Here is a 57,671-nt window from a genome sequence, read left to right on the forward strand (position 1 = left end):
CTTATTTTGGAGATGCTCGTGAGGGTTATGATATTCAGTACTTTACAAAAAATGAGCTGATAAGTGATGTTTTGAAGCATTATGAGCGCTTTTTAGAAATAATTTCAGAAGAAAAAAATGAAATGTTTATTAGCAGCAATGCCAACAAAAATCTGAGATGAGCAGCCGAAAATATTGATCTTTTTAAATTAAAACGTATAGATTGTGTTCCGATCTGTTTTTAGCATTGTTAGAAAATACGTTCGGATATTAATGACGTAAAAAAGAATGAAAGTAAAGACTATAATTGATATGATATTGATTTTTTTTCTGGTCGCATCTTGCGATTCAAAAACAAAATCTGATCTACAGGAGAGAGAAAAAGTACTTGTTCAAAAAGAGCGTAAATTTGCTCAAAAAGAAGCCGAATACGAAGCATTGCTCAATATGAGAGATAGCTTGAGGCTAACCAAATCGAAGCTTCTTACCATTGATACCATAGTTCAGCGCTGGCCGGATTCGATTTCCGGACAATGGAATAGTCGGCTGGTATGTCGCTCGTCTAACTGCAGCAGTTATGTAATCGGTGATCAGAGAAACGAGCATTGGGTATTTTTTGCGGACTCCACCGGATTGTTTGTCAGGGCAACAAGCCATAATAAAAACATACAGCTCTTTAAAGGTACTTTACAAGGCAATCAAATCATTCTCAGTAAATTGCTTAATCGCGATACCGAACAAATGGCCAAAATGCAGATTAACCTCGAAATGTTAGGATCTAAGATCATCAAAGGAACGCAGATTATACAGACCAAAGCTGATTGTGAAGCAAATTTTTCTGTTGAACTTACACCAAACGAAAAATGATTTTATCCAGTATACATCATCTTACATTCCCAATCGAGGATCCTTTGCTTAAGTTTTTTATAGAACTGCTGATTATACTACTGGTCCCACTATTGCTCAATAAAATTAAGATTCCGCATCTTCTGGGATTACTTGTTGCAGGCGCAGCCGTGGGGCCTTATGGATTCAATCTATTATCGCGCGATAGCAGTGTTGTAGTAACAGGAACAACAGGCCTGCTGTATATCATGTTTCTTGCCGGTCTGGAAATTGATATGGGAGATTTTAAAAAGAATAAATGGAAAAGTATTACTTTCTCCATCTATACGTTTGTAGCACCTTTTGCGTTGGGGTTTGCCGGAGGTTATTATATACTCCACTTTTCTTTACTGACATCGATTTTATTTGCAGCTTTATTCTCTTCGCATACCTTAATTGTATACCCCATGATCAGCACCTTGGGGATAGCAAAAAATTCTGCTGTCAATATTACAGTCGGAGGTACAATGATTACAGATGTGCTTACACTTTTGGTATTGGCAGTCATCGTGGGGCTATCCCAAGGAGATGTAGGTGCTGCATTCTGGTTACAGTTGAGTATTTCCATGATTGTTTTTGTGCTTGTTGTGCTCTTGATTTTCCCTATAGTAGCTCGGTGGTTCTTTAAGCATGTGTCAGATAAGATATCGCAGTATATTTTCGTCGTTGTCATGATTTATTTAGCTTCGATATTAGCAGAGTTGGCTGGGATTGAATCAATTATCGGGGCTTTCTTTGCCGGACTTGCGCTTAATAGGCTTATACCGCACACCTCTTCGCTGATGAATCGTATAGAATTCGTTGGGAATGCCATTTTTATTCCATTTTTTCTGATTAGTGTAGGCATGCTAATTGATTTCTCGGCATTCATTAAAAGCTGGGAAACCTTGGGCGTGGCAGCCATTATGCTATTAGCATCTATTGGGGGTAAATACATTGCAGCAATGTTGATACAAAAAACTTATCGCCTGAGTAAGGATGAGGGTAGACTTGTTTTTGGGATGAGTTCGGCATCAGCAGCGGCGACATTGGCAACCGTTATGGTCGGCTATAATATAATTCTCGGCCAGACTGCTGAAGGAGAGCCTATTAGACTGCTTAATGAACATGTATTAAACGGTAGTATTCTCTTGATCCTGATTTCTTGTACGATTTCGTCTTTTGTGACCATGTCAAGTGCACAGCGGATCGCCGAAGAGGCTAGGGAAAATACCGTCGCTGGAGATAAACTTCCTGAGGCGCATATTCTATTACCTATTAATAAACAGGAGATGACGGAGAAAATGATTAATTTGGGAATGTTAATACGTACAAAATCAAATAACGATCAGCTCTTTGCCTTAAATATAATCAGTGAAGATAATAACGAATCTTCGGTGAAGAATGCACAAAAAATCCTCGAAGCAGCGGTAAAGCTCGGTGCCGCGGCAGACGTAGAAGTTCAAGCAATTACGCGCCATGATAATGGCGTGGTAGGGGGAATTAATAATGTCATTAAGGAAAAATCCATTAGCGACCTGGTGATCGGCCTTGATAAGGAAAAAGGTTTTTCAACTTCTTTCATGTACAATTTGTACAATGGATATTTAAAAAATGAACATGTCAACTTGATGATTTACAGTGCGATACAACCTATTTCAACAGTAAAAGAATATGTGGTATTGGTGCCACCTCTGGCATATCAGGAATCTGGATTTTTTGAAGTATTATTGAAAATTTGGAATATTGCGCGTAATTCAGCCTCCTCTTTAAGATTCTATGCCACCCAACATACCATTCAGATTCTACAACGTGTTGTCAAAAAATCCGCAATAGAAGCTTCGTTTTACACAATTACCAATTGGACCGAAGTAGATACCGTAATTCGTGAATTAAAGTCAAATCAGGGCTTGATCGTTCTCATGGCCGACCGTAACCGCTTTTCCTATAGATCCCCGGTACATACAATAACACAATTTTTGAATGAAAACCGGATAGAAAACAATTATTTGCTCATTTATCCGTACACGGAAAATGATGCGGGAACCGCGGAAAAGCGCGCTGTCAATAACCATCAAGATTTTGCCGAAATCGGCAAGTTAATACAGAAAGTCTTTCGCTAAAGCATATTTTTTAGTCTAGTAGAAGCAGCAAGTTACTCTGCTTTTCAGACTAAGGGTTTTGCTCACAGACTATATGTACTTATTCCGCATTAAGCTATCCATTACTGGGGGGGAGGAATTTTGTGAAAGAGCTCGAAAAGTCTGGCAGTTCGTTTTTACTCAGGTTTTAAAGTGAAAGTTGCAGGTTTCGATAGGTCAAAATATTTTTGTAACTTAGTAAACATATGATAGCGTTGATGGAGAATAGCACTGTTGATTTTACCATATTTTATTAATATATAAGCAGCTTTATGCGTGAAATCAATTGTCATGAGGAAAAAATTCACCTGTGTGGAAATATACAGTCTTTTGGGTATTTATTTATCTTCGAAGACGATAAGTGTATCGGGGTAAGCGAAAACTGTGCAGCTATTGCAGGTGAAGAATACTCCGCAATGCTGGGCATGACGGTAGATGATGTTCTTCATCGGATAGTTCCTTCATTTGAACTTCGAGGACAAAACGTTGAAAAGGCTGTTTCAGACAGCATGTTTTCTAGGTATTCCGACCGTGTAACTATTCATCAAAACGACTATTTTTTAAGTCTCTATCGGTTTGATGGCAAAACTTTTCTTGAAATAGAGGCCTGCAATCCGCATGCTGTCAAAACGACCAAATTATATTATTATGCCAAGCATTTAGATGACCGAAGTAGCGGCAACTCTTGCTGGCAGGCATTGACTGAATTGATTAAGGACATTATTCACTATGATCGAGTAATGGTGTATCGCTTTTTGGAAGATAATAGTGGACAAGTTATTGCAGAGAGCAAGAGTGCTGATCTGGAATCGTTGATGAATTACCGGTATCCGGAATTCGATATTCCTGCACAGGCACGTGAACTTTACCGTATTTTTCATGCACGCCATACGGCAGATGTCGATGAGGAAGCGATTCCGCTGATGGGGCGGAGTGCCGATGATCTCGATCTTACACGCTGCAGCCTTCGGGCGCTTTCACCCATGCATTTACAATACCTTAAAAATGCCGGCGTAAAGGCGAGTGCAAGTTTTAGCATTATCGTAGATGATGAGCTTTGGGGGCTTGTAGCCTGTCAGAATCGGGAGCCAATGCACGTCGATCTTTCACAACGCCATCTATGTACCTTTCTTACACAATACGCTGTAAACAATTATCTGGCAGATTTTCAGAAGAAACAGGTGAAAGTTCAGAAAAATCTATCGCAGCTGAAGCATGATCTAAAAAGTGATTTGTTGGTCAAGCGCGACTTGTATGACGTGTTGGAAAAATATGCCGTGCGTATTATGGAGGTAATGAATGGGCAGGGGCTAATCATTAAACGTGATCGCGCGATCATGATGGTGGGTGAGGTGCCTGATAAAAAAATGCTCCGAGAAATTGATGAAAAAATAGCCACTGCAGAGTTTTTTGTGACTGATAGATTTAAGTGCGATGGTCCTTCCGAAGATGTTGAAATGTATCCTGGTGTACTACGAATCAGTATTCTGCCCGCAAATAACTGGTACTTATATGTCTTTAGGAAAGAACGTCTAATAGAAGAGACTTGGGCAGGGAAGCCGGAAAAAGTGATGCAGGTTGACGAAGATAGAAAAATTACCTTTCCTTCGCCACGTTCTTCTTTCGAGGCATGGAAAAAAATTACAAAAGGCAAAGCCGAAAAATGGCAATCTTCAGAACTCGCTTTTATCGAAAATATTACACAGATTATACAACAAGCGGTAGCACAGCGCGGGGGAGAGATTGATGAATTGAACAAGAAACTGGTGCGCTCTAATAATGCGCTTGATACTTTTGGCTACACGCTGACCCATGATCTTAAAAATCCGCTGACGACGATACAGCTCACTGCACAAATGTTGCTCCATAAAAAAGACATCTCTGAGGAATTGCTTGCAAAGTCAATGAAAAATATCTTGGAGGGGACGCAATTGATGCGGGATATGATGGATAGAGTCTACCAAATGTCAAAGGTAAATCATGTAGACTTTGAGTTCGAACCAATTAATCCAAAGTCCAAGATTGTCAATATCGTTGAAAATTGCAAACAGCAATACCAAGTCCCGCATTTAGAATTTATAATGGGTGAAATACTGCCTATATTGGGGGAGAGAACATTGATCTATCAATTATTTCTGAACCTTGTTGGCAATGCCATAAAATACAGCAGTAAGAGGCAAAACCCCCAAGTGTCCGTTGAGAGCATGCGGCAGGGAAATACGGTCCGGTATGATATCAAGGATAATGGAATCGGAATTGATTTGAAGGATGGTGACAAAATTTTTGAAATCTTTAGCCGAATGTCCAATACAGAAGGCTTTGAGGGTTCGGGGGTTGGCCTTTCCATTGTTAAACAAATTGCGAGTAAGCTCAACGCAGCTATTCACGTAGAAAGCGAATTAGATGTCGGCACTTCATTTTCAGTCGTCTTCAAAGATGTACCAGAACCAGATCGTATGCATTTAGTATCTTAAACGACCGAGAGTAGATTTTTATCCAATAAATTGTCTATCTTGTAAAATCTCAAAGAAAGATTATATAAACGGTTTGGTAACCAACTATCTGCCCAGCTTAGGTCTATATTTTAAATCCTCTATAAGACCATATTTTTCAATCATTGCGGTGTTTTTAAACAATCAAAAAATGAAAAAGAAAATTGTTGTTTGTGATGATGATGCCACCATCCTTAACGTTTTGGAGCTGGCGCTAAAGAATGAATTTAGAGACGTTTATTTAGTGTCGAAAAGCATAGAACTTATTGCATCTATCGAAGAAATTGACCCTGATATTATACTATTGGATATTGAAATGCCATGGTTGTCAGGTGGCGATATCCTTCGGGAACTCCGAAGTTCGGAAAAACATCAAAATATTCCGGTGATCATGATGTCTGCGAGTTCGCGTGGGAAGCAGATAGCTTCTGCGTGTGGAGCCGACGCTTTTTTGGCCAAACCATTTGAACTGGACGACCTATTACTCCTTGTGGATAAATTGGGCCAAGCGTAAGCGTTTAGCTTTGAATGATCACATCAGCTGCATAAAAGCACTTTTTTAAAAAGTGCTTTTATGTGTGCCTAGTCAGCGTGTACTTGCCGGCTAGTTTTTCAGTATGCTATTAATTTTATCAGTTATATCGGTTAAATCAAAGGGTTTTGCGATAAAGCCATTTGCTCCTAAGTTCCCTGCTATTTCTGGTCCATCGACGCTTGCCGATAGTACGATGATAGGCGTTTCTTTGATTTCGGGTGTGCTGCGGATAATTTTAATCAGCTGGTCACCTGAAATTATTGGCATCCAGAGGTCCAGCAGCAAGAGGTCTGGCTTATGCGAAATTAATTGCTTTGTCAGGTGCGTGCTATTTATTTCGCATATGACATTAAATCCTTCTAGTTCTAAAAAAAGCTCCAGCATCTCGAGTATTCCTCGGTCATCATCACAGATCATTATCTTTTTAGGCTGCATATTCTTTATTTGTTGATTACAATGGGTAATGTAAAATTAAATGTGGATCCTTCTCCCGGCTCGCTTTCGACCCACAGTGTTCCTTTGTGGTGTAAGATAATCTCATGCGAAACATAGAGCCCAATGCCTAAACCCGGAAACTTTTTCTGTATATGGCTGACACGAAAAAATCGTTCGAAAATTTTTTGTCTATCCTGATAGTTTATGCCCATGCCATAATCACGTACCGAGATTTTAACAAAGTTGGCTACCCTGTGGATACTAACTTCAACTTTTTTCGACTCGGGTGAATATTTAATTGCATTCGATAGCAGATTGTTCAGCACTTGGATAATCTGAAGCTCGTCGCCCTCGACGATACTACCTGTATTTCCTATAAGGAGGATGTCAGAATCAGGTGCCGCCAATCGCATGCTTTCAACGGCATCTTGAATGGTCTTATCGATCTCAAAAGGGTCCATGTGCAATTCAAGATTGCCAGATTGAATCTTAGACGTATCTAAGAGTTTTGAAATCAACAGATTCAAGCGATCGATATAAGCTGTGATTTTATCTAAAGTTGAGACATACTTTGGATCGGTGTTTTCAGCACTCAATCGCTGCAAGATCTGGAAGAGACCTTTAATTGTTGTGAGCGGTGTCTTAAGTTCGTGGCTCGCAATCGACAGGAAATCATCTTTACGCCGATCCTGCTCTTTCTTTTCTGTGATATCTTCGATGGCAATCAGGATCCGGTCTTTGTACTGGCCCTCGAATTCAACACGATAAGCGTTTAGCAGCATGACTTTTCGACCAATATGAGGAAAGATATGGTCTACCTCATAATCGATAACCGGGTTATTGGTGGGCAATATCTGAGTGAGCATCTCTTTTAACGAAGAAATATCCCACTGCTGATTACCAAGGTCAAATAATAGTTTTCCTACCGTTTCTTCTGTGGTGACTTTAAACGAGTTTAGAAAATGTCTATTGGCGCTCAGGACGATGTAATTGGCATCGAGTACCAAGAGACTTTCTCGTACTGTTTCAATAATACTGGACAGAAAGCTTTCTTTATCTTGAAGTTCTTTGGTTCTTTGCTGTATTTTGAGCTCCACATGGGACTTCTCTTCCCGAAGATCATGCTCCGCTTTTTTTCGATCACTGATATCATTTTGAACACCAATAAAATGAGTTACCTGACCTTCTTCATTCTTCACTGGTGAAATAAAAAGTTCGTTCCAAAAAAGCGTTCCATCCTTGCGATAATTTCGGATTTCAATCTTACATTCTTCGCCACGCTCAATAGCTTCTTTGATAATCTTACGTTCGGCTTGCGAACGGTCCTGAGCCTGTAAAAATCTGCAGTTGTGGCCAATAATTTCATCGTGGGCATAACCACTGATGGTTTCGAAAGCTTTATTGCAATAAATGATGGGATTATCATACTGCAGATTGTCTGTAATTATAATACCCGAATAGGCAGAATTCAATGCTTTTAGATAAAGATCTAGATCATTGTTCTTGTTTTCAATACGTTGCTTTGAATTGTTGATGCCGGAAGCATTTTTTTTCATATATTTTAAACTCCCATATTAATTAAGGTGTCCCAATTTAGTCGATAATTTTGAAATTGAAGCGGATTTTGGCATGTCTAAATTCAAAACCCGTATAAATCCCTGCTGAAAATATAAGAAAATATAATCAGTGCAAATGATATCAGGACACCTATTTTTGATCTGACTGAACCGATGTAACTGGAACGCGGAACTGCGGGCATTTATTGTCGCGGTTCAGCGCTGTATACTGACCTTGGGCACTTTTTCAGCTGTCGAAATCGCTTATACTGCAAATATTTCCGAATCACTGCCTTATTGATGTCTATTTCCTTTATGGTAATACGAAATGTGTTTGTTGATCCCTTGCGCCGCATCATTTCTGTCGGGAGATACCCTGACGGGGGCATATTGCAATGATACAATATCCATGCTGTCGATCTCGGGCATTTTAAGCGGGCGGTACCAAGAAGGTGGGTTCGTGAGATTGCCCGTCTCTTTGCGATCTGTTTGTTCTGTTGATTCCTGTACAGAACGTTGTTTCCAGCGTCTGTATACGAGCAGTGCCGCTCCGGCAACTGCCGTGATAACGAGTCCGATTTGTGCTTTCATACTTTTTTCTTTAAGAATTGAACCATTTCCTTTCAAATTGAACAATACTCGAATCAAAAAGTTCAATAAAAAAAGAATCAGCGTCTATGGGTGCTCTCGTAAGAAATTGCTGTAAAGCATCCGATTGCCGTAAATAAGCTTTGACAGTTTTAAAGATTCAGCTTATTTTTGTTCACAAAACACAGACAGTTAACAGGACATGGAATCACTCTTTCGCGCATGGAAAACGAGCCGGATGGCTTACCTTAAATTCTTTGAAAACTATTCTTTGGAACAGCTCAATCGCATTCCTGATGGCTTCAGCAACAACCTGATCTGGAATATCGGTCACATCATTGCCACACAGCATAAATTAATCTATATCGGATCAGAGCTAGAAGGACATATCCCTGATCAAATCTTCAACAGCTATCAGTCCGGAACAAGGCCCTCAGCAGCGGTATCCCAACAGGAAGCGGATCTGCTGAAAAGATTGCTGCTCGATCAGATTGAACCGACCATCCGTGATTTTAACAACAAAAAGTTTGTGACCTATCAGGAACGCACAACCGGAACGGGCTTCCATCTCACTTCGATTTACGATGCCTTCGAATGGAATAACTTTCATGAAGGCCTGCATTTGGGGTATATGATGAGCATTAGAAAGTTTATCTCGTTGGATTAATGCTCAACTCTTTTGCCTTTCTATTTTTAAACCCTTACCTTAGCGCATTACTAGACTTTATTTTTGCCCCACATATTGTTGTTCGGATGGCAATGATCTAGGGGTTTTATTTTCAATGGTTTGTACATGCAGTACGAAAGATTAAATAGGTGAAAACGAATGATTTTTAAAGCTCTTCGATCGAATATTGATGTTGATGACAGTTTATTTAATGATATATACCCGTCCAAAATAAAAAAATTGGCTGAACGCCACTGGACACCTGTTCATGTCGCAAAAATGGCTGCAGAGTACCTGGTTCAATCTCCGATGGACAAAGTGCTGGATATTGGTGCCGGAGCAGGAAAATTCTGCCTTGTAGGAGCTTCTTGTACCAATGGAATGTTTTATGGTGTGGAACAGCGCGAATCACTGGTGGAGCTTTCCAAAGGGTTGGCCGAGAAACATCAGGTGCAGAATGTAGCGTTTATTCATGCCAATATTGACGAGATTTGTTTTTCAGACTATGACGCGTTTTATTTCTATAACTCCTTTTATGAAAATATAGATACATCAAGTCCAATTGATTACGCGATACAGCCTGATCCAAAACTTTATCATGCATATACCGAGTGTCTGCGGAATCGGCTTGCGCTACTGCCTATTGGTACCCGTGTGGTTTCCTATTGGAGCGGTTGGGAAGAGATTCCCTGTAATTTTGATCTGGAGTATACGGCATGCGACGGTTTTCTCAATTTTTGGCGGAAATTGGGTTAAGGAGCCGTCGCTGTTTGATCGTATAAAAATTTCAAGACATGGAATCACTCTTTCGCCCATAGAAAACGAGCCGGTTGGCTTACCTCAAATCTTTGGAAACTATTCTTTAGAACCGCTCAATCGCATTCCTGACGGCTTCAGCAACAACCTGATCTGGAATATCGGGCACATCATTGCCACAGAGCATAAATTAATCTATATCGGATCTGAGGTAAAGGGGAATATCCCTAACGAAATCTTCAACAGCTATCAATCCGGAACAAGGCCCGCAGCAGCGGTATCGCAGCGGGAAGCAGATCTGCTGAAAAGATTGCTCCTCGAGCTGATTGAACCTACCATCTGTGATTTTAACAACAAAAAGTTTGTGACCTATCGGGAACGCACAACCGGAACGGGCTTCCATCTGACGTCAATGTATGATGCCTTCAAATGGAATAATTATCATGAAGGTCTGCATTTGAGTTATATGATGAGTATAAAGAAGTTTATTGTGTAGTAATATGTGCGGATGATTAAGGTATATCCTTTTTTAATTCGGCAAACTAGTGAATTATCCGTAAATTTAATCGCTGAATGAATCCCATCAAACGCTACAAAAATTCCATGATGACCAGATTGCTTTTATTGTTATTATTTTTATTTTCTTCGAGATATGCGTTTTCGCAAACGTTTAAAAATGACAATGTAAAATCATTTGTTGATAAATCCATTGAACTTATATCTGCCAATTCAATTCATAAAGAAAAACTTGAGGTTATTAAACGTGAACTATACAATAAAGCCCAAAATTTAAACTCGATTGATGAAGCCGCAATATTATATGAAGCCGTATTTAGGCAGCTCAACGATTATCATGGCGGTCTTAAATATAAAGGAAAAACCTACGGATGGAATCATCCTAATATAATAACCAATGTTTATCTGAAAAATAGGCTTAACAGGGAAAAGTGTACGTTTAGTGAGTTGATTGATCATAAAGTAGGATATCTCCGAATAGTTGGAAACAGCGATTTTGCATTTAAAAAAGTCGATAGTATCGCTGATGATATTGTGGCACATATCAATCGGATCAATTCCGCAGAAATTAAAGGCTGGATTATAGACTTGAGATTAAATACCGGAGGAAATATGTATCCGATATTACTCGGACTGCAAGAGTTTATCGGAAACAATGTCCACTTTGGAGGTTTTAGGGATGCAGGTAATCAATCTACTGGCGAATGGGAAATTAAGGCGGGAAAGTTGCTGATAGATGGAAATATGCTGGACAGAAAGTCAGCATTGATTTATCCGATTGCAAATGATATTCCATTGGTTGTTTTGACCAGCTGCTATACGGCAAGTGCGGGTGAAATGGTCGCCATATCCTTTATTGGACGGAAAAATACGTTTATTGTAGGGGAAAAGACCGCAAATTATACAACCGCGGTGCAGGGGTTTAAAATAAATGATCATGCGGGCATTAACTTGTCAACAGATTATGTGGTGGACAGGAATTTAAAAGTTTATAAATCCTCTATTTCGCCTGATTTTGAAGTCGTTGGTGGCGACAACCTCACAGCGCTGGAAAAGGATCGTAAAATAATCAAGGCCCTGGAACTTTTGGGGCCATTTATTCTCCGTACTGGCCTTAGTGATATTAACCTTGGCACTCCGCAGATCGACGTTTTTGCCAAAACCCTTGAGTGGTAGATAATCAATATGGCTCCGTTTTCCCATCCTTTCGAAATGGTGAAAAACAGACTTATTACTTCTTTACAGTTAAATTATGCTGGCGATTGCTGGAAGCAAAAAATGGCCATAATAACACTTTTTAACTTCTGACTATTGTTGTGTAATGGTCAGAAATTTTTATATTTACGACAGTTTAGCGAACATAGGGCCGATAATAGGAAAAATCTGGCTTTAATTTCGGAATACGCAATTATTAAAAACTTATACGGAATATGAAATATTACTTACTGACCTTTTCTGTTTCGGCTCAGGTGCTCACCAAACGCACTGAACTGATCAATTACCTTAGCCGGCATATTGCTGATCTAAAATACATTTCGGCAGATCTTCAGGATAAACTATGCACCATTACCATCCGGACATTAAGACGTGACGAAGGGGTTGTTCTTAATCTCTTGGCCATAAGAGGTTTCAAGGCATCTTTTCTATCAGCGACCGAAGGTCCCTAACCTGGGATTTAGCAAATTTCTGCGGCCCTGAATAGTGGGCCGGCTTAAACTTATCTGCTCAAAACTTTTGTTCGTTCGATAACAGCGATTTCCTCTTTCGCGGTAATTTGTAATTTAAGTTCTTCAATCGTCTAGTTGAATACATTAAAATTGCGGAGCACTAGATTTGGGCTCCGCAATAAGAAGGTTTTTAGGTAATCTTGCTGAAGATCTCCATTGCTGAAGATCTTCATCAGAACGTCAGTAGGCCTAGGGATAAGCTAGCCGAGTAACGGGATTTTCCGTTGTCACCATATCCACCAGGTGTAGACAGCGCTGTTTCCAGGCTGCCCGATCCCTTCAGATAAAGTTGATTGCTTTTCTTTCCGAAGTAGGCAAGCCGGTATTGTATGCTCAGGGCATTGACTACCCGATCGCGTGTTAAATACTGGTAGATAGGCAGGGCAATGCTGTTTGCAACAAAATTGCTCGAATAGCTTTTATCTGTATAACTCCATTCGTTTTTTACGCCAAAATTGTAGTTGGATGCCACATCAAAGACCCACCGCGACAGGGCTTTGTTAAAGCGGATGCCGATATCCATGCGGTCGACGATTTCTTTTCCCTGCGGTAGGGCATAGCGGTTGTCCCAGCCGGAATAACTTACGGTGGCCTTGGCAAACCAGTCGGAGCGATAGGCGCTGGTTTCTTTGGCCAATATATACCCCAAAGTAGCCTGGCTGCGTAGTGCTGTATTCAAGCTGCCTTCAAAAATAGTTTCATAACTGCGGTCGTCTGTTCGCTGCAATTGCTGGTATTCGGTATTGGAAATATCACAATACAGCAGGTTTAAATCGAAGTGATGGTTGTAATCGCCACGTTTTAAATCAATGGCCGATAATACCGTGTACTGATCGTATTGATGTTTGCCAGCCTTCATCGGATAGGTGCTGCCGTCGGTGGCCTTTTCCTCATGACGAAGGTAGCTTCCGGACAGCAACCAGCTGAACTGATCGGCGGTATAACGAAAGCTGAGTTCGCTGCCATACGCATGCGCAAGATAGCTGCGTTCCATATCTGCCGTCATAATGAAAGGTGATGCCCCGAGGTATTCGGCTAAGCCCAGAAGTTTATAGACGTTGTATTGTTGACTTCCGTTGGCACGTACCAGATTCAGATCATTTTTCTGATAATTATAAATGGCTGCAATCCCAAGCTGATGCCGCTTGCTGATTTTGTAGGAAATATTTGGGGCTAGCTGGATTTTATTTTCCGTATCCAGGGAACGTGGATCCATTTGTCGCGCTCCCGTAGCAACCTGATAGGAGAGGTCGAGGCCGGCACGCATGTGGCCACCGGCAAAGCTGGGGCTCGCTACTTTGAGGCCCATTGTATAAAACTGCTTATTCCAGTCGCCCTTTAGTGAGTCGACTAGCTGATAGGGATTGTCGGTAAATGGATTCACAAGGGAAGCATAGGCCAGCTCCTTCTCTTTCAATGTGGTAAAGTCAAAGCGACCATAGAGCGTCCAGTCGCCGGAACGCTGAAATTTCTCTGTCGAAAAATTGAGTCCCTGTTTCGATTTGCCTGTAAATGGATGTCTAAAATCTCCGCCTTCATAGAAGTAGCCTAAAGTGGTGTTTCCCACAGCCGGTAGGTCGAGCTCCCTCAGTAAAGCGCTGCTTTTGAGTTTTAACAGGCTTTCCTTTTCTTTGGAGTAGCTGATATTCGGATTTTCCTGTGCTTGCAGCTGCATGAAAGAGGCTGTAAATGCCAGGGAAAAAATATATTTTATGTTCATGATGCGCCTGCTTATTTGGAATAACTTTTGGGACTAGGGGTATCGTTTATCGTAAAGTCGCTGGAGGAATTGTTGGTGTCCATCAGTACTTTGATGCCATTGATTTCTTCCCTTACTTTCCGGATAACCGATTTTCCGGTGCCGGCTCCGCCGCCAACAAAGGCTACTCCAGCATCAATCGTGAGTGGTAAACGCTTTTTGTCCAGTGTAATGGTGCTGTTGGCAACGCAATCCACGCCGTCGATAACTTTGTCTGCGGCAACTTTCACATAACGTGTTGAAGCAGTTGCTCCGGGTTCGGTAACAGTTTCGTAGCTGGCATAGTCGTCGGGCGAAAGGATAACAAGTCCAGAGCCGTTGACGCCAGGTAGCCAGTCAAAAACAGTCAACGATGAGCTATAGATCAGCGTTACGTTGGGTACGTCTGGCGAGTCGGTATCGTTGGAATTTCCGGGCGGATTAAAATAGGTCTCAAAATCGGCAATTCCTGTCCCTAAATCTGTGGGTGCATTGGGATTGCCTTTTGGATCTGTCTTATGATTAATTCCATCGACAGCAATGACAATGGATTTGCCCGGTGCGACGGGGTGATCTACACCTGCAATACCCGGAATGGTCCATAGGGATGCAAGGTATACATTTTGTTGATCTTCGATAAATTTGGTGGCTACTGTTGAACCTGCTTTTGTTGCTCCAAAGGAGATTCCGCCGGCGTATAGGGTGTCGGTCGAGTTGTTGTAGATTTCCACAAAACCATCGTATAAATAAGACGAATTATTTGGGGTGCGGCTACCGGTATAGTAAAATTCCTTGATGACAAATCCACCGATGGCCCCGCCACTCAGCTGAATGTCTGTCTTTCCGGATTCCTGAATACGCAGGGAGGGGATGGAGGCATTCAAAAATGCTTTGCCCAGGCGTCCACTGATGCTGATGCTTTCCTCTTCGGTCACCTCCCGGCTTACCGTTACGGTGTAGATACCAGGTATAATATCCTGCAGATCGACTTCGCCCTTTGCATTGGTGGTCAATTGGGACTGTTGACCTGTAAATGTGTTTTTAAGGGTTACCGTAGCATTCGCAGCAAAAGATTCAATATAATTGCTGGGGTAGTGGACAGCCAGGGTATAGGAAAGCGTATTGACCGTCGCAAAATCTTTGCGGCAGCCACTCAATAAACAGAGCAACGCAACCAGGTAGAGATAACAATTGATTTTCTTCATTTTTTTTAGAATTTAATAGACAGTTCGGTTCCAAAAAAGATATCAATATTTCGTTTTGTGAACTGTTCGGGATTGCGTGTACTCCGTACCAACGGTCTGTTGTTGATGAAGTTGTTGGCATAGAACGAGAAGCCCATATTTTTGGCAAACTCCTTGGTCAATTTCATGTTGAACAGCCAGAGTGGTTTCCAGCTTTCGGTGCGGAAGGTTGCGTCGCTGAGACTGAGGTAAATATCGCGGTCGGCCGAGGTGATCTGCTGGCGCTCTGCCTCTGAAAAATAGACGATGTCCATGGGTTTGTCGGATCCTACAGGGATATAACCGATCGGCAGGCTGGAGTAGTCGACATTACGCTCCTTATCGATCCAGATGGTCTGTGCTGTCAGGGTCAGGATAAACCGTAGTTCTGGAATATGGTGTATGGTCCTTAAAGTGGTCATGAGTCGCTCGCTGTCGGTCCCGCGTGGCGCAAATACACCGACGCGTGTCATCGTTTTATTGGGCACCTCCTGAGCAAGGATATAAGGTATCGTGGTGGTTGATTTGGTCGACTGATAGGCTCCGGTGAGCTGAAAAGAAGTGCGGATAGCGTCGAAGCGCCCCATATCAAAATCAAATTCGGCCCCCTTGTTGATGATCTGCCTGCCGTTGTTAGGTGTGGCATAGGTAAATACATAAGGGGTATTGGTCACAACATCACTCAAAATCGGTTTTCCGCCCGCTACTTCCTGCTGTACGGTATACGTCGGAATAAGCGCATACTGCAAGCTATTCAAGGTGGTCATGTAGTCGTAGGCATTGTCGATCTTATCGTGATAAGCGGTAATGCTCAAACGCTGACCTTTGCCAACTTTCCAGTCGATACCCAATTCTTTTTTATAGGATTTGGCCAGCTTGAGCTGATCGTTACCTGTTTCATAGACGCGTGTGGTCAGGAGTGCTAGTGCCTCGTTGGGATCCTGCTTGTAATAGTTTAAGCTGAAAACATCGAAATAGGCATTTTCGGGATACAGCATGTTCAAGGTAGGTGCCTTGGTGGCGATGCCATAGCCTCCGCGTAGGGTAAAGGCGGGCAGGAGGTCGTAGCTCACATTGATCCGTGGCGACACAGCGGTTTTGCCGTCGCCACTGAAAGGCTGTAGCTGATCCATCCGCACACCGGCCTGTATAGCCAGTTCCCGCTTTCCAAATCGGGCCGTCATACGGTCCTCGGCATAGGCACCGAGCTGATTCAGTGCGGGTATATCTTTGTAGGCTCGCGCACGGTATCCGTTCAGGTTATTGGTGCGGTAGGGGAAGTTGGGGTCAAAGGTCTTTCCGTTTCCACTGTTGGCATCCATTCGGTAATCTGTACCGACAAGGATGCGGTGTGTAAAAAGGCCTGTTTTGGCATAAAACTCATCCGATATCTTGGCAAATAAATTGATCGGTTTTCCCTCTACCCAGGCTTTATTGATATAGCTTGCAGGTAGATAGGGGGCTTCAAATGTACCATCGGTATACGAGCTTCCCACAGCTGAAATACCAGCAGTTCCAGCATTTTCCATGTATGATTTCTGAAGCGAATAATTCAATGACACGGTATAGTTTAACTGTCGGGCCAGGGCCTTATTGACCTTCCATTTTCCATTGGTCGAAAAGCGGTAGCTGTATTCCTGCGACTTGTTGAGCTGCGGAACAGCATTGGCATCGGGATCAATTTTGACATTATCCAGGTTGCTACCAAAGGAGAAATAGGTATTGGTATACAATGGTTTTTCCTGACCAAAGGTTTTGCTGTATTGTGCAGATCCCGTTACCCGGTTATAGGCGGCATAGGTCGATGTCTGCTTGTCATTGGCCCGGGTGTAGTCAAGGTCGACAAATAAAGTTCCCTTGTTTTTTCCGAGATCAAAACCCTGACCAGCCCAGAATTGGGTAAGCTTCGGGTTTATCCGTCCTTTGATCTGCAGGTCTTCTTTTCCAGCTTTTGTCTGCACGATAATGGCGCCCGAGGTCATGTCGCCATATTCGACCCCAGCAATGCCGCGGATGACTTCAACGGATTCGACATTATCGGCTGTGTACTGCCGCATATCGGCACCTAAACCCTGGGAAGTGGAAAAGCTGCCGATTGAACCGCTGGATCCAGAAGTACCGTTTAATATTGCCGCAGAACCCAAAGACTGCAAATTGGCATTGTTGGACGTGGGTGCCCCGTTAATGATAAGCGAAGTACCCAGGGAGCTCATATAATCCGAAGAACGGTTGGTTTGGTTGCTATTGCCTACATTCCGTATGCCGGTTTTATTGACGTTGGTGAAACTCGGATTCGTTGTCATTCCACCGGGTAGCAACTGTAGGACTTCACCCAGGTTGGTCGCCTGCATATGTTCAATGGCCTTGCGGTTGATGATGGTCGAGGTAGCACCTTCTTTTCGGTTTTCCTGACCAACCACCACAACGTCTGCCAGGGCAATGGAGTTTTCGGCCAATGCTATTGCAATAGGCTGTTTGCTGGCAGTCACGGTCTGCTCTACGGTCAGCATCCCAAGGTAGCTGACAACAAGAGTGTATTGTCCGCTCGGAGTGCGGTCGAACGTAAAGTGACCGTTTTCATCGGTTTTGGCGTAAAGACCCAGCTCCCTGATTTGTACAGTAGCTCCTTTGAGTACCTTGCCGGTGCTTTTCTCTGTGATTATGCCGCGGATATCGCCGTCCTGAAAAGAGCGTTCAGTCAACGGTTTTGTGTTGGTGGTTGTAGCGGCGAACGTAGTTGTTGATGCTGATAAGGTCAATAGGGCAAAGAATAGGATAGATCTTTGCCGTATCAACGCTGGTTCGTTATTTTCCATGGCCATGTCCCATATTTTCGGGGTTAATCATGATGTGTGCTTTGTAAGATCCCTCGTCCATTAACCAGGGAATTCCAGGTAAACCCGGTTTGCTTGACAAGCCGATATCGGCTGCTTTTGCATAAGGAACATAGATCACATAACGTCGCTGTGCACCTTCGATTTCTCCGGTTGTGTTGTTTAGTTTGGCCAATGGTCCCCAATAGCCGTACAGTATGGTTGGTGTCTGCGGGATCGGTAATTTGCCTGCTTTGTGTTCGGCTTCGCGGATTTCATCGCGTTGTTTGCGTTTGCCTTCGGCGATCAGTTCGCGCCCGCGGGCCATAAAAGGATCCAAACTTTTTGGATAGGCATAGGCATATAAAACGGAAGATTTGTAATCCGGTGCAAGGCAGATCAGGTTATTGGTGGCGGTGCCTTCCTGTAAGGTGATAAACTCGCCTTTTTCGTTATAACCCAATACTTTGGCGCCTTCGCGTTGGTCTGCCGGGGCTGCCTGTAATGCAATTTTTATCTGTAGATCTTTTGCGAGTGGACTGCGTTCTTGTTTTTGTCCAAACACAGCCAGGGTACCCCACGATAGCGCAAGGGTGATGATAAGATGTTTCATAGATATTCGTTTAGCGATTAATGACTAATTGTTTTTGCTTGTTGATACTAGCATGTTGCAAATATATGTATTTAGATTTATTATAAATAAGTGAATTTTAAAATATTATTTCAGTTAAATCCGATTAATACGCTGTTAAATAATATATTTCAGTATAAAATATATTATTTTTAATCGTTTTAAATAAAGTTAATGTACATTTGCATGCATCTTTATGCGTATTTTAATACATCTTAATATGAAGCGTACTACGTTTACCGGTTTATCCCTCGCATTGAGTCTATTGGCTGTGAAGCAGCTCCATGCGCAATCCATACAGGAACCTACTGTAAAAAGTCCAACCAGCTTTGCGATCATTGTGGATCAGCATACCTACGATCAGGCAAAGCCTGAGATTGATGCTTATCGTGCCGCAGTGGAAAAAGGTGGATTGGGCACTTATATTATTTCGAGTCAATGGGCCAAACCGGACGAGATCCGGACGTTATTGAAGAGCCTGTATGCAAAAAAGCAGCCCCTGGAGGGTACAGTGCTGATCGGTGATATTCCAATTCCTATGCTACGGGATGCACAGTTTTTGACTTCGGCCTTTAAGATGTCGCAAAATATCCGCTGGGATAAGTCATCGGTGCCATCCGACAGGTACTACGATGATTTTGATCTGCAATTTGACTTTATCAAACAGGATACGGCCAAGTCGAGGTCCAATTATTTTTATTATAGCCTAAGTGCTGCTTCGCCGCAATATATACAGATGGATATCTATTCGGCACGGATCAAGCCGCCCGTGGAAAATGGCGAAGATCCTATTGCGAAAATCAAGGCATATTTAAAAAAGGTCGTTCAGCAGAAAGCACAGGCAACCCCCTTAAATGATATGATCGCTTCAACCGGTCATGGCTATAATTCCAATTCGGTCAACGCGACAATCGGCGATGCGCTGGCACTCAGATCGCAGATGCCCGCTTTGTTTCTTCCGGGAAATTCAGTCAAGTTTATCAATTTTCGCTCCGACAATTTCATTAAGTTCAATATATTGAATGAACTGAAGCGGGAGGGGGTGGATTTTGCATATATGACCGGACATGGTACGGCCACGCTGCAGCTACTCAATGGCTATCCATTAGCTTCTAATCCGCAGCCTTCCATGGAGAATGTGGCACGTTACCTCCGCTCCAAGCTACGATCTGCAAAAGAGGATGGCAGGGATGTGGAAGCGGTCAAAAAATCGTTTATGGAATCCCTTGGTGTAAACGAGAAGTGGATGCTCGATGCCTTTGACCCCAAAAGTATAGCGGCAGATTCCCTGTTCAATGACGATATGGATATGCAGATCCACGATATCAAAGACGGCCATATCAAAGCGCCTTTGGTTTACCTCAACTCCTGCCTGACAGGCTCCTTTCATCTGCCCAATTATCTAGCGGGCTATTATCCTTTTTCAGACAATGACAATATCGCGGCGGTGGCCAATTCGGTAGGGGTGCTACAGGATTTGTGGCCGGGTGAGCTTATGGGTTTGCTGCAGCATGGCGTTCGCGTAGGAAATTGGATGAAACATATGGCGTATCTGGAAACGCATATTTTGGGTGACCCAACCTTTCATTTTGCAGGTACGGCTGATCAGCGGCTGAAAATCAATACGGCGATCGGTTCACACGATCGGAATGCAGGCTACTGGCGCACGCTGCTGAAGGAAAATGATGCCGACCTGCAGGCGCTGGCCCTGGTCTATCTTTCGCGTATATTGCCTGAAAAAGAAGTAAGCCCTTTATTGAAACAGTATTACTTTCAATCGGCCTTTGAAACCGTACGTACGCAGGCTTTTATACAATTGCGTCAACTGGAAAATCCGGATTATTTTGAGGTATTGCATGCTGCCAAGTCCGATTCGTATGAGTTTATCCGTCGTTCGGCAGTGTATGATCTGGCGGAGTTTGGCGGAAATGATTTTGTCAAAGATATGATCCAGCTGTATCTGAGCGACCCACACTCCGAACGGGTGGGGTACCGCCTGCGTACTTCCCTTAGTTTTATGGAGCCGGCCCTGGTCAAACAGGAAATCGATCGGCAAATTCGACAAAATCCCGGCTTGAGCAATGCGAAGCTTTTGGCGGACAAACTGGATCAGATTGTTCTTTCTGGCGAGAAAACAACCCAAACCCTGACCAAAAAGATCTTGGACAAGGAAGAAAAGGAAAAGGAGCGCCTCAATGATATCCGTACCATGCGTCTGTACCGTTATCACCGCATGGTGCCGGTGCTGATTGAGACCGTTCTGGATAAAAGTAACTCGGCGGATATACGTGTAACAGCGCTGGAAGCGCTGAGCTGGTTCCCACTTTCGTATCAGCGTCGCGCCATATACGATGCCTGTGAACAAATAATAAAATCAGATGCACCAGAAACGGTAAAATACCAAAGTCTGAAAACAAAGAACATCATGGAAGGTTATTCGAAAAAATAAATGTGATTGTTGAAACCCTAGATGGGTTCGCAGAAATTCAGGTAATATTTGATTAACATTTTGTTCGTTGTGTCTGTCATTATTTCTAAGATGGTAGCAATTTAATTGCTGCCATTTTTTAAATAACTACATTTACGTGTATGTTTCAAAAGAAAAATATCATTACTGTGCAACACCCTGAATCCATGCACCATAAAAATGGCATGATCGGTTCATGGAGCGACTGGGAATTAACTGACAAAGGCCGGCAACAGGCCGAAAATATTGCTGCAAACTTAAAGTCGCAATTTCCACATACAAGCTTTTCACTGTATACATCTCCACTTAGCAGAGCAAAGCAGACAGCAGAAATTATAGGAAAGCAGTTTAATATAGCTCCCCAAATAACTACAGCACTGAAGGAGCGGTATTTGGGAAGAGCGGTGGGGCAATCTGTTCAATGGCTTAAGGATAATATTGAGCAGGAAGAAATATCGATCTATGACAAATGTTTTAGTGATGCTGAATCCAGATTTGATGTATGGCAAAGAATGATACCCTTTTATGAAACGATATTAGGTAGTACCGAAGAAAACATTGTCATTGTCTCGCACGGAGATAGTTTAAGTATCTTTAATGTTATGTGGCTGGGCTTGCACGTGGAAGTACTCAATACGATAGATCTGTATGGTGTCAGCGGTGGGGTTTCTTTTCTTTACCAAACAGAAATGGGAAAAAGAATCATCAAGCGGATGAGCGATACGGCTTATTATAAAAGCAAAGCGATATGAAAACTCCTAATCCCGAAAACATCAAGGAGATATTTGATGCCTATTACCCTGTTGATATTAAATTTTGGGTTGAATTTTCAAAAGTTGTGGAATGCCGTACTTTTACTAAAAATGAAATTGTTAAAGATTATGACCGGACGGAGCGGTTTATTAATATACTGGTTTCGGGTTCTGTAGGTCATTTTGTACCCTATCAGCATAAAGATATATGTATCAATCTGTATTATGAAAACCAGATTTTCAGCGATTACCTTTCTTTTGTGTCACAGAAACCAACGGTCATCAAAACCGAATGTATAGAAGATACTGAATTCTGGTCAGTAAGCTATCAGAATCTTCAGGGACTTTACGCAAAATCGGACCGATCGCTGCTTATTGGCAAAGCGATATCGGATATCATGTTTACGGCAAAGCAGTCCGAACAAATCAATCTCCTGACATTATCACCTACTGAAAGATATCTTAAATTATTAAAAGAGCGGCCGAAGATTTTTCAGCGGACACCGTTGAAAATTATCGCATCTTATTTGGGTATTGCACCTGAGAGCCTCAGCAGGATACGGAAAAAGATTTCTTAACTTTAGTCAAGTGTTTTTGGTTTTAATGCAGCTATTTTTGGGCATTGCAAAAAAGCTATATCAACATTATGAAAAGAAAAGTCAATTATTGGGCAGTCTTCATTTATTATATCATCGCGATAGTGTGCCGGTATTTAACCAATAAAACGGAATTACTAAGCACGCTTGAAAATCCCTATTTAAAATCTATTCTTACAGGCGCTGGACCGGCTTTAGGAGCAGTCTTTGTGTTTTTTGTTTTCAACATAAAACCTGCGCTGTCACTCAGGGGAAACTACAAAAGTATGATTTTCCCAATTATCCTCTATTGGGTATTCCCTGTCGTTCTAATAAGTACAGTATCGTATTTTACACAAGGTAAAATTCCCTATTTAGCTGTTTCCTCGGTACTCATCTATGGTCTACTGGAGGAAATCGGCTGGCGTGGCTTTCTCTACCAAGAATTTAAAGCATTGAAGCCACTTTACAACATATTCTTACTGTCTTTGTTATGGTTTTTATGGCATCTGAATTTTGATTTCACACCTGTACAATTCTTCTTTTTTGGGGTTTTGATATTGGGAAGTTGGGGAATAGGTAAAGTCGCTGATACAACTGGCTCGCTGATTGCAGTTAGTGCATTTCATTCGCTTAACAATTTTTTTCCGGCTATAAATGGGAAAAGTGGTGCTATTTTGGGCCTATTACTCCTCGTTTGGGTTGCCGCTTTGGTCGTTCGAAAAAAGATGAAAGCAGCGGCGCTAGCTTCCTGATGGAGTAAAATGATATCGGATTATTTTCTATCCACAACTGTGTTCAACACAATGCAAAGCCGTCTGGATAGTCCTAGGCGGCTTTGTTCATGAAAAGGGAGGCTTTCCTGTTATTTTGAAATCTTGGTAAACTCGAAGGGAATCTGGAGACTGTCGCCAGCGACATTAGCCTTCAGCTTTTCACCTTCACGCCAGTAGGTGATCTTTTTAGCAAAGGGTAGCGAGTCATTATTACACTCAAATAGACCGTCTTTTAGCATGGTCATCTCAAAGGCGATAAAATCTTTCTCATCGGGTGTTTTAACCAATAAATTCCAGTTGCCGTCGGATTTTAATAATTGCATTTTTTCCTGATGGATGGTATCCAGGTTTTGTAGGGTAAAAGCAAAACCGGCATATTCAGCGTCTTTTATTTTCTGCCAATATTCAAAAGTCCGTTTATCTTTGGTTTCGTTGGTACGTTGCCATTTTCCCAATAACCAGTCGAAGTTTTCGGACGGCTCATTTTGAATTCCTAAGCATTGGATAAAAACGAGCAGAATGAATACTGAAATCCAAACGTAGATTAATTTTGCCATCTTATATTTCGTTTTAAAGGTTTATCAACTGATGATTGTAGCTTGCGAAACAGGTATGCAACGTCAACAAGGGGCTCTGTTTGCCTCTATTTGATTAAATTTAATGAAAAAAATCGGAGTTTGTCGAAATTGGATTGAAAAGTAGCCTATTGTTTGATTTTCCTACGAACAATTCTACTGTTCAGTTGTTTAAATTAGAGAAAATGTAATTTAATGTGCTTTAAATTAGAATAAAAGCAACATAATGTCCTTTTTGTTTCTAACCCTTACATTTTTAATAAATAAATAGTGCTATGAACAATTTAGAATTGAACGATGTCCAGCAACATTGGAATAATTTTATTTCCTCTGCCATTGCCTGGGCTCCCCGTATTATTACTGCCGTAATTTCCGCTTTACTTATTTATCTGATCGGATCCTGGATTATCCGTTTAATCAAACGGATGATAGACAAGGCATTTGAGCGGCGACAAATGGATGTCTCCCTGCAGCGATTTTTAAGCAATCTCATCAGCTGGATTTTAAATATCTTATTATTTATCGTTGTCGTTACACAATTGGGGGTTCAGACCTCTGCATTTGTGGCTATTATTGGTGCAGCAGGTCTGGCCATAGGTCTGGCCCTGCAGGGATCTTTGTCCAATTTTGCCGGCGGTATACTGATTTTACTCCTCAAGCCTTTCCGCGTGGGCGATTACATAACCTCCACTACAAATATCGCGGGTACGGTGACAGAAATTGATATCTTCAATACCAAGTTAAATACACCGCAAAATCAACAGGTGGTTGTTCCAAATGGGGTATTGTCAAATAGTAGCATCACCAATTATACAAAACTTGGAACACGCCGCACATGGTTTGACATTGGCGTTGCCTACGATGCTGATCTGAAACAGGCAAAAGAAATACTCCTCAACATCGTTAGAAACAATGAATTTGCCTTTAAAGAGCCTGCGCCACAGGTAGTGGTGACAGAACTTGGCGACAGTGCGATCAACCTTTCTGTACGCGTCACGACCTCCAATGAAAACTTTTGGACCATGCAGGAACAGCTGATCATTGACTGTAAGGAAGCTTTGGATAAGGCCGGGATTGAAATTCCATTTCCGCAGCGCGATGTGCATATCCGGAATAATTCCTAATTGACGAGAAAGGCTATCGACTGTTAGAAGAAACCCGCGCTATGTTGACTTTTTTCTCCATGCTGAATATCGTGCAGCACAAAGCTGTTTGAGCGAACTCCGACGGCTTTTGTTTATTGAAACGTACATGAATGTTACTCGGTAGATTTTGGCCGTCTTGTTATATTTATAAGGCATATGGATTGCTATTTAGAGTGGCTTACGCAGCTATAAACTGACTTTTTTGAGGAAGTATCGTTGTCTCCTGTTGAATACAACGGGAGACAAAATGGGAACTTGATAACGATTTAAAAGAAGTATTTGGCTTCGGTAAAATAGTGGCATAACTTTTATATTAATTATTTAGAATTGTTATAAATAATAATATATTTGTGCATCATGAAAAACAACCGAAAATCTATTTCATTCCATCTAACCGATAGCAAGAATAGCCTTCCTTCAAATAACAATAAAATAATTTCTTCGCTAGCACTGATCCTATTATCGACAACTACCTTGTATGCGCAAGACGGTCATCTGTCGGGAACTGTCCGTACTACGGAGGGAGAAGCAATTTCACATGTAACGGTGAAAATAGATCTTACAAAAAAACTGCAGACCGATTCATTCGGTAAGTTTTCTTCGTCATTATCTGCGGGAACACACCGGTTTCAGTTTACTGCAATCGGTTATCAGATGCTCGATACAGTACTCACTATTCAACCTAATGATAGCCTCGATATTGCACCTGTACTTCGGTCGAATAACCGGATCAATGAGGTGATTGTATCTGCTTCCAGGCGTATTGAATCCTTGGATGAGGTACCATCTTCGGTAACAGTGCTTTCGCAAAAGCAACTGGAATCACAACGCAGTATCAGCAATAATCTAAGTGATATCTTGGCGAATACCGTACCTGGGCTTGGTTTTTCGACCAATCGTACGCAAAATTTGGGACAGACACTTCGGGGTAGACGCGTGCTTATTATGATTGACGGCATTCCCCAATCTACACCGCTGAGAGATGGAGCCCGTGATATCCGTTCGCTGGATCCAAGTGTAATCGAGCGCGTTGAGGTAATCAAAGGCGCAACGGCCATCTACGGTAATGGTGCCGATGGTGGACTCATCAATTATATCACTAAACATGCAAATGTAGACCGAAGGTTTGGTGGGACCACCGAAATCGGTAGTAATTTTTCTTTGGTGAAACCGGGGCAAACGGGAGGATTTAATGTTAGCCAGCTTTTTAACGGAAGTCAGGGGCATTGGGATTATGTCGTAAGCGGAAGGTACGAACAAACGGGTCTTTACAAGGACGCTGACGGTGTGGTATTATCGCCCGAATATGGCATGAATGATCTTAAAAATTGGAATGCTTTTGCCAAGATAGGTTATCGTATCGATGCTAAAAATCGTCTGGAACTGATGTACAACTTCTTTAAAAGCACACAGTATACTGATTACATTGCCAAAGCTGGGAAATATGGCGATTTTAATTCGCCGACAACGGGTATCCTGGGGAAAAGACCGGGAGAGCCGGAAGGTACGCCATATAACCATAATGCCAGTTTAAAATACACTGCACAGGAATTAATTGGGCGAACAGATTTCGATGCGAATATTTATTTTCAGGATTATGAGACCTTGATCAACTATAGCAATTTTTTTGAAGGAGACGGTCAGCCTGGTACCAGGAGTAAAAAGCTAGGTTTACGCCTAAATTTCAATAGCCCTTTTAAGTGGTCTGATGTGGTATCCAGTGAGATTACATACGGCTTGGATTTATTATCAGATAAAACCAACACAACGCTTACAGATGGGCGCACGGTTATCCCGAATATGGATATGCGTAATCTAGCCCCTTACTTTCAGTTGAAGACAAACATCGCCAAAGATCTTATATTGAAAGCCGGTAGCCGATTGGAAAATGTACATATTCAGGTGCCGAACTTTACAACGATAGGAATTTTAAATGCGGTCAATGGAAATTACGTAGGCGGTGGAGTAGCAGTCAACGGTGGGGACCTGAACTTTACGGCATTGATGCTCAATGCAGGACTGCGTTACACCAAAATACAGTTCTTTAAGCCATTTGTGAGTTTTTCTCAAAGTTTCAGTGTCGCCGATCTGGGACTTGTATTGCGTGCAGCAAAGGAAAATACAGTCAGTAGTACGTCCATTAAGGCTGTTAAAGCCAATAATTATGAGTTCGGATTTTCAGGTGATATTGGGCGATTCTCCTATGAAGCGGCAACGTACTATAGTACTTCGACATTGGGTGCATCTTATGTTTTCGTTGATGGCAATCCGCAGATTGCACGTTCTCCGGAGAAAATTTACGGTTTTGAGCTGTCTGCAAACTATCGCGTACATCCGATCCTGGATTTTGGTGCGAGCTATTCATATACTGAAGGGAAAAGAGAATTAACGGACGGAAGTCGTGTATATCTTGGTGGGGATCGCATCAATCCGCCTAAGATAACGGGCTCTATTACCGTAAATCCAATGAAACAATGGTCGCTTACAACGCAAATGATCGCTACTTCGGGCCGAAATCGTTTTGAACCTGTTAATGGATTGTACAGCTATGGAACAGGACCTATCCGATCATTCACAACCTTCAATTTCTCCAGTAAATATCAGATCAACACACGATCGCTAATACGCCTGGGAATCGAAAACATATTCAATAAGGATTATTACACGGTGATCTCGCAATGGCAGTCAAATAATATGAATTATGTGAAAGGCAATGGAACTCGTCTCAATTTGAGTCTGTCGCATTCCTTTTAGCCAATTTTTGATGGGTTTGCACAAGTGTGCTTACTACCTCGGAAAATTTCTACATTTTTCTATACGCGAGCGGAGACAATCCGACTGATCGCTTAAAGTATCTGCCGAAAAAAGATTGTGAAGGGAAGTTAAGCTCATTACTGATCTGCTGTATAGTCATATGTGTAGACTTCAACAGCGCTTTAGCTTCCCACACAACATAGTCATCAATCCATTGCTTGGCAGACAGACCATTGTGTTCTTTGATCACCTTGGATAAGTACTTTGGAGTTACACATAGCTTATCTGCGTAGAATTCTATACCCCGCTCTTGTTTGAAATTGTCCTGTACCTGATTTAGGAAGTTTTCAACCAGTTCTTCCAATCGGGGCTTTTTTTTCTGTTGTGTATGACGTTCGATGTTATGGGCATTGTAACCAAACCCGTAAAAATAGGCTTTTGTTAGGTGTTGAAGAATTTTTGTGGTATAAGGATTATCTGTTTCCAGCACTTTTTGTACTGTTTTAAAATACTCAGCCAAACTCGTTAGTTCTGCATCTTTTAATGCAATAAAAGGTTGATTATGCAAAGAAAGAAAAACGGGTAGATGCTCTTCGATATTAAGACTTGAGGTAAATGTCTTTGACATGACTATAAAAAGTGCAGAAAAATCGGCACTCACATTTTCTATGGTTACAGTATGCCCCGCGAGGAGTACAATAAGAGAGGGGGCACCCGTTTCAAAGTAGCGCATATTTGAATGCCCTTTCAAATGACCTTTAAAGCAAATAATACTTATGGTGACATCCAATTTTACCGGAAAATTAAGTCGTTCAATCGTGGGTGTCTCCAATAAAATGAAATCCTCATGATGGTTATGCTGTTTCAAGTTTTTATTGTGCGTAAATGGCAACGTCATTTCCATAATAGTCAAGTATTGTTATCCAAATGTATTGTTTTATATTGAAAAAACGACTTTTTGGACAATTTCGCCTTCTTATAGAGCTTTCCAGCCTCTTTAAATGCATCTACATTTGTCACATAAATTTTAAATGAAATTATTCGTGATGAAAAAACTATTATTAATTGGATTGGTCTTGGCAATGGCACAGGTATCCTTTGCTCAAGGTTTGGGCGGAATTTTTCAAAGGCTTTCTTTTGGTTTAAAGGCTGGGGGAAACTACAGTAACTTTACAGGTGCGAACTTCGATACCGAAGGACTCGCAGGATTCAACGGGGGACTTCTTGTCAATTTTAAGCTTACAGACAAGTGGTCTGTTCAAGAGGAATTTTTATATTCAATGCAGGGTGCAAAAATCACAGACAATGTATTCGGAACGCATAAGGACCTGAAGTTATCCTATATGTCCGTTCCAATCCTCGTAAAATATCGATCGGCTATCGGTCTTTATGCGGAAGTTGGGGCGCAGGCCAATCTATTGATGAAAGACGCGAAAGACACAGGCTTTGTAGATTTTGCGGATAAAATTGATGCGGGCGCTGTTGCAGGTTTGGGTTATGAATTTACGAAAGGTCCAGCTAAAGGTTTGGGCCTAGGAGCGAGATACTACCAGGGTTTTACGGATGTAGGTAAGTTTAATTCTACGACACTAAAATCTGATTTTAAGAATAGCGTGGCGCAGTTAAGTATCTTTTATATGTTCTGATCGGCTCAATAGGTTGTTTAACTGTTAATTTATAAGTAAAGACTCAATAAATGTACATTAAACTGCATTTATTGAGTCTTTACTTTTTGCACATTCACGTTATATCGAAGCGATGGCCTGATTCCTACACGAACTGTCATTTTTAAACATTATATGTAATATATTCACTTTAAAGAGCTATTTAATAGCTCGATGGAGCTTTCCGAGTGGGGGAGATGCATAAATAACAGGCTTTTGTTGTTAATGTATTCTTTACCTGTTCTTAATATTGTAGTTGTATTAAAGCTTGATCTTTACATCTGACGAAGAATTATTGATCTAGAGAGTATGCTTGTGAAAACGATAGACGCTATCCTATTAGAACGTCTGGTAAATGCAGATTACAGTGCTTTTGATGAGATTTATGAGCATCATTGGAGCACACTTTTCCGTGTTGCAGTTAAGAAGTTGGGCGATGTGGATCTGGCCATGGATCTTGTTCAGGATCTCTTTGTGGATCTGTGGCAAAGAAGGGCCATGATCAATATTCATAGCGGATTGCGAGCCTATCTTATTTCGGCCCTATACCATAAGTTGTTTCAGTATTTCAGAAAGAAAGGTGTGCATGAAAAACATATTGAACAGTATAGCTTAATTGTACAAGATGGTCTGCATGATATTTTTCCTATTGTGGACTATGAAGAAAATTACACAGACGTACTGATTGCGATTGAACAGTCTGTAGTAGAAATGCCCGACCGTATGCGCGTTGTTTTTAATTTGAAATACCAACGCAGTCTCAGTAATCATGAAATTGCGGAACAACTTGGCATATCGCTTCAAACTGTAAAAAACCAATTAAGTAAAGCGTTGAATCTTGTGCGCCAGCACATGCAACGGCAACAGCTGAATCCGACAGTCTTCGTGTCCTTATCTTTTCTACTCTTCTTTTAATCCCTATCCAAGGTGTTCTTAATTAAATTTTTTAAAATAAACTTTACATAAACTTAACGGTTTTTCGATGGTACGATCACCCAATTGGAGCAACTATAGGGTGTATGCAAGACAGAAAAAGGGAATTGGAAGAATTGATCCAAAAGTATTCATCAGGACAGATAAAGGATAAGGAACGGGCACATTTAATGCGTTGGTTGCAGGAACTTGATGTCTTAGAAGGGTACAAAGCTGATATGGAAGGGGTTCAAACGCGGATGAAAAAAAAGATAGACCTCCGTTTGCTAGCCACCGAAACACCTACTAAAATCGCACATCCACCTTGGCTGTTATGGGGTAAGGTTGCCGCAGTTGTTCTTTTTTGTTTTTCATTTGGATGGTATCTACTCGACCGGAATAGTAGCGGGGATGCCAAACACAAGCAGTCCGTTAAGGTCGAAAAAAAGGTCGATAAGTCCAAAATGATAACCTATGCTGTTGTACAGGATAGCACGATTGTATTGGAAGATGGCAGTAAAGTCCGTCTTTTGGCAAATTCTTCAATCTCCTTGATGCAACCCTTTCCAGAAAAGCAGCGCGCGATTCAATTGCAAGGAAAGGCTTTTTTTGAGGTGTCACACGATAAATCGCGCCCATTTACAGTTCTATCGGGCAATATCCTGACAACGGCTTTAGGAACTTCTTTTTGGGTTGTGCAGGAGGCCAAAAATAGGAAGCCTAGTGTGCGCCTGATCACAGGAAGAGTTTCCATTAAGGAGCGTGGCGAAAATGGGGAAGATAAGCTTCTTGCCTATTTGACTCCAGGGCAAACTTGGGCGGAAAAAGTTGTACAACCCAAAAAAGAACCTGTTTTGAAACTGGAAAAACCAGTGGAAGAGCTCGTACCAACGACATTGGAATTTCACCACAAGCCTTTGGCGGAAGTGCTTCCTGCCTTGGCGTCTTTCTACCGCACAACGATTCTCTTTTCTCAGGATGATGTGTCAGGGCTATCATTCTATGGTACATATACAACAGAAAATGAGGTCGCGCAGATTCTGCAAACGATCTGTATTGCAAATGAGCTCGAACTCAAGTTTAATACCGAAACAAATACCTATACGATCTTAAAAAACAGTCAATAAAATCCATAAAAAAACACTATTGAGCCTCCCTTTTTAGGGAGGCCTGGGAAAACTATGCTCAATTATTAATGAAAACTATGCAACAATTTTCAACAGGTAAAAGGCCAGCCAAGGGGGCTTTATTACTGCTACTAGCAATTGCTTTTGGCCAAAAGGGTTTTGCCCAACAAAGTGGGGAACTTGTTGTCATCGTGCAGGATGCGAAGTCAAAAGGTTTGGCCAATGCAACGGTGACCATAAAAAACAAGAATAGCAACCTGAAACGATCCGGTCAAGCCGATCAGCAGGGGAAAGCCATGTTCAATAATTTGCCGGTGGATAGCAACTATTGTATTTTGGTGACTTATACAGGACTACTGCCAAAAGAGGAGTGCCAGTATATTGTTACCTCCGGTAAAAGATCGAGCGTGGTCTTTCAACTCACAGACGCAGCTTCAAATCAAATGGAGGAGGTGGTCGTTGTGGGGTACGGTACACAGAAAAAGACCAACCTGTCTGGAGCTGTAGATCAGATTAGTGGCGATGTGCTCGAAAGCCGGCCTATTTCCAATGCTGCGCAGGGGCTTCAAGGGATTTCACCCAACTTGAATATACAGTTCAACTCCGGAGCACCAGGAGCGGAACCTAAAATCAATATCCGTGGAATTACATCGATCAATGGTGGCGATCCATTAATTTTGGTAGATAATGTTCCTATTTCGGCAGCCGAATTGATCCGGATTGCGCCACAGGATATTGAATCATTTACGGTAATCAAAGATGCGTCGGCTGCGGCGATCTACGGGGCCCGTGCCTCCTTTGGGGTTCTGATCATCACGACAAAAACAGGGAAAGGCGATGTGAAAGTGAGCTATTCAAATAACTTTACTTGGAATACCCCGACAGTAATGCCCGATAAAATAACGGATCCTTATGTATTTTCGAGGCTATTGGAGACGTCAACCGATAATACACCCTGGGATAATGTCAACTATTCGGACCAGTTTTACCAATATGCAAAAGAGCGATCTGATAATCCTTCCATTGCCGGTGTGCGTATCAACCCCTCAGATTCCAAGGTCTGGGAATATATGGGTAACAGGGACTGGACACGTTATTTCTTATCCGACTGGAATGCAACCAATACACACGACCTGTCAATCTCGGGCTCAAATGAAAAAGTACAATACTATATCAGTGGTAGCTACAACCGACAAAATTCGCCTGTTAAGCTAGCAGAGGATTATTTTGACCGTTATAACCTGCGTTCGAAAGTAAACTATAGGCTTTCCGATTTAATTTCATTTGGTAACAATACAGTGATCGGAAGTACACGTAGGCTTACGCCTTCGCAAATGAGTTTGCCCGATATCTACAATATTTTTCCAACTTCTTTTGATAAGAACCCGGATGGAACATGGGCCAATTCTTCGGCAGGTATCATTGCCGCACAAATGGTTGATGGCGGTAAAAGCGATCGTAAACGTCTGGATGTACAATCTACCTTCAATACTGAGCTCCGCTTTTTTGGTAATAAATTCAAAGTAAATGCAGATTATACTTTCCAGCGTAATTCGTTAAACCGCAATTGGTACACCAAGCAATACGAGATCGGTTATGGTCCGGACGATGTCCGTAAAGAGGGGACAACAGGGGCTTATCGTGAAGCGGGTTTTTCCTATTACAACGTTTATAATATCTACGGTACTTATTTGCAATCTTTTAATAAACATCAGGTCAATGCGGTACTGGGTTTTAACCAGGAGGATTACCGGTATGAAGTGATCACTGCAGAACGCGCCGGACTTATTTCAGAATCCTTTCCAACCATTCAGTTTGCAACAGGAACAATGAAAATGGGTGAAGCTATTGATACTTATGCCTTACGTGGTGCATTTTATCGGTTGAACTATACTTATGATGATAAATATATTGTTGAATTCAATGGTCGCTACGATGGCTCTTCCCGATTTCCGAAAAGTAAGCGTTTTGGCTTTTTTCCTTCGGGCTCAGCTGCCTGGCGTATAGACCGTGAAAAGTTTATGTCGTCTGTCGCTGGACTGGATTTATTGAAGCTGAGGATATCTTATGGCCAATTGGGCAATCAGTCGGTGTCGAACTACGGCTACCTCCCTTCGATGGAAAAAAAGGATGCCGATTATTTGTTCGGAAGTGAACGGGGAATCTATATTGGTGTTCCACCTTTGGTTTCTCCCAATTATACATGGGAGAAGGTCAATACCATAAACTTTGGTTTGGACGTTGCTGTACTCAAAAATAAACTTTCGGCAAGTTTTGATTATTACTCCAGACGTACCTTGGGGATGTTGACACTGGGCAGAGATCTTCCCAATATTTTGGGCGCGAGTGAGCCACGGGAGAATGCTGCCGATCTAAAGACCAATGGCTGGGAATTGACTGTCAATTTTCAGGATCGTTTCGAGTTGGCTAACGCACCATTACGCTTCAATGCCAAATTATTGCTGTCGGACTCACAGTCCAAAATTACACGTTTTGACAACCCCAATAAAAGCATTCTGCAATATTATGAAGGCATGCAAATGGGAGAGATCTGGGGTTTGCAAAGCAACGGACTTTTCAAAGACGAGGCTGAGATTGCCAAGTTGGACCAGACTTCGATTATTCCCTGGGGCGCCTTATCGATTGTACCGGGATGGCCTACCTATGTGGATCAGGATGGTAATGGTAAGATTGAAAAAGGATATACACTTGGCGATACGAAAGACCTCAAGATCATTGGTAACTCCACGCCACGTTATCAATTTGGTATAGACCTGTCTGCAGATTGGAAAGGTTTCGATCTTAGGGCATTTTTTCAAGGCATTGGTAAACGCGATTATTATCCGTTGGACTACCTGTATTGGGGGACATACCAACAGCCTTATGGTAACTTTTATGGGCACTTACTTGATTTCTACCGTCCGGGAAGTGATTCGGATATCGACCGTGCGAAACATTCGCAAGCTTATTTGAATTTGGGACTGGCCGATCAAAACCTCAATGCGGCTTACCCTATCTTACAGTCATGGCTTGCCGACCGTAACTTGGGTACCCGGATTGACCAAGCCCAAGGACTGGCCATTCCACAGACCAATTATTTGCTGAATGCGGCCTATCTACGTCTGAAAAACCTAACGATAGGGTATACCTTACCCAAATCTATTACTTCACGTGCCAAGATCAGTAACCTACGTGTTTATCTAAGTGGTGAAAATATCATCGAATGGTCTGCTGTGAAGCGCTATTTTGATCCGGAGACACTGAACGAAAATACGTATACCAATCCAACTGCAGGTTCGGACCGTGTAGGTAATGGGCTTACTTATCCATTTCAAAGAAGTTTTTCTGCTGGTATTCAAGTCACCTTTTAATTGCTTATCATGATAAATAAATATATAAAATTAGCCGTTGTATGTTCAGGTCTTTCTCTGCTTGTAAGCTGTAACGACAACTACTTGGATCGTGTCCCAGAGACTGCGATCAATAACGAAAATTTCTTCAATACAGCGACCGACCTGGAGTTGTATATCAATGGATTGTACAATTTTTCAGGAATTGGGATCTATCAATCGGATGCCACTACAGACAATGCAAGTACAACAGGCAATACGGAGATAAAAACCATAATGGCCGGTAATGCCTCTGCGGCGACGATATCAGGAGGCTGGAGCTGGGAACAGCTCCGCAAAATAAATTTCTTTCTACAGCATATGGGCAAGGCTAAGATCAGTGAGAGTGAAAAGGCACATTATGAGGGGCTAGGCCGTTATTTTCGCGCTCGGTTTTACGTAGAGAAAGTGCAGCGTTTCTCAGATGTGCCCTGGGTGGATAAAGCCCTGGAGGTTGGAGATACGGATTATCTTTTTGCCAAGCGCGACCCACGAGCAACGGTGGTGCAGAAAATCATGGAAGATTTTGAGTTTGCCGCACAAAACGTACAGCCCCGAATAAAATCGGGTACGGTCAACAAGTGGGTGGTGCTGCAGGAATATGGCCGCTTTGCCCTATATGAAGGAACCTACCGGAAATACCACAACGAACTGGAATTGAAAACCACGGCAACTGAATTTCTGAACAAAGCACAAGCGTTGAGTGATCAGCAGATGCGCGAGGGTGGTTTCAGTATATACAATACCGGTAAGCCCAATCAGGACTACGGCACTTTATTTTTTAGTGAAAATCTTGAAAACAACAAAGAGATCGTACTTGGACGTTTTTATGCCAACAATGTACTCAACGCAGATTCGTGGCCGGGTATGTTTGGTAATTATGAGTACTATCCTTTGCGTGATCTTGTGCAGGCCTACCTGATGAAAGATGGTTCATTTTATGCGGCCCAGCCAGGTTATGAAAAAAACACCTTCGTCAAAGAGTTCGAAAACCGCGATCCACGTCTGGCACAAACGTATGCTTATCCGGGATGGCAGTTGATTTATTCGCATACCTATGCGCAAGGGGCGGGACTGTATGTGCAGCAATTGGCCAAAAATTTCTCGGGCTACCATCAGATTAAAGGATTTCAGAATACGCTCAGTCTGGAAGCGCGCAATAATCTCGATATTCCTTTATATCGCTATGCGGAGGTTTTATTGAATTTTGCCGAAGCAAAGGCCGAGCTGGGACAGCTGACGCAAGCCGATCTTGATCGTAGTATCAATCTGTTGCGTAGACGTGCGGGTATGCCGGATATGGTTGTAGGCGTAGGTATCGATCCCGTTATGGCGACACGTTACTCCAATATCGAAAGCAACCAGCGTAATCTCGTGCTGGAGATCAGACGCGAGCGTCGCGTTGAGCTGGCTTTTGAGGGATTCCGTTTCACGGATCTGATGCGTTGGAATGTAGGTGAATTGTTGAAGAACAAACGTGAGGGCATTTACTTCTCCGGATTGGGGCAGCATGATATGACCGGCGATGGTATTCCGGATATCGTACTGTTAGCTTCCTCATCGTCCATTCCGGCGGTGAAAGAGAAAAACAGTCTGGGGAGAGAATTGCAGTATTATCGTGTTGGCCGTTTTGGGCAGGATGTAGGCGTATTCTTATCGGAAGGGAATAATGGTACAGTCGAAACGATCGAAAATACAGGAACCTTTGAGGTGCCTAAATTCTACTATCGCCCCATACCGCAAGGGGAAATACTTTTAAATGATAATCTTAAACAAATATTTGGATGGTAATGAAAAATTCGATGACAAGGGCTTTATGTTTTCTGTTCCTCACATTATGTAGCCTTGGGAGGATCAGTGCACAGGAATTTAAGTTTGCATTTTTAACCGATCTGCATGTGCATAGCGATTCTACACTTGGGCAAGTGGAGCTACGGTTAAAATCGCTGTCACCTCAGGTGGAACTGCTGCTAAGCGGTGGTGATAATGTGGATATTGACAATCTGAAATCGGCTGATCTATCGGCTGGCGAGCAACGAATCAAGTCGTTGAAGGGACTTTTTGACCGCACTAAAAAGCCTTACCACATGGCTATAGGCAATCATGATCGTTTGCCGCGCGATTTGCGCGACGGCACTAATGATTTTGCGCTCTTTGAAAAGGCGTTTGGTCAGACCTATTACAGTTTTGACCATAAAGGCTGGAGGTTTATCGTGTTGAATAGTGTGGAAACCAAAGATAACCACTATGTTATTGGTGACAAGCAGCTGGCTTGGCTAAAAGATCTTGTCGAAAAAACAGGCAAAGATCAGCCTTTGGTGATTATCTCCCATGTCCCTTTTTTATCGGTTTATTATCCGGTTTTAGAGGGGCGTTATACAGCTGCAGATACTTTTACAAACCAAAAGCAGGTGTTTGATCTTTTTAAAGACCACAGCCTAAAGCTGGTCCTGCAGGGGCATATGCATTTGTATGAAGAGATTAAAGTGAAAGGGGTACAGTTTATTACAGCAGGAGCAGTATCGGGCAATTGGTGGCATGGAGCTTTTGAGGGGACTGCGCCCGGGCATCTCGAAGTGGATGTCCATGGGAAAGATTTCAGCTGGAGTTATGTGAAATAGAGAAACCTGTTTTTTAACTTTTACTTAGTACAATAAGAAATAACCTCAGAGGTCATACACTCTGAGGTTATTTTATTTTTACTTTTTTTGTCCTATTGACTTTTTCCAAGATATGCTATGAATTGTTTATTTAATAATTCGCATTTCTGCTGCTGCATAGCTTGCCTGTTTCAGGAGAAACCTGAAATAGGCAAGTTAAAATACGTTATATTTACCTTATGGAGTTTGTACTTTCAATCGTTATCGCCACTATTTTTATTTTTTTGGCTTTGTTGCATTTTTTCTGGCTGCTCGGTGGACATTGGGGAATGGCTGTTGCCGTTCCGACCGATCTGAATGGCAGAAGGATATTTAATCCCACCCGGGTAGGCACTTTGCTGGTTGCTATCGGATTATTGATTTTTGCGTTTGTAAATCTATGTGCCATCGGAGTTTTGGATGTTCCGGTAGACGCAAAGTATATTCGCTATGGGATGTATATGGTCAGTGGTATTTTCCTTCTCCGATTTATTGGCGATATGAAGTTTGTCGGCATCTTTAAGAAGTACAGAAAGTCTTCTTTTGCAGTAAGAGACACCTATTTTTATAGCCCATTATGTCTTTTTTTGTCGGTCTCTAATGGCTTTTTGGCGTTTGTATTATGAGAAAAGACAAGTGCTTTTTCTTAAGGTAGTTGGACGTGCTGTCGTCTGGCAAACATCTGGAGGGTGATCGATAACATTATTGGATAAACTACTTTAAGACCTTTTCACCTGGTCTTAAAGTAGCCATTCGGTTTAGCGGAACTAACGATTGTCGGTATTCAACCAGACCACTTTTTGTTGGGACTCATGCTGTTGGCTGATAATGTCACCATAGAGATCTGGCCTTCGAGCATTTATGTAACGATATCCACCGGCTTGAATCAGTTTTTCGGGCGTAATGGTGGCTATTGTAAAACTATCTTCAAATGTACGGCATTCAGTCAGAATATCCCCGAAAGGATCTAGGATCATGGAACATCCATTTTTTAACTGATCGTCATCCATGCCGATGGGGTTTGAAAAAACAACATAGAGCGCATTGTCATACGCCCGGGCTGGCAGCCATTTCATCAGCCAGCTGCGTCCTTTCATTCCGTCAAATTCTAAGCGCAAGCTGGTTGGATCGTTTTCGCGATTTTGCCAAAGCTGCGGATCAACAAAACCTGCGCCAGGTCGGGAAGAAGGGGTACACATGGTTACATGGGGCATAAAGATGATATCGGCACCCAATAATTTTGTTGCGCGTACATTCTCGACGACATTATTATCATAACAGATTAAAATACCACATTTCCAACCGTGAATTTCAAAAATAGTATAGGCTTGCCCTGCTTGCAAATGGGGGTTTATAAAGGGGTGAAGCTTGCGATGCTTTGCAATTAGGCCATTTTTGTCTACACAGATATAAGGTTTATATAGGTTATCGTCCTCATCCTTTTCAAACAGGCCCGCGAGGATAGTGATGTTGTATTTAGCGGCTATTGAAATCAGCTTTTGTGTACTTTCGCTGTCTGGGACAAGTTCGGCGATCGCAAGCATTTGTTGTTTATCTAAATTTCGGGCAAAGGTATACCCCGTTATGGAGCATTCGTGAAATGCAATTACCTCAGCACCCTGTGCGGCAGCCTCTTGCGCAAGTCGTTCGATAATGGCTAGGTTATAAGCCTTGTCCGCACTTTTGTGCTCAAATTGTGCCGTAGCAATTTTTAAGTTGTCCATATTTCTTTAATTGATCTATAGACAAAGCTACACGCGGGGCCCTAGCTGAAATTGTATAAACCCGACATGCGGTCCGATTTGCTTTTAAATTCCATAAAGTTGATTGCTAGCCGATTTGTACTATTTAAATATTCCGAAGGTGTGATGCCGGTATATTTTTTAAATGCCCTGATGAGGTGGGACTGATCAAAATATCCACTTTCGTGGCTGATCGTTGTTAAGCTCGTTTCAGCTGACTTGCTGCGTAGCAATTTCAAAAAGGAATGGAATTGGACAATATTGCCAAATTTTTTTGGGCTCATTCCAACCTGTTCCGCAAATATTCTTTCCATATGCCGTTCGGTGTAACCGCTGTATTGAACAATTTGTCCTACGGTAATCAATCCCTTTTGCGCTGTGATATGTTGCAGAATTGCAGGGAGTGGTCCCTGATTTGGATACTTCTGCCGGACTGCATATGCATAAAAGAAGGCATTTAATGCATGTACTTTTTCAGTTGAGGACTTCGCACGCATCAGGCTGTCATATAGCCTGATAACGGACTGTCCAAATACATCTTGCGTAACAATAATTTGATCTTTTAGTGCGTGGGCTGGGATACCGAGTAACTTATAGAGCCCATCGGGTTGGAAGACAATAATAACAAATGAAGTCTGTGTCAGCAGTGCGAGATCTTGGAAATGACTGATCTGACCATACAAAAATGAAGCGGGGAGCTGCTGACTTTCGTTGATGGACAGGTGGCCTTCATTGAGAAGAAATACCATTCCAGTGTTACCATCGGAAAATAACCGCAGTTTTTTATGCTGATCACCATCACTTTCCAAAAAAAGATAGTGCTTGATGTAGGGCGATAAAATTTCTGGAGGAAATAGCTGCATGATCTGATCGGTAATTGACTGCATTCAAATGTACATATTTCCGTCAGCTTTTCTTCACCAATTTACTCAATTTTTAGTGGAAGAAAAGATAGTTTAAAATAAAGTCTACTAATATTGTAGATTTTATTTTATGTTTACTATATTTGTTTTATCAACCTAGGAGATAAGCTTGCCTTTCTTACAAGCCACATCTTCCGCACGTAATGATTACAATGTTTAACTTAATTCATTATTTATGAACTACAAATTTTATCTTAACCCTTCCCAATCGAGCGCAAGTCTGCGCAACGGTAAATCCTTTTGTTCTGATTTCGATAGGCGAATGTGTAGCTAAGTCTAGGGGAAAGTATTTCTTTCCATAAAAGCGGCTTTTCTGACAAGTAATCAATTGGCGTTGGCACTTGTAAATATTCACTGTTAAAATTTTACCTATGAAAAATAGCGTATGGAAGTACGCCGTGACGATTTTTTTGTCACATGGTTTGCTATTGCCTGCATTTTCGCAGCAATCTGAGCCACTTATAAACGCAACCTTAAAAGGTATTGTATTGGATTCGATTACCAATCGACCTATTGAAGGCGTTACCATAAAGCTCGAAGGTGTTACTCATCAAGTAAAGACCGATGCGTCGGGAAGATTTCAGTTTGTCACAGGGCAACGACTTCCCTTGACATTCTCAACTTCATTTTTGGGATACAAAGGTCGAAAGATAACCGCACAGGAGGCGCAGATTCAGATCTTGCTTCAACCTAGCGTTTCTGATCTGGATGAAGTGGTCGTCGTAGGCTACGGTGTACAAAAGCGAAGAAATCTAACGGGCGCAGTTGCCAAGATTGACGCTGCCGAAGTCAACAAAATTCCGGTAGCAAGTTTTGATGCCCAGTTGCAGGGCAAGCTTTCCGGTGTGCAGGTTTCCACCAATTCAGGAGTTCCCGGCGAAAGCATCTTTCTGCGGGTTCGCGGAACGACATCGATCAACTCCAGTAGCGATCCCTTATATATTATTGATGGCGTATTCTTAAATAATACTTCGCTCCAAAATATCGGGCTTGGTGGACGGACCAGTTCGCCACTTACGGATATCAACCCAGCAGATATCGAATCCATTGAAGTGCTGAAGGATGCTTCGGCAACCGCGATCTATGGTTCCCGGGGTGCCAATGGTGTGATCATCATTACCACAAAAAAAGGAAGTTACGGTAGCCGTACCAAAATTGACCTCAACTTGCAGGGGGGCTGGGCCGAAGCCAATAAATCCTTGTTGCCAAAATTGGCTACAGGTCCCGAAACGGCAACCCTCGCCAACGAGTGGTGGATAAACTCCGGATTGGACAATCCGGCATTGAAACAGACTTTCGCCAACAGGCCTTATCGTCCAGTTTCGGAAGGCGGGAAAGGAAATCCTGAAGATCAGCCTACCTATGATCGCCTTGGTTTCCTGTTGCGCCATGGGAAGCTGCAGGATTATAACATCGGTATACAGGGGGGCGGCGACAAATCAAGGTTCTATATCGGCGCAGGCTACACAGGACAGGAAGCTTTTATAAAGGTAATCGACTTCTCGCGTACCAATCTCAAATTTAATTTCGACCATCAGATCAGTAGCCGTGTCAAAATCGGCCTAACAAATAATTTTTCCAGAACCTACCGCAATCAGGCGCGTACAGGTGATGGACCTCAGGTAAGTCTTTTTAATTCGGCCGTTTCTTCGGCAACGAATGTTCCGATATTCAATACCGATGGATCACTCAATGGTACCGATAATACCTATACACTGGTGGACAACTACGATGTCAATACTACAAGTCTGCGTTATGTAGGAAGTGCCTTTGCGGAAATCGATCTAGTGAAGGGATTGAAATTCAAATCCAGTTTTAGTGCCGACTATAACTTATACGATGAATCACAGTACTGGAACAGTAAAACCAGTATCGGTATCGCGAATAACAATCAGGCGACCTCGGGAATATCGAGAAATGCTACCTGGATAAACGAACAAACCCTGACGTACCAAAATACCTTCGGCAAGCATAGCCTGAATGCTATTTTGGGAAATACCTTGCAGAGCAACGTACTTGATTACAAATACCTGGAGGGGAATGGTTTTGCCAATGATTCCTTTAAACAGATTTCATCGGCAGCCAATATCATTGCATCCGACAATTGGACTAAATATACGATTGCTTCCTTTTTTGGAAGAGTAGGCTATAGCTATGCAGACCGTTATTTTGCGGAGGCAACCCTGCGGGCAGATGGCTCGTCCAAGTTCGGTGCCAACAACCGATGGGGTTATTTCCCGGCTTTTTCAGCAGGCTGGCGGATTAGCCAAGAAGCCTTTCTGGCCGATCAAACCTGGTTAAATGATCTGAAAATTAGGGCTTCCTATGGATTGACGGGCAATCAGGCCGGAATCAGCAATTTCGCCGCCAGAGGTCTTTGGTCGGGCAATGAAAAATATGCCGACAGCTATGGCAAGGTGTTGCCAAGTACAGGTCCTTTCCAGTTGGGGAACGAAAATTTGCGCTGGGAGAAAACAGCGCAGGCAGATCTTGGGCTGGATGTGGCGCTATTCAAAAACCGCCTGTCCATTACCTTAGATCTTTATCATAAATATACCTCCGATCTTCTCCTCGAACGACCTATTGTTGGCAGTTCTGGTTTTTCAAAATACTGGGCCAATGTGGGCGAGATCAGCAATAAAGGCTATGAAGTGTTGATCAACTCGCTCAACGTGAAAACAAAAGACTTTGCCTGGAATACAAGCTTCAACATTTCGGGAAATAAGAATAAAATCGAAAAACTGCCCACGCAGATTACCCAGTATACTCGCGATTGGGTTATCCTGAAAGAAGGTTATTCACTCAATTCATTCTGGCTTTATGAACAACTTTCCGTCGATCCGCAGACCGGAAAAGCCGTGTTTGACGGACAGCTGAGCGATGGTTCTTTGCCTACTTCGGCACGTAAAGTTTTTCGGAATGCTTATCCCAAGTTTTATGGGGGAATAGGCAATACCTTTACCTATAAAAACTTTGATCTGGGTGTAGACTTTAGTTTCCAATATGGCAACTATGCCGTTAACCTCAACCGCTACTTTCGGGAGCGTAACCCGAGCAGCGGTGGCGTATTTCAAAATGTGCTAAACAGATGGCAACAGCCGGGTGACATCACCGATGTGCCACGACTGACTTCGGAGGGCCTCAACTATACCATCGATGCCAATAGCCGCTATCTGGAGGATGCCTCGTTTTTAAAGCTCAGACAGCTCTCGTTTGGTTATAAATTGCCGAAAGAGCTAGTCGAGCGGGCGAAATTGACTGCTGCACGCATCTATTTTGTAGGGTCTAATCTCTTTGTGTGGAGCAAATACACCGGTGATCCAGAATCGAATGTGACCAGCAACCCGAACGCACAGGGGATAGGATCCTTCGGAACGCCACCACAGCCCCGGACGTTTCAGCTTGGCCTCAATGTCACCCTATAAACGTTAACCTTAATCTGTAAAGCTCATGAAAAAAATTATATATTTCCTTTTTCCGCTTCTTGTCTTTCAGCTCAGTAGCTGCAGCTCGTTTTTAGAGGTCGAGCCCAAGAATTCAGTGTCTGATGAAGTAACCATCGTTGACGGGAGCTCTGCCGCAACAGCCGTGCGGGGTATTTACTCGGCACTTCGGTCCAACGATTACTACGGCTATAGCTTTCAGCTGCTGGGATTCTTTTCGGCAGACAACATCGTCTATCGCGGTAGTCAAACTGTCCATCAGACCTTGACCAATCATACGGTAAAATCTGACCTCGCTGTGCTTGCTACGGCATGGAACCAGATTTATGCCACTATCAACAGGGCCAACCATGTGATCACCAAAGTACCTAACCTGGCGCTGACGACCACTTTTACTGAGGCCTATCGAAACCAGCTTGTTGGGGAGGCTTATTTCGTGCGTGCATTGGCCTATTTTGATCTGGCCAGAACCTGGGGGGGTGTACAGATCGTGCTGCAGCCAACGACTTCGGCGAGCAGTCTGCCACAAGTCCAAAGGAGCTCTTTGACTAACACCTATGCACAGGTATTGCAGGATCTACAAAAGGCCGAACAGCTGCTTCCCAATGAAACCAACCGTATCCGTGCGACCAAGAAGACTGCGCGAGCGCTGCTGGCAAGATTCTACCTGTATCAGAAAAACTGGTCTGAAGCCATAAAATATGCCTCGTATATTATTGATGATAATACCAATTATGGTTTGGTGAGCCCATACCGCTCATTTTATGCCAACAATACCTCCAATACCAAAGAATCGGTCTTCGAATTGGTCTTTGATATCAACAATACTAGTGGTCAGGCCAGTCAATGGTTGTCGGGAAATAATGGGGGGACTGCCTGGATCAGACCTTCTCAGGCCATCTACGACCTGCTGGTAGATCCAGCTGTTGGTGGGGATCGGACGGCATTGGTATCCAAGACCTCTTCATCCACAGATCCGAATATCCTGATCGGCAATCTGTATTACCGAACAGACCGAACAGACCCCGTCTTTTTGATCCGTACGGCCGAGCTTTACCTCATCCGCGCCGAAGCATTGGCGCAACGTAATGGCTCGGGCGACCTGACAGCTGCATTGGCCGACTTAAATGCCATACGCTCACGCGCCAACATCAAACCCTTGCAAAGTCTCGAAGCGGCAGCGCTCCTGCAGGCCGTAGAAGATGAAAATCGCGTTGAATTTGCCCTGGAAAACCATCGCTGGTATGATCTGCTGCGGACAGGACGCGCGCAACAGGTACTCAATATTTCCTCCGTGAATAGGCTGCTGCTGCCGATACCGTACGCTCAGGTTTCGATAGACCCGAATCTACAACAAAATCCAGGTTTGGATTGATCGGATGAATCATTTGTTTTTTATTTAATCGGATTGAAATGACAACATTTGCAGACTCTCATTTTTTTAAGCGCTATCGCTCAGCTATTTTATACATCGGCCTGATCTTCTTTTTGATACTCAGCATCCCGTATGACCCCAATCTTTTTACGGGGAGTTCATTTGCTGACTTGTTTTCATTGGAGAACTGGTTTGGATTGGCGACTTACCGCACTTCTTTTATCGCCGAAAGCCCTTTCGTAGGTAGCGATGTGCGCGGATACTACAACTGGGCAATTGCTCTGGCTCTCGCGCTACTGCTATTTTGGGCCTTTGGCCGTAAAATCAGGCAGACTTTTCAGGCCGATGACGATCGTGTGTTTTACTGGCTCCGCGTGCTACTGCGCTATCGTTTAGCATTGGCCATTACTTTTATAGGTCTTGTCAAAATCATCCCTATACAACTTCCCGAGCCGACCATTAGCGAGCTGCATACCGAATACGGTGATTTCCTGCTCTGGAAGCTCTATTACCTGACCAACGGCATTGCGACCGCTGGATATCTACCAGTAATAGGCGCGCTGGAGATCCTGGGCGGACTCTTTTTACTGAACCGCCGTACAGCAATCATCGGTTCGGGATTACTTATTGCCGTATTGCTCAATGTCGTGATCGTTAATTATGTATACGAGATCGGTGAACAGGTCTATAGTTCGTTTTTGCTATTGCTTGCAGTCGTTATCTTCTCGTACGACTGGCCCCGTTTTTATCAGCTTTTGATTAAAAAGGCAGCAACTATTCCCGATGGGTTTTGGCCTGTCTATGGCCGCAGAGTCGCGGGCATTCGTCCTTATCTGCAGGTCTTATTCCTGCTGCTGATCGCCGTATTTAGCGTGCAGGCTTACCTAAGCTGGAAGAATTCCGATTACCCATTTCCCGATGAAAAGGGATTGGAAGGAGCAGCAGGCGTATACGATGTAAAAGACTTCGTCTGGAAAGGCGATACTATTCCATATTCGCTAACCGATACATTGCGATGGAAGGATGTGGTTTTTGAAAAATGGAATACGCTCAGCATCCGTGGAAACCGTTCTGTAAAGGTCGATAGCCTCAAACCGCGTATCGCCTTCAATCGCGAGCGTAACTACGAATACCTGGGCAATGGTGGGCGAGAATTCTTTGGCTATACGAGCAAGCAGGGAACTGATAAGAGCACAACCACAATCAAACTTACCGGAAAAGTGAGTAAAGGCTACACTTTTGCCTTTATTGTCAAAAGACCCGACAAACGGACAGTTTTACTTGATGGAGTCAATCAGCTGGGCGACTCATTGCATGTACGGCTGGAGAAAGTGAACAAGAAATATCTGTTGCATGAAGGCCGCAGAAAACCGATCCGTATTTATTAACGATTCAAATTTAGACTAAGTTTATGGCAACGATTCAATATTTGGAAAGCATTCCTACCAGCCAGCAGGAGCAGGGTTGGAAGTACTGGGAGAAAGTAGGATTTAGATTTACTTTTATTTTCTTTATCCTGATGGTGGTACCCCTGGATTGGGAATGGTACGAAAAAGTTTTTAAACCCGAATCATTATATGATTGGATGGCAACGATCGCCGGTGGGTCGCGCACGGGTTGGATAGAAATAGACAGCGAAAGTGGCAAATGGGGGTTTGCATCGTATACGTCTTGGTGGCTCAATGGCCTGATTGCTGTGCTGGGTGCTTCCATCTGGACGATATTGGCCCGAAATAGTAAGGTGCAACGCTATGATGCGCTGTACTATTGGTTGCGGGTATTGGTACGCTACCGCATTGCACTGGGGCTGATCGCCTTCGGATTTATCAAGTTCTTTCCCATGCAGATGCCATTTCCATCTCTTGCCAATCTGAATACCGATATCGGTGAATATGCCCCCTTTAAGTTGTATTGGCAAATCGTCGGTGTATCCTATAAATATGAGATCTTTTTAGGCTTTTTGGAGATAGCGGCGGGAAGCCTGCTCTTCTTTCGGCCCACGGTCGTAATAGGAGCCATTATCAATGCTGGAGTCCTCTTTAACATTGCCCATGCCAATATTGCCTACGATGGCGCAGTTCATGTATACAGTTCATATTTTGTATTGCTTTCCCTTTTTCTATTGCTGCAGTATCTGCCTGCGATCTGGAAGCTTTTTATTCTGCGCGAACCAGTAAGCACCTATTACTATGTGCCCAAGTTTGTCAGGAAGTGGAATAAGCCATTTTATTTTGGCCTAAAGGCGACCATTGTAGTCCTGTTTATTTTCGTTTACGGCTTTTATCGCTATGAGCGATTCTATGATGAAGGGCGTCTAAAGGAGCCTGTACTTCCTGGACTGGCAAAAGCTGCAGGACATTATGAGGTTTCTAGTTTTCTGCTGAATGGAAAGTCTCAGGCTTATTCACCTGCCGATTCAGTACGTTGGCATGAGGCCTTTTTTGAGCGTTATTCGACCTTGGTCTACAAGGTCAATAAAGCCAATTCGATCGACCTTGGCAATGGTACCCCGGCTTTAAATGATGTGCTCAAAACTTACGAGTTTACAGGCCGGGCCGGAGGGAAGAGCTACCTCTACTATGAAATAGATTCGACAGAACACGCACTGTATCTGATCGATAAAAATCAGAAATTCAGCAAGGAACAACGTAAAAAACTAGATGAAAAACTAGATGTGGGACTGAAAGCGCTGTATGGAAAAGCGCAGGGTGATAGCCTGCATGTGCTGAAATGGGCTTACGAACGACCAACAGCGGAACAGATCAAACTCAAAGGGCTGGATGCTAGTGGTAATAACCTCGAAATTACCCTCAATCGCGTCAAAGAATCCTATCTCACCGGTAAAGAATGGTATATGAAAAATACACTATTTACCTACTAATTGTCTAAAAAAAAGAATGTTATGAATAGAAGATCATTTATCCACCGTTCAGCTGTCCTTTTTACCCTTGCTTCGGCAGGTCAGGGGGTATCCTGTTTTGGAAATACCAATAATTTAGCGAATGGCTACAGCATCAGGCAGTTCGAAGATGAAGGCCTGGCACAGTTTTCCTATGCGATCTTGGCCGATAAGAAAATTGTGCTTGTGGACCCGGCCCGTGATCCAAGGCCCTATTACGCTTATGCAAAGGAGCAGGGAGCGAAAATTATCGCGGTTGTGGAAACACATCCGCATGCTGATTTTGTGAGTTCCCATCTGGAGATCCATCAGGATTTGAAAGTTCCGGTTTATGTCAGCAAGCTTGTCCGTGCGACCTATCCCCACCATACTTTTGACGATGGCGATACATTAAAGATTTCGGACCACATTGTGTTGCATGCCATCAATACAGCCGGACATTCACCAGATAGCATATCTGTTTTGTTAAAAGAAAATGGTCGCGATGTGGCGATCTTTTCGGGGGATGCGGTATTGATTGGTGGAGTTGGAAGGCCCGATCTGCGCGAGTACTCGGGAGAACAGGCTACGCAGCGCGAAAAACTGGCGCGGCAGCTCTACCATACCGTTCATGATATCTATGCAACGTTAGGCAATCAGGTGCTTTTGTATCCGGCACATGGCGCTGGATCACTTTGCGGAAATGCAATAAAGGGTGCTAAGCAAAGTACCATTGGCGCGGAAAGAGCCCACAACTTGGCCTTTCAGCAAAAATCGGAAGAAGCGTTTGTTCAGCAGATTCTAGCAGATCGTCCGCCTGTACCGATCTACTTCCCTTATAATGTAGCATTGAATCGTAGGGGAGCAAAACCATTATTAGCTTCTTTGTCTGGTATTTCAGTGGTTTCGGCAGCAGCGGTGCCTCATGCACAGAGCACTGTCCTCGATACCCGCCCCGCTTCAGAATTTAGGGCGTCACATTTTCCGGAGGCCATTAATATTCCCGAACGTAGTAAGTCAGAATCTTGGGTAGGAACTTTTATTGAACCGAAAGAAGGTTTTTATCTCGCCGTAGATACCAAGGAACAGGGGAAGGTGCAGCTCGAAAAGCTGGCCAAAATTGGCTATGAGCAGTTTGTTAAAGGTATCGTGTTGTATGGGGATTTCGCGGGGCAGCCTTCGACAGCTTTTGATCAGACCGCTTTTGATAGGGCGCAAGATCAATATTTTATAGTGGATGTACGTACGGCCGAGGAAGCTAAGACTGGGCCAGTATTCAAAGGGGCTCATAACATTCCGCTGGCCGAATTGAAGGCGCATATTGCCGAGCTACCAGTGGATAAACCTATCGTTGTGCACTGCGCTTCGGGTTATCGCTCGGCCATTGCAAGCAGCCTCATCAGTGAATGGGTGCCAAAAGCGCAGGTCTGGGATATCGGTGAACATATTAAAAGCTATAAGCAATCGGTGAATTAACAAGAGGATTACACTTAAATGCATACATGATATGAAAGATTTAAAATTATTGGCTAGCATGTTATTAGCAGTGGTGGTGTTGCTCAATGTGACCAACTGCCAATCCAGGCAGGATACGAAGGAAGCCGTAAAAAATAGTCAGGTTTCATTTAAAAAGCAAGAAGGAGTTCGCTTTAAGCAGGAACTTGAAAGCCTGAATAAAACGAACAAAGTGCCGGTACAAATTCCTGACAATCCGCGGATCGTCTATGCGACCGAACAGGATGTGTTGGAGCTGGACAACGGTATTGTCCTTTTTGGATGGCCCAGTTGTCCATGGTTTCGGAATGCCATAACGCCGCTGCTGGAATTTGCCCAGGAGGAGAAGGCGGCTATTTATTACCTCAATATTCACGATATCCGGGATCTTAAGGAGAAAGATAAGGAAGGTAAAGTGATCACGACCAAGGCCGGGAGCCCGGGTTATGAAGCTATTTTGGCAAAATTTCACGATGTCCTAAATCCTTATACAGCTGTGGGGATTGATTCCATTAAACGGATTTCTTCGCCGACGGTATTATTTATTGAAAAAGGTAAAGGCGTGCATAAGGTTGTTTCTACGGTTGTATCACAGACCGATCCGAAAATCAAGCTTGATAGTACGCAGCGACAGGAGTTAAAGCAACGGTATCGCGCCTATTTTTCGGATGAACATATTATATAAATGATATTTCTTATAAAGTTGTTTGATAGGATTGTATATGAGTTCTAAAGATGGGTGCGGCCCGGAAAATAAATCCTTTCAATGCAGGTAAAAGTTTGTATCCAAGGGCATAAGTTATAGTAAGGGAATCAGTAGCTGAAAAAGCCATAAGGATACATGGTGTACACATTATAGTAAATTAAATGGATAACATATGAAAAAAATAATCAATCTTGGACTTTTAGCGTTTGTTTTAACGACATTTACAGTCTCCTGCGGATCTGCAGGTAAAAAAAAGGATAATAGCAAATCGTTGTCCGATTCTACTTCGTCAAAGCGCTCAAAAAAGGAACAACCCAATACAGGCTGCGACTAGGAGTGATTAAAAACTAGCTTATGCGAAAATTTGATGCAATTATTATTGGCTCGGGACCAAATGGACTTGCTGCAGCGATTACCTTTCAGCAGCAAGGGCTGAGCACGTTGCTTATTGAGGGTGCCGATACAATCGGTGGGGGAATGCGAACCAAGGAACTTACAATTCCGGGTTTCAAACATGATGTCTGTTCGGCGATTCATCCCATGGCTATGGCATCGCCATTTTTCAGGAGTTTACCTTTGGAAGCATTTGGGCTATCTTTTGTTAAGCCTGAGTATGCGGCAGCACACCCATTGGACGAAGGGGAAACGGGAATTCTTTACCATAGTCTTGCCGAAACGGTAGAGGGTTTGGGAGCAGATGGCGAAAGTTATCGTAAGCTGGTGGAAAAGGTCGTGACACATTGGGAGCGCCTTGCGGCAGATATTATGGGGCCATTATCCTTTCCGAAGCATCCTTTGTCTTTAGCCTCGTTTGGGCTGGATGCACTTCAGCCGGCAAGCTGGACAGCAAAGCGCTTTACTTCCGTGCAGGCACAGGCTTTATGGGCAGGGATGGCGGCTCATGGAATTCAGCCCCTAGACAACTGGACAACTTCTGCAATTGCCATTGTGCTTGCGGCGGTAGGCAACAAATATGGCTGGCAGATACCGATTGGCGGCTCGCAATCCATTGCCAATGCGCTGTTAGGCTATTATCAATCGTTGGGTGGGGAGATCCAAACGGGCTTTTGGGTAGAGGATGTTCGCGATCTACCATCCCATAAAGTCCTACTCTGTGATATCACGCCCAAGCAGTTGTTGCAGCTCAAAGGTATAGGTCTTGCTAGCGGCTACCGCAGACGCCTCGAAGGCTTTAGGCAGGGAATGGGGGTATTTAAAGTCGATTGGGCATTATCAGAAAAGACGCCTTTTAAAGATCTGCGTTGTCAGCAGGCCGCTACAGTACATTTGGGAAATACCTACGCCGAAATTGCCGAAGGCGAGCAGCGGAGCCATCTTGGGAAGAAAGTGGATAAGCCTTTTGTGCTGTTTGCGCAACAGAGTGCGTTTGATTCCAGTCGTGCTCCCGAAGGCAAGCATACGGGATGGGCGTATTGCCATGTTCCTAATGGGAGCAGGGTCGATTATACTGAAGCTATCGAAAATCAGATTGAGCGCTTTGCGCCGGGTTTTAAAGAAACCATTCTGGCCAAGCATACCTTTTCTCCTACGGAGCTCGAAGAGTACAATCCCAATTACATCGGTGGTGATATCAATGGCGGTATTATGGATATTTCGCAGCTGTACAGTAGGCCCATTTTGGCTCTAAATCCGTACCGAACCTCGGTCGACACGATTTATCTCTGTTCATCATCGACGCCTCCGCGTGGTGGGGTGCATGGCATGTGTGGTTATCATGCTGCACGGACAGCGCTCAAGGAACACTTCGGTTTGCTGTTGTAAACCGCGCCGAATAAGTATTTCCTTATCCGCCTCTATTTGTGGCCCCTGTGGCCACATGCACAAAATTTATCGATATTTAAGATAAATTAATAGAAATATTTACGAATTATTCGTAGTTTTAATAGGTAAATTAAAGCTATATAGAATACATGAAAGCGATATATTCCTTACGTACACTCATCTTTCTCTTCTGTTTGTGGAGCCTGCCGCTTCAGGCTCAAAACGTCACCGACATTTTAGAAAAATCCAAATGGGCACTCGACAAAAAAGAAGTAATAAACTACAATTACAGACTGGCAATAAACTATGCTTCGGAAAATTACAACTACACGCTGGAAGGGAATACCTATTTGGATTTTAGGACAAAGGACAATCCGCTAGGTCTGGCTTTCCAATTCGAGAATGCACAGAGCCATATCGTGTATAATGGATCGGAGTCTTTTGAGCTTAATCTCCTTGACAAGACAAGTGTGCTAAAACGTCATCCCCAAAAAAGCGAGCTGGGGCGTTTTACCTTTTTGAACATGAGTCTGTTGACCTGGAAAAATGTGCTTCCCCTTATTATCACTTCGACCGATATCCAAAAGACTTTTGTTGACAGTCCGAATTCTATATGCTATGCGATACGAATCGGGATGGGGCAGCGGGATATTGATCAATTAGGAAATGTGAATGCCCTCACCGCGAAAAGAAATATGAGCTATACCGTGCTGTTGGATAAAAAAAGTTACCTTCCTGTCGAAATTATTCAGGAAAATGATGTGCTTAAAGGCGATTTTGTCAGAACACAGTTTAGTAATAATGATTTAGCTCAAGCTCCGGCCGAACGCTCCTGGTATTATTCCAGTTATCCCGGATATAAGATAAAAGATCCGAAGGTGCAGGTCTCGTTGGTTACGGGTGAAATTGCTCCAAAATGGCAATTACCGCTGGTTTTAGGCTCTAGATCAATCAAGCTCGATTCTCTTCAGGGCAATTACGTGCTACTTGAATTTTGGATAAAGAACTGCGGCTATTGTATTGAAGCGGTTCCACTCTTGAATGAAATACAGCAGAGTTATGTAGATAAGGGGTTAAAGGTGATCGCTATAAATGCTGCCGATCGTGAAGCGGATATCCAAAGCTTCCTTCGTCGAAATAAACCTGTATACCCCAGTGTATGGGATAGGGATGGTAAAATCGGCGAACTTTATGGCGTCAGTGGATACCCACAAGCTTTTCTTTTGGATAAAGAAGGTCGACTGTTATTCCAGGGAGCTACAAATTCTGCTGAATTGCAAGCTGTACTTGCCCGGTTGCCACGGAATAAGTGATTTTAGCCGTTTTTTTATTTTTCTGCAGCATAAAGTCTTTAGAAAAAAATAAGCTAATGGCTGTGAGTTTCTAATTTCGGCAGTATTTTTGCTATATAGGGCTACGAAAACACCCCAAATAATATGTTGCATTAGGCCAAGATAATTTCTTGGCCTTTTGTATGTAATTCCCCCTTTAGTATGTAGACAATATCCCAGGTTGATACTTATGATGGCAATATCGGTTTCGATGTTGCTTTTTCTATCGCTAAATACTAAATAAGAAGAAATAAATCGATAAGAAGAAATAAATCGGTGCGTACGGCAAGTATAAACTTAGGAAAGACACTTTGGCCGGGGTAAGCTGGGCTCCTGAGGCAATAAAATGCCTACCAAGCTATGATGCCGAAAAAGGAAACTTTAACACAGGTCAGGCAAAAGTTCATCTTGCCATCGCAGGGCGAACTATAGATGGATGGTATCCGATGGGTAAAGTTGATGTGTTATAAAGAGAATGATGTGTAACCACTTGTTTATATTAGTTTAGTTAATTATCTTATCTATATAGTTTTATGTTTTTAATTATTGGGTATTGTGTCAGTTTGTCAGCCGTATAAGTAGGTACTCAATAGACTTTACAGAATATTGTAATTCCAGAAAATAGCGTTTGTAAATAGGGGTTATTTTACACTTTTCTATAGTAGAATGCGGTCACTTTGTGCATTATCTTGACGAATGGGATAAAGGGCCGGCCCATTTCGTTGTTTTTGTGTGCTGAACGCCTCAATTTAGCTTTAGTGAGGATGGATTAGGATCTGGTTTTTGCCGTGGAAATGTCGATGGTGCGCTGTTATTTTATACAGATGTCGGCCTGGCTCCATTCGGAAAATCATGAGCCATACAGCAAATAAGTTGGAGTTTTTTTGTTTTTGATAAATACGCTAATTATTTATATACAGTGTTTTGTATATTTTATATCGATTAAAAGTATAGGTGTTATTTTGCCTTATAAAGGCCGCAATGGTGTCTATGAAAAGACGATGTGTGGGATGAAAGGATGAAATGATTGTGGAAAAAAATCCATAAATTAGGGGAACTAAACAAGCTGTTTTATGAATGTAAAATTTATTCTAAAAGCTTTCTTATTATTTGCCCTTTGCCTGATCCATGTAATCGGTCATACGCAAGAAAGCAACAACAATAAGAAATTGTGGGCAAAATCAATTTTGAATCAAAAGGCGCCAAAACTTGAGGTCGAGCAGTGGCTTACAGATGCGCCTGATACAAAGGGTAAGTTTATCCTTATTGATTTTTGGGCTACTTGGTGTGGTCCCTGCCGGAAAGTAATTCCTGAACTCAATGAATGGCATAAGAAGTATGGTGATAAACTTGTGATCATTGGCCTTTCAGATGAAAAAGCAGAGGTCATTAAAAAGGCGAAGGAGATTAAAATAGATTATTTCTCAGCGATCGATACGAAAGCGAAGTTGAAGAAACAGCTCGAAGTACAGGGAATCCCACACTGTATTTTAGTAGATCCGGATGGCATTGTACGCTGGGAGGGTTTTCCGACGTTAGAGGGGCATGAGCTCACCGATGATGTTGTTGCTGATATCATCAGAAAGTATTCCAGAAAGCGCGGGAGATTCAAAGATAGCAGTCCATATTTTCTGCGACAGGAAGAAGTGATGTTGGCTGGATTGTAAAAAGTCTTTCATGTGCCAGACCGATAAATCGTCCGATTTTTTGCGGTACTTGGGTATGAAATGGATAAAAAAAAGTGTAACGGTTGCCCGTTACACTTCGCAAGAAGATAAATAAATTATCTTCTTGTGTGTTTACTTAATTATGCGATACGTACGTTAACTGCATTAACGCCTTTTTTACCGTTTTCTACATCAAATGTTACACTGTCATTTTCACGTACTTCGTTGATTAAACCAGATACGTGTACGAAAATGTCGTCTCCACCACCAGCAGGCGTAATAAAACCAAAACCTTTTGTTTGGTTGAAGAATTTAATAGTTCCTTCTTGCATTGTTTTATAAATTATATTAAAGTAATCTGTACTGCACTATTGTGATAAATGAATATGAACAATAGTTAATCGATTTTTTGCAAGAAATAGGATCTGATTTTAATGATCTTGGATTGACTCAAGTCCAAAAAGGTCTTTACCTCCGTTTTGCTAACAAAAAAGCTTCTGAAAATGCGAAAACTGAGTGTTAAGTATAACTTGACGATTTCAGATAAGCAAAGGCGGAGCCGATTATAATACAAATTTAAGTATAAAATATTGATATATACAGTGTTTTGTTATTTTTTATGAAATAAATCCTATGCAGGCTCTGTGTTAGCATAATAGCTACACGATGTAGTCGCAAAATTACATTAAACCCGATAAGTAAAAGCATTGATATTCATACCGGCGCCAACAGACGCAAATAGGATGATATCGCCTTCTTGTAGGGATTGATTGTCTATCTTCCCACGGGCAATGAGGTCATAGAGGGTAGGAATGGTTGCCACGCTGCTATTTCCTAATGTATGGATGGTCATTGGCATAATATCGGGCGGGGGTACTGTACCGTATAGTGCATAAAATCTCATCAGAATGGCTTCGTCCATCTTCTCGTTGGCCTGGTGGATCAGTATTTTTTTGATTGCCGTGATATCGATATGCGCTTTTTGGAGGCAAGCCTGCATGGCTAAAGGAACTTTGCTGAGTGCAAACTCATAGATTTTGCGTCCTTTCATTTTAATATACCGTATATCAGGGTCCTGCTCTTGTTGATAAGAGCTTCCGAAATTGATATAGTTCGCTTCCTCAAGCGCATAAGTTGCGCTCTCATGTGATAGGAGCCCTTGCTCTGTCGTAGTGGCTTCGATGATTACAGCGCCAGCGCCATCCGCATAGATCATCGAATCTCTGTCAAAAGGATCTATAACACGGGAAAGCGTTTCTGCGCCAATGACCATACAGCGCTTTGCCATACCTGATTTTATGAAAGCGTTGGCATGCAATACGCCTTCGTTCCAACCAGGACAGCCAAATAGTAGATCATAAGCCACACATTTTGGATTGCTGATCCCGAGCTTTTTCTTCACCCTGCTTGCTAAACTGGGTACAGTATCCGATTGGATTTTGCCAGATTGCACATCGCCATAATTATGTGCAACAATAATATAGTCCAATGTTTCAGCAGCTATACCGGCGTCTTCAATGGCACGTTGACCAGCTAGGAAAGCAAGGTCTGAAGCCACTTGGTCAGGATCGGCGTAACGGCGTTCCTCAATGCCGGTGATTGCCTTAAATTTTTCAATGACAGAAGCCGGCTCCTTGAACGGCAGCCCATTTTCATCCAAAAAAAGATGGTTGGCGAAGTCTGTATTGGCTATTTTGTGGGATGGAATATAACTGCCAGAACCGATAAATCTAATGTTCATAATTGTTTCTCCGTACGTATTGTGTATAAATATATTTCGACGATCATCCCCTTATGCTATGCTGATTCCTTATGGTCGTATACATTCACATTTCTAGCGGCTTATTTCCTTCTCAGCCTTAATTTACTAAATATTATCGGGATGGCGCTAATTTTCTTTCTCACACCAGTCCAGCAGTGGCTTGTATAAGCTCTGAATATCTTTCGGGTTATTGTCTTTATACAGGCGGAACAATTCGGCGTTAAATTCATCTGCTTTGGGAAATCCTTTTTTATTGACCATCATATCGTTGACGTTTTCAACAATCTGGCCAAAAAGATCATGATCATTTCCAAACTTATCGTAACAATATAAGATGAAAAGCCCCCAGGTTAAATACTCATCAAATACTTTTACCGGACTTGGATAATGAACTGTACTTTTGTTTTCTCTATCGACCCATAAGTCCCTATTATTGAATATGGTATCAATCTGTTTTTTGTTTTTTTCGCTCAATGGACCTACGTAGTTGTGGTCTATCTCCGTAAAAATAATGCGTGTATTGAGTGCTTTTTTGAATTTGGGACTCCAGGATTCGTCTTCGCGGAGGGTGGGTAAAAAAAGCAAAATTTCTTTGAAACCTTTGTACTTGAAGGTGTGGGTCGCATTCATCCCGGCAATCAGGGGGGAAGTCAATACACGATAGCTATTGATTGTATAATCGAACTTCTTTTCTAACCATTCTTTTTGCTCGGCAATGGAAGCATACTCCTGATATGCTGTACGAAGGCTGTCGTAATAGCCTTGATGCTCTTTGTAGAATGTCCGGTATCCACTCTGTCTGGCGAATTCTTCCAGGTCGTTTTTGAAAGCGGGGATAGGATTTGATTTCACTTGATAGTTTCCAACTCCTCTTGCTGGAAAAATATAGATGTTTGTAGGTACTAATTGGTCGTTTTTGAACTTAAAGCCATATACATTGGCCGCTAAGAGGAAATAGTTGGTTAGATTCTCTCGCAGCTGCTGGTCAAATTTCTTTACGATAGGGAGATTGGAAAATGGGGTGAAATGCGCTTTGACCTCTTCAAAATACGCCGTATTCTGCTTGGTCATATTTGGATTTTCCTTACCAAAGTCAGTTATCGCAAAGATAATATAGATGAGTTCCTGTGCC

Annotated in this window: 47 protein-coding genes (2 of these 47 running past the window's edge); 33 read left to right on the forward strand and 14 right to left on the reverse strand. The window is 42.6% G+C overall.

Features of this window, described 5'->3' with window-relative positions; translation table 11 throughout:
- The 5 genes from K2F45_RS11865 to K2F45_RS11885 all read left to right on the forward strand — a co-directional run.
- Window positions 1–161: the final stretch of a BCCT family transporter gene (locus tag K2F45_RS11865; RefSeq protein ID WP_248933673.1), read on the forward strand. Its footprint begins 1,846 nt before the window's first position; only the last 161 of its 2,007 coding nucleotides appear in the window; the start codon falls outside the window, past its left edge; its stop codon occupies window positions 159–161.
- 130 nt (window positions 162–291) lie between these two features.
- A complete protein-coding gene (locus K2F45_RS11870) occupies window positions 292–846 on the forward strand; it encodes a hypothetical protein (protein WP_248933674.1) in 555 nt (184 codons plus the stop codon).
- Entirely contained in the window at window positions 843–2,966 is a 2,124-nt protein-coding gene (locus K2F45_RS11875) for a cation:proton antiporter (RefSeq protein ID WP_248933675.1), read from the forward strand. The genes K2F45_RS11870 and K2F45_RS11875 overlap by 4 nt, the downstream gene beginning before the upstream one ends.
- Window positions 2,967–3,256: 290 nt before the next feature.
- Window positions 3,257–5,458, forward strand: coding sequence for an ATP-binding protein (locus K2F45_RS11880; RefSeq protein ID WP_248933676.1), 2,202 nt, complete (start codon window positions 3,257–3,259; stop codon window positions 5,456–5,458).
- 169 nt (window positions 5,459–5,627) lie between these two features.
- On the forward strand, window positions 5,628–5,990 hold the full coding sequence (locus K2F45_RS11885) for a response regulator (protein ID WP_248933677.1): 363 nt from the start codon (window positions 5,628–5,630) through the stop codon (window positions 5,988–5,990).
- A gap of 90 nt (window positions 5,991–6,080) precedes the next feature.
- On the opposite strand, the gene K2F45_RS11890 is transcribed toward K2F45_RS11885, so the two are convergent.
- The 3 genes from K2F45_RS11890 to K2F45_RS11900 form a co-directional block, all read right to left on the reverse strand.
- Window positions 6,081–6,446, reverse strand: a complete 366-nt coding sequence (locus K2F45_RS11890; protein WP_248933678.1) for a response regulator — start codon at window positions 6,444–6,446, stop codon at window positions 6,081–6,083.
- 5 nt (window positions 6,447–6,451) lie between these two features.
- A complete protein-coding gene (locus K2F45_RS11895; RefSeq protein ID WP_248933679.1) occupies window positions 6,452–8,002 on the reverse strand; it encodes a PAS domain-containing sensor histidine kinase in 1,551 nt (516 codons plus the stop codon).
- A gap of 294 nt (window positions 8,003–8,296) precedes the next feature.
- Window positions 8,297–8,593, reverse strand: a complete 297-nt coding sequence (locus tag K2F45_RS11900) for a hypothetical protein (RefSeq protein ID WP_248933680.1) — start codon at window positions 8,591–8,593, stop codon at window positions 8,297–8,299.
- A 199-nt stretch (window positions 8,594–8,792) separates the two neighbouring features.
- On the opposite strand from K2F45_RS11900, the gene K2F45_RS11905 reads away from it, so the two are divergent.
- The 5 genes from K2F45_RS11905 to K2F45_RS11925 all read left to right on the forward strand — a co-directional run bounded on the left by K2F45_RS11905 (window position 8,793) and on the right by K2F45_RS11925 (window position 12,196).
- Window positions 8,793–9,257: a DinB family protein gene (locus K2F45_RS11905; RefSeq protein ID WP_248933681.1), complete on the forward strand. Its 465-nt coding sequence runs from the start codon at window positions 8,793–8,795 to the stop codon at window positions 9,255–9,257.
- Between the two features lie 159 nt (window positions 9,258–9,416).
- Entirely contained in the window at window positions 9,417–10,013 is a 597-nt protein-coding gene (locus K2F45_RS11910; protein ID WP_248933682.1) for a methyltransferase domain-containing protein, read from the forward strand.
- Window positions 9,955–10,509: a DinB family protein gene (locus K2F45_RS11915; protein WP_248933683.1), complete on the forward strand. Its 555-nt coding sequence runs from the start codon at window positions 9,955–9,957 to the stop codon at window positions 10,507–10,509. The genes K2F45_RS11910 and K2F45_RS11915 overlap by 59 nt, the downstream gene beginning before the upstream one ends.
- A 107-nt stretch (window positions 10,510–10,616) precedes the next feature.
- Entirely contained in the window at window positions 10,617–11,705 is a 1,089-nt protein-coding gene (locus tag K2F45_RS11920) for a S41 family peptidase (RefSeq protein WP_248933684.1), read from the forward strand.
- 254 nt (window positions 11,706–11,959) lie between these two features.
- Complete coding sequence (locus K2F45_RS11925; protein ID WP_046676052.1) at window positions 11,960–12,196, forward strand: hypothetical protein; 237 nt, start codon at window positions 11,960–11,962, stop codon at window positions 12,194–12,196.
- 232 nt (window positions 12,197–12,428) lie between these two features.
- Here the strand turns inward: K2F45_RS11925 and K2F45_RS11930 are convergent, their stop codons facing one another.
- The 4 genes from K2F45_RS11930 to K2F45_RS11945 are packed head-to-tail and all read right to left on the reverse strand — an operon-like array spanning window position 12,429 to window position 18,643.
- Window positions 12,429–13,976, reverse strand: coding sequence for a DUF6850 family outer membrane beta-barrel protein (locus K2F45_RS11930; RefSeq protein ID WP_248933685.1), 1,548 nt, complete (start codon window positions 13,974–13,976; stop codon window positions 12,429–12,431).
- A gap of 11 nt (window positions 13,977–13,987) precedes the next feature.
- A complete protein-coding gene (locus tag K2F45_RS11935) occupies window positions 13,988–15,199 on the reverse strand; it encodes a DUF4876 domain-containing protein (protein ID WP_248933686.1) in 1,212 nt (403 codons plus the stop codon).
- Between the two features lie 5 nt (window positions 15,200–15,204).
- Window positions 15,205–18,033 carry a TonB-dependent receptor gene (locus K2F45_RS11940; protein WP_248933687.1) on the reverse strand — a complete coding sequence of 943 codons (2,829 nt, stop codon included), beginning with the start codon at window positions 18,031–18,033 and terminating at the stop codon, window positions 15,205–15,207.
- The gene (locus tag K2F45_RS11945) at window positions 18,023–18,643 is read right to left on the reverse strand and encodes a hypothetical protein (RefSeq protein ID WP_075992394.1); all 621 of its coding nucleotides are present in this window, start codon (window positions 18,641–18,643) and stop codon (window positions 18,023–18,025) included. The genes K2F45_RS11940 and K2F45_RS11945 overlap by 11 nt, the downstream gene beginning before the upstream one ends.
- A 238-nt stretch (window positions 18,644–18,881) precedes the next feature.
- Here K2F45_RS11945 and K2F45_RS11950 point away from each other — a divergent pair, with 238 nt between their 5' ends.
- The 4 genes from K2F45_RS11950 (at window position 18,882) to K2F45_RS11965 (ending at window position 23,210) form a co-directional block, all read left to right on the forward strand.
- The gene (locus tag K2F45_RS11950) at window positions 18,882–21,110 is read left to right on the forward strand and encodes a HEAT repeat domain-containing protein (protein ID WP_248933688.1); all 2,229 of its coding nucleotides are present in this window, start codon (window positions 18,882–18,884) and stop codon (window positions 21,108–21,110) included.
- A gap of 140 nt (window positions 21,111–21,250) precedes the next feature.
- Window positions 21,251–21,880, forward strand: coding sequence for a histidine phosphatase family protein (locus tag K2F45_RS11955; protein ID WP_248933689.1), 630 nt, complete (start codon window positions 21,251–21,253; stop codon window positions 21,878–21,880).
- Window positions 21,877–22,458 (forward strand): Crp/Fnr family transcriptional regulator, encoded by a 582-nt coding sequence (locus K2F45_RS11960; protein ID WP_248933690.1) that lies wholly within the window; start codon window positions 21,877–21,879, stop codon window positions 22,456–22,458. Before K2F45_RS11955 ends, K2F45_RS11960 begins: the two co-directional genes overlap by 4 nt.
- A gap of 68 nt (window positions 22,459–22,526) precedes the next feature.
- Complete coding sequence (locus K2F45_RS11965; RefSeq protein ID WP_075992397.1) at window positions 22,527–23,210, forward strand: CPBP family glutamic-type intramembrane protease; 684 nt, start codon at window positions 22,527–22,529, stop codon at window positions 23,208–23,210.
- Between the two features lie 110 nt (window positions 23,211–23,320).
- Here K2F45_RS11965 and K2F45_RS11970 read toward each other — a convergent pair whose 3' ends face one another.
- Window positions 23,321–23,788 carry a hypothetical protein gene (locus tag K2F45_RS11970; protein ID WP_248933691.1) on the reverse strand — a complete coding sequence of 156 codons (468 nt, stop codon included), beginning with the start codon at window positions 23,786–23,788 and terminating at the stop codon, window positions 23,321–23,323.
- Between the two features lie 293 nt (window positions 23,789–24,081).
- Between K2F45_RS11970 and K2F45_RS11975 the strand changes: the two genes are divergently transcribed.
- The gene (locus K2F45_RS11975; protein WP_075992398.1) at window positions 24,082–24,930 is read left to right on the forward strand and encodes a mechanosensitive ion channel family protein; all 849 of its coding nucleotides are present in this window, start codon (window positions 24,082–24,084) and stop codon (window positions 24,928–24,930) included.
- 378 nt (window positions 24,931–25,308) lie between these two features.
- Window positions 25,309–27,705, forward strand: coding sequence for a TonB-dependent receptor (locus K2F45_RS27370; RefSeq protein ID WP_276521455.1), 2,397 nt, complete (start codon window positions 25,309–25,311; stop codon window positions 27,703–27,705).
- A gap of 49 nt (window positions 27,706–27,754) precedes the next feature.
- On the opposite strand, the gene K2F45_RS11990 is transcribed toward K2F45_RS27370, so the two are convergent.
- On the reverse strand, window positions 27,755–28,609 hold the full coding sequence (locus K2F45_RS11990; protein ID WP_248933692.1) for a helix-turn-helix domain-containing protein: 855 nt from the start codon (window positions 28,607–28,609) through the stop codon (window positions 27,755–27,757).
- Between the two features lie 142 nt (window positions 28,610–28,751).
- Between K2F45_RS11990 and K2F45_RS11995 the strand changes: the two genes are divergently transcribed.
- From K2F45_RS11995 to K2F45_RS12025, 7 genes are all read left to right on the forward strand, one after another.
- Window positions 28,752–29,351, forward strand: coding sequence for a porin family protein (locus K2F45_RS11995; protein ID WP_075994767.1), 600 nt, complete (start codon window positions 28,752–28,754; stop codon window positions 29,349–29,351).
- 333 nt (window positions 29,352–29,684) lie between these two features.
- Window positions 29,685–30,284, forward strand: coding sequence for an RNA polymerase sigma factor (locus tag K2F45_RS12000; protein ID WP_248933693.1), 600 nt, complete (start codon window positions 29,685–29,687; stop codon window positions 30,282–30,284).
- Window positions 30,285–30,388: 104 nt separating this feature from the next.
- The gene (locus K2F45_RS12005) at window positions 30,389–31,408 is read left to right on the forward strand and encodes a FecR family protein (RefSeq protein WP_248933694.1); all 1,020 of its coding nucleotides are present in this window, start codon (window positions 30,389–30,391) and stop codon (window positions 31,406–31,408) included.
- Between the two features lie 77 nt (window positions 31,409–31,485).
- Complete coding sequence (locus K2F45_RS12010) at window positions 31,486–34,779, forward strand: SusC/RagA family TonB-linked outer membrane protein (protein ID WP_248933695.1); 3,294 nt, start codon at window positions 31,486–31,488, stop codon at window positions 34,777–34,779.
- A gap of 9 nt (window positions 34,780–34,788) precedes the next feature.
- Entirely contained in the window at window positions 34,789–36,588 is a 1,800-nt protein-coding gene (locus K2F45_RS12015) for a RagB/SusD family nutrient uptake outer membrane protein (protein ID WP_248933696.1), read from the forward strand.
- Window positions 36,588–37,418 (forward strand): metallophosphoesterase family protein, encoded by an 831-nt coding sequence (locus K2F45_RS12020; RefSeq protein WP_075992405.1) that lies wholly within the window; start codon window positions 36,588–36,590, stop codon window positions 37,416–37,418. The genes K2F45_RS12015 and K2F45_RS12020 overlap by 1 nt, the downstream gene beginning before the upstream one ends.
- A gap of 218 nt (window positions 37,419–37,636) precedes the next feature.
- The gene (locus tag K2F45_RS12025) at window positions 37,637–38,062 is read left to right on the forward strand and encodes a DUF3995 domain-containing protein (RefSeq protein WP_075992406.1); all 426 of its coding nucleotides are present in this window, start codon (window positions 37,637–37,639) and stop codon (window positions 38,060–38,062) included.
- A gap of 141 nt (window positions 38,063–38,203) precedes the next feature.
- Here the strand turns inward: K2F45_RS12025 and K2F45_RS12030 are convergent, their stop codons facing one another.
- The gene (locus K2F45_RS12030) at window positions 38,204–39,160 is read right to left on the reverse strand and encodes a nitrilase family protein (protein ID WP_075992407.1); all 957 of its coding nucleotides are present in this window, start codon (window positions 39,158–39,160) and stop codon (window positions 38,204–38,206) included.
- A 41-nt stretch (window positions 39,161–39,201) separates the two neighbouring features.
- Window positions 39,202–40,065 carry a helix-turn-helix transcriptional regulator gene (locus K2F45_RS12035; RefSeq protein WP_237241627.1) on the reverse strand — a complete coding sequence of 288 codons (864 nt, stop codon included), beginning with the start codon at window positions 40,063–40,065 and terminating at the stop codon, window positions 39,202–39,204.
- A 407-nt stretch (window positions 40,066–40,472) separates the two neighbouring features.
- On the opposite strand from K2F45_RS12035, the gene K2F45_RS12040 reads away from it, so the two are divergent.
- The 10 genes from K2F45_RS12040 to K2F45_RS12085 all read left to right on the forward strand — a co-directional run bounded on the left by K2F45_RS12040 (window position 40,473) and on the right by K2F45_RS12085 (window position 54,777).
- Window positions 40,473–43,526, forward strand: a complete 3,054-nt coding sequence (locus tag K2F45_RS12040) for a SusC/RagA family TonB-linked outer membrane protein (RefSeq protein WP_075992408.1) — start codon at window positions 40,473–40,475, stop codon at window positions 43,524–43,526.
- A 25-nt stretch (window positions 43,527–43,551) separates the two neighbouring features.
- Window positions 43,552–44,919 (forward strand): RagB/SusD family nutrient uptake outer membrane protein, encoded by a 1,368-nt coding sequence (locus K2F45_RS12045; RefSeq protein WP_248933697.1) that lies wholly within the window; start codon window positions 43,552–43,554, stop codon window positions 44,917–44,919.
- Window positions 44,920–44,957: 38 nt separating this feature from the next.
- A complete protein-coding gene (locus K2F45_RS12050) occupies window positions 44,958–46,307 on the forward strand; it encodes a beta-carotene 15,15'-monooxygenase (protein WP_248933698.1) in 1,350 nt (449 codons plus the stop codon).
- 23 nt (window positions 46,308–46,330) lie between these two features.
- Window positions 46,331–47,800 carry a hypothetical protein gene (locus K2F45_RS12055; RefSeq protein WP_075992411.1) on the forward strand — a complete coding sequence of 490 codons (1,470 nt, stop codon included), beginning with the start codon at window positions 46,331–46,333 and terminating at the stop codon, window positions 47,798–47,800.
- Between the two features lie 21 nt (window positions 47,801–47,821).
- The gene (locus tag K2F45_RS12060; protein WP_075992412.1) at window positions 47,822–49,273 is read left to right on the forward strand and encodes an MBL fold metallo-hydrolase; all 1,452 of its coding nucleotides are present in this window, start codon (window positions 47,822–47,824) and stop codon (window positions 49,271–49,273) included.
- Between the two features lie 31 nt (window positions 49,274–49,304).
- On the forward strand, window positions 49,305–49,976 hold the full coding sequence (locus K2F45_RS12065; RefSeq protein WP_075992413.1) for a hypothetical protein: 672 nt from the start codon (window positions 49,305–49,307) through the stop codon (window positions 49,974–49,976).
- Window positions 49,977–50,169: 193 nt separating this feature from the next.
- A complete protein-coding gene (locus K2F45_RS12070) occupies window positions 50,170–50,331 on the forward strand; it encodes a hypothetical protein (protein ID WP_153847574.1) in 162 nt (53 codons plus the stop codon).
- 20 nt (window positions 50,332–50,351) lie between these two features.
- On the forward strand, window positions 50,352–51,779 hold the full coding sequence (locus tag K2F45_RS12075) for a phytoene desaturase family protein (RefSeq protein WP_248933699.1): 1,428 nt from the start codon (window positions 50,352–50,354) through the stop codon (window positions 51,777–51,779).
- A gap of 149 nt (window positions 51,780–51,928) precedes the next feature.
- Window positions 51,929–53,092 (forward strand): TlpA family protein disulfide reductase, encoded by a 1,164-nt coding sequence (locus tag K2F45_RS12080; protein ID WP_075992415.1) that lies wholly within the window; start codon window positions 51,929–51,931, stop codon window positions 53,090–53,092.
- 1,091 nt (window positions 53,093–54,183) lie between these two features.
- A complete protein-coding gene (locus tag K2F45_RS12085) occupies window positions 54,184–54,777 on the forward strand; it encodes a TlpA family protein disulfide reductase (RefSeq protein ID WP_075992416.1) in 594 nt (197 codons plus the stop codon).
- Window positions 54,778–54,917: 140 nt separating this feature from the next.
- Here the strand turns inward: K2F45_RS12085 and K2F45_RS12090 are convergent, their stop codons facing one another.
- The 3 genes from K2F45_RS12090 to K2F45_RS12100 all read right to left on the reverse strand — a co-directional run.
- The gene (locus K2F45_RS12090) at window positions 54,918–55,109 is read right to left on the reverse strand and encodes a cold-shock protein (protein ID WP_070566486.1); all 192 of its coding nucleotides are present in this window, start codon (window positions 55,107–55,109) and stop codon (window positions 54,918–54,920) included.
- A 353-nt stretch (window positions 55,110–55,462) separates the two neighbouring features.
- Complete coding sequence (locus tag K2F45_RS12095; protein WP_075992417.1) at window positions 55,463–56,518, reverse strand: 3-oxoacyl-ACP synthase III family protein; 1,056 nt, start codon at window positions 56,516–56,518, stop codon at window positions 55,463–55,465.
- Window positions 56,519–56,665: 147 nt separating this feature from the next.
- Window positions 56,666–57,671, reverse strand: the 3' portion of a protein-coding gene (locus K2F45_RS12100) for a DUF4932 domain-containing protein (RefSeq protein ID WP_248933700.1). The gene runs 137 nt beyond the window's last position; 1,006 of the gene's 1,143 nt are visible here — the last part of the coding sequence; its start codon lies off the right edge, out of view — the gene reads right to left on this strand; it ends in the stop codon at window positions 56,666–56,668.

Origin of the sequence: Sphingobacterium siyangense (genome assembly GCF_023277505.1) — a bacterium.
GTDB lineage: Bacteria > Bacteroidota > Bacteroidia > Sphingobacteriales > Sphingobacteriaceae > Sphingobacterium > Sphingobacterium siyangense.

Coding starts and splice junctions, on each gene's coding strand:
- K2F45_RS11955 (WP_248933689.1), top strand. CDS start 21,251: ATGTTTCAAAAGAAAAATATCATTACTGTGCAACACCCTGAATCCATG.
- K2F45_RS11880 (WP_248933676.1), top strand. CDS start 3,257: ATGCGTGAAATCAATTGTCATGAGGAAAAAATTCACCTGTGTGGAAAT.
- K2F45_RS11925 (WP_046676052.1), top strand. CDS start 11,960: ATGAAATATTACTTACTGACCTTTTCTGTTTCGGCTCAGGTGCTCACC.
- K2F45_RS12030 (WP_075992407.1), bottom strand. CDS start 39,160: ATGGACAACTTAAAAATTGCTACGGCACAATTTGAGCACAAAAGTGCG.
- K2F45_RS12070 (WP_153847574.1), top strand. CDS start 50,170: ATGAAAAAAATAATCAATCTTGGACTTTTAGCGTTTGTTTTAACGACA.
- K2F45_RS12080 (WP_075992415.1), top strand. CDS start 51,929: ATGAAAGCGATATATTCCTTACGTACACTCATCTTTCTCTTCTGTTTG.
- K2F45_RS11995 (WP_075994767.1), top strand. CDS start 28,752: ATGAAAAAACTATTATTAATTGGATTGGTCTTGGCAATGGCACAGGTA.
- K2F45_RS11910 (WP_248933682.1), top strand. CDS start 9,417: ATGATTTTTAAAGCTCTTCGATCGAATATTGATGTTGATGACAGTTTA.
- K2F45_RS12055 (WP_075992411.1), top strand. CDS start 46,331: ATGGCAACGATTCAATATTTGGAAAGCATTCCTACCAGCCAGCAGGAG.
- K2F45_RS12035 (WP_237241627.1), bottom strand. CDS start 40,065: ATGCAGTCAATTACCGATCAGATCATGCAGCTATTTCCTCCAGAAATT.
- K2F45_RS11885 (WP_248933677.1), top strand. CDS start 5,628: ATGAAAAAGAAAATTGTTGTTTGTGATGATGATGCCACCATCCTTAAC.
- K2F45_RS27370 (WP_276521455.1), top strand. CDS start 25,309: ATGAAAAACAACCGAAAATCTATTTCATTCCATCTAACCGATAGCAAG.
- K2F45_RS12020 (WP_075992405.1), top strand. CDS start 36,588: ATGAAAAATTCGATGACAAGGGCTTTATGTTTTCTGTTCCTCACATTA.
- K2F45_RS11900 (WP_248933680.1), bottom strand. CDS start 8,593: ATGAAAGCACAAATCGGACTCGTTATCACGGCAGTTGCCGGAGCGGCA.
- K2F45_RS11945 (WP_075992394.1), bottom strand. CDS start 18,643: ATGAAACATCTTATCATCACCCTTGCGCTATCGTGGGGTACCCTGGCT.
- K2F45_RS11965 (WP_075992397.1), top strand. CDS start 22,527: ATGAAAAGAAAAGTCAATTATTGGGCAGTCTTCATTTATTATATCATC.
- K2F45_RS11870 (WP_248933674.1), top strand. CDS start 292: ATGATATTGATTTTTTTTCTGGTCGCATCTTGCGATTCAAAAACAAAA.
- K2F45_RS11930 (WP_248933685.1), bottom strand. CDS start 13,976: ATGAACATAAAATATATTTTTTCCCTGGCATTTACAGCCTCTTTCATG.
- K2F45_RS11905 (WP_248933681.1), top strand. CDS start 8,793: ATGGAATCACTCTTTCGCGCATGGAAAACGAGCCGGATGGCTTACCTT.
- K2F45_RS11875 (WP_248933675.1), top strand. CDS start 843: ATGATTTTATCCAGTATACATCATCTTACATTCCCAATCGAGGATCCT.
- K2F45_RS12045 (WP_248933697.1), top strand. CDS start 43,552: ATGAAAAAAATTATATATTTCCTTTTTCCGCTTCTTGTCTTTCAGCTC.
- K2F45_RS12085 (WP_075992416.1), top strand. CDS start 54,184: ATGAATGTAAAATTTATTCTAAAAGCTTTCTTATTATTTGCCCTTTGC.
- K2F45_RS11920 (WP_248933684.1), top strand. CDS start 10,617: ATGATGACCAGATTGCTTTTATTGTTATTATTTTTATTTTCTTCGAGA.
- K2F45_RS11990 (WP_248933692.1), bottom strand. CDS start 28,609: ATGGAAATGACGTTGCCATTTACGCACAATAAAAACTTGAAACAGCAT.
- K2F45_RS12050 (WP_248933698.1), top strand. CDS start 44,958: ATGACAACATTTGCAGACTCTCATTTTTTTAAGCGCTATCGCTCAGCT.
- K2F45_RS11940 (WP_248933687.1), bottom strand. CDS start 18,033: ATGGAAAATAACGAACCAGCGTTGATACGGCAAAGATCTATCCTATTC.
- K2F45_RS12025 (WP_075992406.1), top strand. CDS start 37,637: ATGGAGTTTGTACTTTCAATCGTTATCGCCACTATTTTTATTTTTTTG.
- K2F45_RS12010 (WP_248933695.1), top strand. CDS start 31,486: ATGCAACAATTTTCAACAGGTAAAAGGCCAGCCAAGGGGGCTTTATTA.
- K2F45_RS12015 (WP_248933696.1), top strand. CDS start 34,789: ATGATAAATAAATATATAAAATTAGCCGTTGTATGTTCAGGTCTTTCT.
- K2F45_RS12065 (WP_075992413.1), top strand. CDS start 49,305: ATGAAAGATTTAAAATTATTGGCTAGCATGTTATTAGCAGTGGTGGTG.
- K2F45_RS11960 (WP_248933690.1), top strand. CDS start 21,877: ATGAAAACTCCTAATCCCGAAAACATCAAGGAGATATTTGATGCCTAT.
- K2F45_RS12075 (WP_248933699.1), top strand. CDS start 50,352: ATGCGAAAATTTGATGCAATTATTATTGGCTCGGGACCAAATGGACTT.
- K2F45_RS11890 (WP_248933678.1), bottom strand. CDS start 6,446: ATGCAGCCTAAAAAGATAATGATCTGTGATGATGACCGAGGAATACTC.
- K2F45_RS12005 (WP_248933694.1), top strand. CDS start 30,389: ATGCAAGACAGAAAAAGGGAATTGGAAGAATTGATCCAAAAGTATTCA.
- K2F45_RS12090 (WP_070566486.1), bottom strand. CDS start 55,109: ATGCAAGAAGGAACTATTAAATTCTTCAACCAAACAAAAGGTTTTGGT.
- K2F45_RS12040 (WP_075992408.1), top strand. CDS start 40,473: ATGAAAAATAGCGTATGGAAGTACGCCGTGACGATTTTTTTGTCACAT.
- K2F45_RS12060 (WP_075992412.1), top strand. CDS start 47,822: ATGAATAGAAGATCATTTATCCACCGTTCAGCTGTCCTTTTTACCCTT.
- K2F45_RS12095 (WP_075992417.1), bottom strand. CDS start 56,518: ATGAACATTAGATTTATCGGTTCTGGCAGTTATATTCCATCCCACAAA.
- K2F45_RS11935 (WP_248933686.1), bottom strand. CDS start 15,199: ATGAAGAAAATCAATTGTTATCTCTACCTGGTTGCGTTGCTCTGTTTA.
- K2F45_RS11895 (WP_248933679.1), bottom strand. CDS start 8,002: ATGAAAAAAAATGCTTCCGGCATCAACAATTCAAAGCAACGTATTGAA.
- K2F45_RS11950 (WP_248933688.1), top strand. CDS start 18,882: ATGAAGCGTACTACGTTTACCGGTTTATCCCTCGCATTGAGTCTATTG.
- K2F45_RS11975 (WP_075992398.1), top strand. CDS start 24,082: ATGAACAATTTAGAATTGAACGATGTCCAGCAACATTGGAATAATTTT.
- K2F45_RS11970 (WP_248933691.1), bottom strand. CDS start 23,788: ATGGCAAAATTAATCTACGTTTGGATTTCAGTATTCATTCTGCTCGTT.